This is a genomic window from Streptomyces sp. NPDC014991 (assembly GCF_043080665.1).
GTDB lineage: Bacteria > Actinomycetota > Actinomycetes > Streptomycetales > Streptomycetaceae > Streptomyces.
Map to the genome: position 1 here is coordinate 57,672 of NZ_JBIBVY010000008.1, position 54,393 is coordinate 112,064.

Here is a 54,393-nt window from a genome sequence, read left to right on the forward strand (position 1 = left end):
GCCAGTTGGGCGGCCGTACCGGTGAAGACGCGGGCGTCGCTGGTGTACGGCTCGCCGGCGAGGGTGTCGAGGCGGCCGAGGCGGGCCTCGGCCTGCGCCTGGCTGTCGTCGAGGAGGACGACGAGGTCACCGAAGACGTGCACGGTCTCCTCGGCCCGGCCCGCCGCCTCCTGCTCGGCACGGATCTCCGCGACGATCGCGCGGGCCTGCGCCGTGTCGTGCGGGGTGACGTAGCCGATGTCGGCCTGGCGGGCGACGAGCCGGTAGGGGACGGTCTGGTGGGCGAGGGCGGTGACCGGCGGCTGGCCCTGCGGCGGGCGGGGCGTGATGGAGGGCCCCTTGACGTCGAAGAAGCGGCCCTTGAAGTCGATGTAATGCAGCTTGTCCCGGTCGATGAAGCGGCCGGTGGCCGCGTCCCGGATCTCGGCGTCGTCCTCCCAGCTGTCCCAGAGCCGGCGCACGACTTCGACGTGGTCGGCGGCCTCGTCGAACAGGCCGCTGACCAGTTCCTGCGCGCCCGGGCTGTCGAACCCGGTGATCCGGGGGACCGTACGGCGGCCGAAGTGGGCGGCCTCGTCCGGGCGGGCGGTGATCTGCACGCGCAGGCCGGCGCGTCCGCGGCTGACGTAGTCCAGGGTGGCGATGGCCTTGGAGATGTGGAACGGCTCGGTGTGCGTGGCCACCACGGTCGGGACCAGGCCTATGTGCCGGGTGAGCGGGGCGATGCGGGAGGCGATGAGGACCGCGTCGAGCCGGCCGCGGACCCGGTCCGTGCGGTCGTCGGGTGCCAGGAGCTGGTCGGACTGCGGGCCGAGGCCGTCCTCCAGGGTGACGAGGTCGAGCAGGCCGCCTTCGGCCTCGGCGACCAGGCCGGCCCAGTAGCCGGCGGTGAACAGCTCCCGGGGGCGGGCGGCCGGCTCGCGCCAGGACGCGGGGTGCCAGCCGGTGCCGTCCAGGGCGACGGCGAGGTGCAGGTGTGCGGAGGGAGTCGAGGACACGTCGGTGCCTTCCTTGATGTCCGTACGAGAAGTCCGGCTCGCGGGCAGGGTGCGGCGAGGGGCGAGCGCGGCAGGAGAAGACCTGGGCCGGGAAGGCCGGGGACAGGGATCAGCGGCGACAGAGCGCGGCGGACACGCGCTGGAGGTCTATGTGCGGCCGGGAGTGCAGACGGACGGGGCGGTAGGGGTGCGGGAGGCACCGCGGGTGTTGCCGCGGTCGTACGGGCGTCACGGCCGTCACCTCCCTCCGTCGGGCGAGGCGGGCCGGACCGGCGTCCGCCTGGCGGATCTCGTCAGGACGCTCAACGCCCGGCCGGCGGCGGTTGTTCCCGGGGTGCGCGGGTGCACGGTGCGGGAGCGGCGGGGCGGGGTGGACCCGATCGACTCGTACAACCGGATCGCGGGCGTGTTGCCGGCGGCGGGCGGGACCGGGGTGCCCCGGGGTCCCGGACACCCGCCGCGACCGCGCGCCCGTACGGTCGGCGGGGTCGCGCGGGGGACGTCGAGCACGGTCCGGGCCGCGTGCCCGGCGGACTGCCGCCGGGCGGGGCGGTCGGGGCGCCGCCTTGAGCGGACGTCGTCCGGGTGTGCCACGGAGGCGGGGTCCTCTCGTCGTCCGGCGGGTGCGGGGTCGGCTCAGGAGTTGGTCAGCGGCAGCCCGGGCGGGTTGACCTCGGACTTGGCGACGGCCTCGTTGGAGAGGTTGTAGGCGGCCAGCCACTTGGCGTACTGCCCGTGCTCGATGAGGTGGTTGACGGCGTCCGCGAGCGGCTTGGCGAGCCCGCTGTCCTTCTTGGCGGTGGCGGCGATGAGGCCCTGGAGCGTCTCGCCGGCGCCGGAGAAGGTGCCCGCGTTGCGGGTCGGGTCGGGCGTGTTCGCGGTCTGCCGGGCCCGGTAGGCCACGGCGGGGTTGGGACCGAGGTAGGCGTCGATCTTGCCGCTGCTGAGCGCCAGGTTGACGGCGTTCTGGTCGGGGAAGTATTTGACGGTGAGTTTCTTGCCCTCCTTGGCGAGCCGGCTCTTCCACTCCAGGAGGATCTTCTCCTGGTTGGTGCCCGCGCTCACGGAGACCGTCCTGCCCGCGAGGTTCTCGTAGTCGCCGTCGAAGTTCCAGGTGCTCTTCTTCAGCACCTCGAAGGCGAGGTTGTCCTTGCGGTAGGAGGCGAACTCGTACTTCTTCTTGCGTTCCTCGGTGTCGGTGACGTTGGAGAAGGCCACGTCGACCTTGCCGCTGTCGACGCCGACGAAGAGGTTCTCCCAGGTGGAGTTCTTGACCACGGGCTCGAGGCCGAGCACCGCGGCCACCAGGCGGCCGAAGTCGGGCTCGGACCCGGTGAGTGTCTTCTGGTCGGTGCCGATGAAGTCGAGGGGCGCGGATCCGGCGGGCAGGCCTCCGACGCCGATGACGAGCTTGCCGCTCTTCCTGACGGACGCGGGCAGTTCGGCACGGATGGACTTCACCTCCTGAACCTTCAGCGTGGTCTCCTTCGCGGCCCCGTTGGACAGCCGTCCGACGGTGACCGTTCCCGCGGCGTCGGTGGTGGTGGCGGCCTCGCTGTCGCCCCCGCAGGCGGCGAGCCCGGTGGCGAGGGTGGCGACGGCGGTCGCCGCGGTGATGCCCCGGATGAGGCCGCGTCGGGAGAGGTGGGTAGGCATGGCGTGGCTGTCCTTGTCTCGCTTGTCTCGCTGCTGACAGAGGTGGGGTGGTGCCGTGGCGGGTGAGCCGCACGGCGGGCGGGTTCAGAGCACCCTGGCGAGGAAGTCCCGGGTCCGGTCGTGGCGGGGCCGGTCCAGTACCTCGCCGGGCGGGCCCTGTTCGACGATCCGGCCGCCGTCGATGAAGACGACCCGGTCGGCGACCTCGCGGGCGAAGCCGATCTCGTGGGTGACGATGACCAGGGTGGTGCCGCTGGTCGCCAGGTCCTTGATGACGGCCAGTACCTCGCCGACGAGTTCGGGGTCGAGCGCCGAGGTCGGCTCGTCGAAGAGGATCACCCCGGGCCGCAGGGCGAGGGCGCGGGCGATGGCGACGCGCTGCTGCTGGCCGCCGGACAACTGCCGGGGGTAGGCGCCGGTGCGCTCGCCGAGGCCCACGCGGGTGAGCAGCTCGCGGGCGAGTTCCCGGGCTGCCGGCCTGGTCAGCTTGCCGGTGGCGACGGGGGCGGCGGCGACGTTGTCGAGGGCGGTCAGGTGCGGGAACAGGTTGAAGTTCTGGAAGACGAAGCCGATCCGGCTGCGCTGGGCGAGGATGGCGCGCTCGCTGAGTTCCTTCAGCCGTTCGCCGTGCCGCTTCACGCCGATGAGTTCGCCGCCCACGCTCACGTGGCCGATCTCGGGCTTCTCCAGGTGGTTGACGACCCTGAGCAGGGTCGACTTGCCGGAGCCGGAGGGGCCGAGGACGACCGTGACCTCACCGGGGCGGATGGTCAGGTCGATGCCGTCGAGGACGCGGTGGGCGCCGTACCACTTGTGGACGTCGTGCAGTTCGAGCGCGGCGGGGACGGCCTTGTCGAGGGTCCGGGCGGTGGTCATACGGCGGCCTCCCCGCGCAGCCGGGCCCGCAGGCCGGTCAGAGCGGCCCGGGCCCGCTGCGACGGTGTCGGCGGCAGGGTGCGTGTGGCGCCCCGGGCGTAGTGCCGCTCGACGTAGAACTGGACGACGGACACGGCGCTGGTGAGGATCAGGTACCAGACGGTGGCGACCAGCAGCAGCGGCACGATGTCGCCGGGGTAGGTGCTGCCCAGCGACTGCACGGAGCCGAACAGGTCGAGCAGGGACACGTAGAACACCAGGGACGTGCTCTTGATGAGGCCGATCAGCTGGTTGACGTAGTTCGGGGTGATGGAGCGCAGGGCCTGCGGAAGGACGATCCGGCGGAACTGGTACCCCTTGGGCAGGCCGAGCGCGGCGGCGGCCTCGTGCTGGCCCTGGTCCACGGAGAGGATGCCGCCGCGGACCACCTCTGCCGCGTACGCCGCCTCGTTGAGGCTGAGGCCGACGACGGCGATCGTCATGTCGGTCGCATGCTTCGACTCGTCGAAGCTGACGAAGGCCGGACCGAACGGCACGCCCAGGCTCAGCGTCTTGTACAGGGCGCTGAAGTTGTAGAGGAAGATCAGCACCACGATCAGCGGCACGGAGCGGAACAGCCAGGTGTACGTCCAGCTGACCGCGCGCAGCACCGGGCTGCCGGAGAGCCGGCCGAGTGCCAGCAGGACACCGCCGAGGAGACCCAGCACGGCGCTGAGCGCGGCGACTTCGAGGGTGACGAGGAGTCCGTCCAGAACGGCCGGGCGCAGGAACCAGTAGCGGAACCGGTCCCACTGGTAGAAGGGGTTGGTGACCAGCCCGTGCAGGATCTGTGTGACGAGCACGAGGACGACGGCGGTGGCGATCCATCGTCCGGGCCGGCGCAGCGGCCGAACCCGCTGTGTGGCAGGTCTGCCTGAACGTGTGTCGGTGGGTGGTGGCGCCTCGGCGAGGGAGAGGGCGGCGCCTGGGCTTTCACTCATGGCGGACTCCGGCGGGATCGGACACCCCGGGACGGCGGCGAACGGGTGCGGTCCCCGACGGCACTGGGCGCGGGGCGGCGCACGGGAACGCGCGGAACCGGGAGCTGGGCGGACAACGGCACACCACGGGGACGGGGTGCGAGGGGAACGCGGGGGCTGGGAGGAGGCGTCAGCCCCGGCAGCGGGCGAGGCCCGGCGCGGTACACAGTGCGCTGTTCACGCGGAGCAGGTCGACGGCACGGTCGGCTACGAGGAGGCCGGCGTACGACGGTACGCAGCCCTGGGGGCGGCTGTCGGCCGTCCTGGGAGCTGCGTACATGGCGTCACCTGTCACTGTTCCGGCCCGTGGGCCTCGCGCTTACCGAAAACGTCGTCCGGTCCGGTCGTCACCTGGGGCACCCCACCGCGGTGCGAGGGTTGCCGGTCAGCGAGCCAGGGCTTGGTGCTGACGCTCATGACCGTTCTGAGCCGTAAGTTAAGGCAGTCGTCCGTTCGGATGTCAACGTCTGTCCGCGCGCTGGACGCCAACAGCTCGCGCTCACCTGCGAGAAGCGTCCGAGGCCTTGGCTGCGTGACCCGCCCAGTCCAGGATCTGGACGGCGGCTCCGGCGGCTTCCAGGCCCTGGCAGCGGCCGTGGTGGCGGCGGGCGATGCCGTCGAGGTCGAGGTGGCGGCCGAAGGCGGGGTGGGCGGTCAGGCGGCGGGCGTAGGCCCACAGGGCGCGGTGGCCGGCGATGCGGTGCACGGCGGCGGCGTCGAGGTGGCACCGGTGGACGGTGTCCAACTGCACCAGGGAAACCCACAGTTCGATGTCGGCGGCGGTCAGCCGGTCGTCGACCAGGTACTCCTCCCCGCTCAGCCGACGTTCCAGCCGGTCCAGGGTGTCGAGCAGCACGTCCAGGGCGGCGGCCCGCTCGGCCGGGGCGGCGCCGGCCCGGCCGGCGCGCTGCGCGGCTCCCTCGACGCCGTCGGCACACATCCGCTCCACGGCCTCGATCACGGACTGCAGGCCGCGGGGGTGCAGGCGGGTGGGGCCGGTGTGCGGGAAGCGGTCCAGGTCGCGCAGGATGTCCGGGGCGTGGGTGCTGACGATGCGCCCGGACCAGTCGTCGCTGAGCACGGGTGCGAGCGCCGGGCCGGTGTGGTGGTGGGCGCTCGCCTCGTACAGCGGGCGCAGCGCCGTGTGGCCGCCGCCGGGCTGGTCCGGGACGGCGGGCAGGAGGCTGACCGGACAGCTGGTGTCCAGTTCGAGCAGGCTGTGGCCGACGGCGAGGCGCAGCCCGTCGGGACAGGCGGTCGACAGGTGGAGCCGGTAGCGGTGCGGCACGGCGTAGTGGCCGCTGCGGGCGTCCCGGCCGATCCGGCCCCGGAAGAGGGGGTCGGTGCGGTGGACGGACAAAGCGGCGGCGAGCGGAGTGATGGACATGCGTCTCCCCGGGTCATGGGCGTGCGGACGGGTGCGCGGGCGCGGACGGGCGGTGGATGTACGGCCGGGCGGTGGGCGCGCAGGAGCCCGGCTCAGCGGTGGAGGCTGATCGCGCTGCAGACGCGCAGCAGGTCGATGTGCCGGCGGGAGGTGAGCAGGAGTGCGCGCAGCGGCGTCCGGCCCGTTCGGCCGGTACCCGTTTCGAGGCGCGCCATGATTCCCTACTTGTTCACTAGGATTCTCCACCTGGAGTGTCGATCCGCCGCCCCGTGGCGTCAAGGGGGCGTCCACGCCTGGAACTCGGGCAGGTGAGCGGGACCGGCGAGGGCGATCGAGGACGGCGTGCGGTCTCTCGCGAGGTCTCCTCAGCAAGTGCGACATGTGACATAGTACTGACCGTGACGAAGCGACCGACCTGTGACGTCGTGGTCGTAGGAGCCGGGATGGTGGGTGCGGCCTGCGCGCTGTACGCCGCACGGGCCGGCCTCGACGTACGGCTGGTGGACCGGGGCGCGGTGGCCGGCGGCACCACCGGCGCGGGCGAGGGCAACGTGCTCGTCTCCGACAAGGAGCCGGGCCCCGAACTCGAACTCGCCCTGCGGTCGGCCGCGTTGTGGGCGGACCTGGCTCAGGAGCTGGGCACGGCGATCGAGTACGAGCCGAAGGGCGGCCTGGTGGTCGCCCGGACCCCCGACGCCCTGTCCGCGCTGGGGGAGTTCGCCGCGAGCCAGCGGGCCGCCTCGGTCACGGCCGTACCGGTCGACGCGGACGGACTGCACTTGCTGGAACCCCGTCTGACACCCGGCATGGCGGGCGGGGTCCACTATCCGCAGGACGCCCAGGTGATGCCCGCGCTGGCCGCCGCCCAGCTGGTCCGCGTCTCCGGCGCCCGGCTGCACACGGGCCGGACCGTGACCGGGGTGCTGCGCGCGGCGGACGGCGCGGTGTACGGCGTGCGCACCGACCGGGGCGACATCCACGCTCCGGCGGTGGTGAACGCGGCCGGCACCTGGGGAGGTGACCTCGCGGCGCTCGCCGGCGTCCGGTTGCCCGTACTCCCCCGGCGCGGCTTCGTGCTGGTCACCGAGCCGCTGCCGCGCATGATCCGGCACAAGGTGTACGCCGCGGACTACGTGGCCGACGTGGCGAGCGACTCGGCCGGCCTGCGCACCTCGCCGGTCGTGGAGGCGACCGCCGCCGGCCCGGTGCTGATCGGCGCGAGCCGGGAACGGGTCGGCTTCGACCGCTCGCTGTCCCTGCCCGCGCTGCGGGCTCTCGCGGCCGGGGCGGTCGGGCTGTTCCCGTTCCTGGCGCGGGTCCGCGCATTGCGGACCTACGCGGGCTTCCGGCCGTACCTGCCCGATCACCTGCCGGCGATCGGCCCCGACCCGCGGGTGCCCGGCCTGTTCCACGCCTGCGGGCACGAGGGCGCCGGCATCGGACTCGCCCCGGCCACCGGGCGGCTGGTCGCGCAGACCCTCACCGGGACGGCACCTGAGCTGGACCTCACGCCGTTCCGGCCGGAACGGTTCGACAACGACGGAGGCGAGAGCCCGTGCGTCCACTGAGACGGCGTCCCGCACACCCGCCGGAGCCGGCCCCGGCCCGGCCGGCCGGGGCCTTCACCGTCACCTTCGACGGCCGGCCCCTGCCGGCACTGCCCGGGCAGACGGTCGCGGCGGCCCTGTGGGCGGCCGGCGTGACCGCGTGGCGCGACACCCGCGGCGCGGGGCGGCCCCGCGGGGTGTTCTGCGGGATCGGCGTGTGCTTCGACTGCCTGGTGACCGTCGACGGCCACCCGAACCAGCGGGCCTGCCTGCTCCCGGTGCGCCCGGGCGATGCCATCCGCACACAACGGGGGACGGGACGGGGCGATGCCCGACCGCTGGACGCGGGGCCGGACCATGACTGAGGAGCCGTCTCTCGCCGTCGTCGGCGCGGGCCCGGCGGGACTCGCCGCGGCCCTGGCCGCGGCCGCCCGCGGGGTACGGGTGACCCTCGTCGACGCGGGCGGCCGGGCCGGCGGACAGTTCTACCGGCAGCCCGCCCCGGCCCTCGCCGCCCACCCGCCACAGGCCCCGCACCACCAGGGACGCACCTGGGAACGGCTCAGGGACGGCCTCGTCCGGCACCGCGCGGCCGGCCGGATCATCCACCTGACGGACCATCATGTGTGGTGCGTGGTCCGGGAGGACGCTTCCGGAAGGTTCGCCGTGCACAGCCTGCTCGGCCCCGCGCAGGAGGAGGGCGGCACCGTCCGCGCCGACGCCGTGCTCCTCGCCACCGGCGGTTATGAGCGGGTACTCCCCTTCCCCGGCTGGACGCTGCCCGGCGTGGTCACGGCGGGCGGTGCGCAGGCCATGCTCAAGGGCGCCCTGGTGCTGCCCGGCCGGACGGCCGTGATCGCCGGCACCGGGCCGCTGCTGCTGCCGGTGGCCGCCGGGCTCGCCGCGGCCGGCGCCCGGGTAGCGGCGCTGGTGGAATCCGCCGGTCCCGGCGCGCTGCTGCGCCGGGCGCCGGCCCTGGCCGCGCAGCCCGGCAAACTCGCGGAGGGCGGCGGGTACGCGGTACGGCTGCTCCGGCACGGCGTGCGCACGCTGACCCGGCACACCGTGGTGGAGGCGCACGGCACCGACCGGCTGGAGGCGGTGACGGTGGCGGCGCTCGACCGCGCCGGGCACCCGCGGCACGGCAGCGCGCGGCGCATCCCCTGCGACACCCTCGCCGTCGGCCACGGCATGCTGCCGCACACCGACCTCGCCGAGACCCTCGGCTGCGCCCTGTCCGGCATGGGCGTCCGGGTCGACGACGAGCAGCGCACCGACGTGCCCGGCGTCTGGGCGGCCGGGGAGGCGACCGGCGTCGGCGGCGCGGCCCTCGCGCTCGCCGAGGGCCACATCGCAGGCCGCTCGGCCGCCGCCCGCTTGTTCGGCACCGCCCCCGACCCGCGCCGCTGGGCCGCCGCCGCCCGGGCCAGGACCCGGCTGCGGGCGTTCGCCACGGCCCTCGACGCGGCGTACGCCCCGCCGGCGGGATGGGCGGACGCGGTCACGGACGACACGGTGGTGTGCCGCTGCGAGGAGGTCACCGCCGGGGAGGTCCGGGAGTCCGTCGGCGCGCTGGGCGCCGGTGACCTGCGGACCGTGAAGCTGCTCACCCGGGCCGGCATGGGCTGGTGCCAGGGGCGGATGTGCGCGCCCGGGGTGGCGGGGCTGGCCGGCTGCCCGCTGACCGTCGGACGCCGGCCGTTCGCGCGGCCGGTGCCGCTCGGTGTACTGGCCTCACTGGCGGAAACCGAAGCCGAGCCCGGCCCGGACTGAGCCCGGCGCCTCAGGTCTGGCACACACGTCCATCAGTAACATGTCACACCTTATCGAAGGGGAGAACGCTCATGTCCGAGGTACCGAAGCGTCCCTGGCGCGGCATCCTCGTCGCCACCGCCCTCCCGCTCACCGCGGGACTCCGCGTCGACCACGACCGCTACGCCGAACACTGCGCCTGGCTCGTCGCGAACGGCTGCGACGGCGTCGTACCCAATGGCTCGCTCGGCGAATACCAGGTGCTCACGCCCGACGAACGGCGGCGGGTGGTGGAGACCGCCGTGGCCGCGGTCGGCGGTGAGCGGGTGATGCCCGGCGTCGCCGCGTACGGTTCCGCCGAGGCCCGCCGCTGGGCCGAGCAGGCCGGTGAGGCCGGCTGCGGGTCGGTGATGCTGCTGCCGCCCAACGCCTACCGCGCCGACGAGCGGTCCGTCCTCGCCCACTACACGGAGGTGGCGCGGGCGGGCCTGCCGGTGGTGGCGTACAACAACCCGGTGGACACCAAGGTCGACCTGGTGCCGGAACTCCTCGCCCGGCTGCACGGCGAGGGGCTCGTGCAGGCCGTCAAGGAGTTCTCCGGAGACGTCCGCCGCGCCTACCGCATCGCCGAGCTCGCGCCGGACCTGGACCTGTTGACCGGTGCCGACGACGTCCTGCTGGAGCTGGCGGTGGCCGGCGCCAAGGGCTGGGTGGCCGGCTACCCCAACGCGCTGCCGCGGGCCTCGGCGGAGCTGTACCGTGCCGTGACGGCCGGTGACCTCGCCACCGCGCTCCCCCTGTACCGGCAGCTGCACCCGCTGCTGCGCTGGGACTCCAGAACGGAGTTCGTCCAGGCGATCAAGATGTCGATGGACGTCGTCGGACGGTACGGCGGCCCGGTGCGCCCGCCGCGCGTCCCGCTGCTGCCCGAGCAGGCGGCCGCGGTCCGCGCGGCCACCGAGAAGGCCGTCGCCGCGGGTCTCGCGTAGGGAGGGCCGGAACATGCGCAGCAAGCTCGTCCTGCACGCCGTCGACTCGCACACCGAGGGCATGCCGACCCGCGTGATCACCGGCGGGGTCGGCACCGTCCCCGGTGCGACGATGAACGAACGACGGCTGTACTTCCGCGAACACCGCGACCACCTCAAGCAGTTGCTGATGAACGAGCCGCGCGGCCACTCCGCGATGAGCGGCGCGGTCCTCCAGCCGCCGAGCCGGCCGGACTGCGACTGGGGTGTCATCTACATCGAGGTCTCCGGCTATCTGCCGATGTGCGGGCACGGCACGATCGGGGTGGCGACCGTGCTGGTCGAGACGGGCATGGTGGAGGTGGTGGAGCCGGTGACCACCATCCGGCTCGACACCCCGGCGGGGGTGGTGGTCGCCGAGGTGGCGGTGGTGGACGGCGCCGCGCACGAAGTGACCCTGCGGAACGTCCCGTCTTTCGCGGCCGGCCTGAACCGCACGATCACCCTGCCCGACGGCCGCACGGTCACCTACGACCTCGCCTACGGCGGCAACTTCTACGCGATCCTCCCGCTCGACGCGTTCGGCCTGCCCTTCGACCGGGCCCGCAAGGACGACATCCTGGCGGCGGGCCTGTCACTGATGCGGGCGATCAACGCCGAGGCGGAGCCGGTGCACCCCGAGGACCCGTCGATCCGCGGCTGCCACCACGTCCACGTCCTCGCGCCGGGCGCCACGGCGCGGCACTCCCGGCACGCGATGGTCATCCACCCGGGCTGGTTCGACCGCTCCCCGTGCGGCACGGGTACGAGCGCGCGCATGGCGCAGCTGCACGCGCGCGGCGAACTCCCCCTGCACACCGAATTCGTGAACGAGTCGTTCATCGGCACCCGCTTCACGGGACGGCTGCTGGGCACGACGCAGGTCGCCGGGATCCCGGCCGTGCTGCCCAGCTTCACCGGCCGCGCCTGGGTCACCGGCACCGCGCAGTACCTGCTGGACCCCACCGACCCGTTCCCGGAGGGCTTCGTCCTCTAGACTCTCCGGGTGACGCGTGACATGGCACAGGACCGGCAGGGCGCGGAGTCGCCCGTACTCCCCCGGCTGGGCGGCCGGCGGAGCAGCTTCCGCGAGCGGGTCGCCGACGCGCTGCGCGCCGCGCTGATCGCGGGTGAGCTGCGCCCGGGCGAGGTGTACTCGGCGCCGTCGCTCGCCACCCGCTTCGGTGTCTCGGCGACGCCGGTGCGGGAGGCGATGCTGGACCTGGCCAAGGAGGGGCTGGTCGACACCGTGCCCAACAAGGGCTTCCGGGTCACCGCCGTCTCCGACAGACAGCTGGACGAGTACACGCACATCCGCTCCCTCGTCGAGATCCCCACCGTGGTGGAGCTGGCCCGCACGGCCGACCGCGTCTCGCTGGAGGCGCTGCGCCCGGCAGCCCGGGAGATCGTCACCGCCGCGGTGGCGGGCGACCTGATCGGCTACGTCGAGGCCGACACCCGCTTCCACCTCGGCCTGCTCGCCCTGGCGGGCAACGCCCACCTGGTCGAGGTCGTCGCCGACCTGCGCAAACGCTCCCGTCTGTACGGGCTGACCGCGCTGGTGAAGGCGGGCCGGCTGCTCGCCTCCGCCGAGGAGCACCTGGAGCTGCTGGACGCCCTGCTGGAGCGCGACGAGAAGGCCGTACACGCGATCATGACCCGGCATCTGGGGCACGTCCGCAGTCTGTGGGCGGCGACGCACTGACCGCGCGGCCCGGGCACGACGAGCACCCGGACCCCACCGCCGGGCACCGCGCCGCACCACCGTCGCCGGGCACCCGCCCCACCTCCGTCTCCGCACCTCCACCGCCGGACCCCCGCAGCATCCACCGCCGAACCCCGCCGTGACACTCCGCCGCCGAGCCCTCGCCGCCGGACCACCTCCGCCGCACCTCCACCGACGGATCCGCACCCCACCTCCACCGACGGGCACCGCGGTGACACTCCGCCGCCGGCCCCTCGCCGCCGGACCACCACCGCACCTCCGCCGCCGCACCACCACCGAGGGACCCCCGCCGCACCTCCACCGCCGAACCCCGCCGTGGCACTCCGCCGCCGGACATCTGACGGCCGGCAAGCCGCAGCGCGACGCTTTTTGCGTCGCCAGGCGGCACACACGGGACAACAAACGGCGATTTTGCACCGGAATGCCGCATCCCCGACCATGGGCACCGTCCCGGCGATCCCGGGAACGTCAGTTCCATGAGAGGCGCACCACCCATGCACAGCACCGGGACCGCCACCCCGTCGGCTCCGGCTCCCGCGGAGACCCTCACGGCTCCCGCCGAGGACCCGCACGGAGAGTCCGGCAGGCACGCCCGCCGGTTCGGTCTGCCCGTCGCCACCGCGCTGGTGATGGGCAACATCATCGGCGGCGGCATCTTCCTGCTCCCCGCCTCCATCGCCCCGTACGGCACGGTCAGCCTGGTCGCCTTCGTGGTGCTGACCGTCGGCGCCATCGCCCTCGCCCTGGTCTTCGGCCGGCTCGCCGCCCGCGACCCCCGTACCGGCGGGCCGTACGTCTACGCCCGCGAGGCCTTCGGCGACTTCGCGGGCTTCCTCGCTGCCTGGTCGTACTGGATCACCACCTGGGTGTCGAACGCCGCGCTCGCCGTGGCCGCCGTCGGGTATCTCGACGTGCTGATCCCGGTCGAAGGTCATCGCTGGACCGCGTGTCTGGCCGCCCTGACCCTCCAGTGGCTGCCCGCCCTCGCCAACTTCGCCGGCACCCGCTACGTGGGCGCCGTCCAGCTGGTGTCCACGGTGCTGAAGTTCGTGCCGCTGCTGCTCGTCGCGGTCGGCGGGCTGTTCTTCTTCGACCCCTCGAGGCTCGGCCCGTTCAACGCCGGCGGGCACAGCGCGGTCGGCGCGGTCTCCGCCTCCGCCGCCCTGCTGCTCTTCTCCTACCTCGGCGTGGAGTCCGCCGCCGTCAGCGCGGGCGAGGTCAAAGACGCCCGCCGCAACGTGGGGCGCGCCACCGTCATCGGCACCGCGGGCGCCGCGCTGGTGTACCTGCTGGGCACGCTGTCCGTGTTCGGTACGGTCCCGCACGACCGCCTGGTGACCTCCGCCGCGCCGTTCTCGGACGCCGTGAACACGATGTTCGGCGGCAGCTGGGGCGGCACGGCCGTGGCCCTCGCCGCACTGGTGTCGATGACCGGCTGCCTCAACGGCTGGACACTGTTGAGCGCGCAGACGCCGTACGCGGCGGCACGCGACGGCCTGTTCCCGAGTGCCTTCACGCGCCGGCGGCGGGGCGTGCCCACGGTCGGTGTGGGTGTGACCGTCGTCCTCGCCTCGCTGCTCACCGTCTACAACTACCTGTCGGGTTCGGGCCGGGTCTTCGAGGTCCTGGTGCTCGTCACCACGTTCACCGCGACCGTGCCGTACCTGCTGGCCGCGTCCGCACAGATCTTCCACCTCGTCTCCGGCCGCCCCGAGGCCGTCGACCGGGGGCGGCTGGTCCGGGACTCCGTGGTCACCGCGGTGGCCGCCGCCTTCTCGGTGTGGCTGATGGCGGGCGCCGGCTACGCGGCGGTCTACCAGGGCGCGCTGTTCCTGTTCGCCGGGATCGTCGTCTACGCGGTGATGGCGGCGCGCCGGCAGCGCGGGCAGACCGTGACCGAGGAGCCGTAGCCCCGCCGACGCGGCGGGCCGGGGGCGGACCCCCCGACGCGGGGCCGGGCTCGGCTCCTCCCGACAGGCGTGATCGAGATGCCCGAGGGTGGCCGCAACTCGGGGCGCGCCGGCCCGTTCACGCGTCGCCCGACGCCCCTCTTCGGTTGCGTGAAGTCTTGCCAGCCCGTCGTCGCACTCCTATTCTCCGGGGACCAGAAAGCGCTTTCCCTCCCATCCATGGGAGGAGCGCTGCCGCGTGGGCCGCTCTTCCGTGACGCCGTGCGTGAGCCGCTTCGACATCCGCACGCCGGCGCCCCGGACCGACGTACCGCGCACACCCGACCGACCCTGCGTCAAGGGGCGAAGGAGCAGGCGAGAATGAGACGTTCAGCCGCAGTGCGGCTCTACGCGGCCGGAGCCGCGGTGGCGCTCGCAGCCGTCACCGGAGCTGTCATGTCCACAACATCAGCGTCGGCGGTGACCGGCAGCGCGACCGGTTACGCCGGCCAGAACGGCGGAACCACCGGTGGTGCGGGAGGTGCGACCGTACGGGCCACCACGGGCACCGCCATCCACGCGGCTCTGTGCAACCGGGCGAGCAGCGACACGCCCCTCACCATCGAGGTCGAGGGGACGATCAACCACAGCAACACCGCCAAGGTGTCGGGGAGCAGCTGCGACACCGCCGACGGTGTGATCGAGCTGAAGCGGATCCGCAACGTGACGCTGGTCGGAGTCGGCGGCGGGGCGGTCTTCGACCAGGTGGGCATTCACGTCCGCGAGTCCAGCAACATCATCATCCAGAACGTGACGGTGAAGAACGTCAAGAAGTCGGGCTCGCCCACGTCCAACGGGGGCGACGCCATCGGCATGGAGAGCGACGTCCACAACGTCTGGGTCGACCACGCGACGCTGGAGGCGTCCGGGGGCGAGTCGGAGGGGTACGACAGCCTGTTCGACCTGAAGGACAACACGCAGTACGTGACGCTTTCCTACAGCATCATGCGCGATTCCGGCCGAGGCGGTCTCGTCGGGTCGAGCGACACGCAACTCTCCAACAGCTACATCACATACCACCACAACCTGTACGAGAACATCGACTCCCGGACCCCGCTGCTGCGTGGCGGCATCGCCCACATCTACAACAACTACTACAGGAACCTGAGCAAGTCCGGCATCAACTCCCGCGCGGGCGCCCGTGCGGAGGTGGACAACAACTACTTCGAGGACTCGAAGGACGTCCTGGGCACCTTCTACACGGACGCGGCCGGCTACTGGCAGGTCAGCGGCAACATCTTCGACAACGTGACCTGGTCCGCACCGGGCACGGAGAACCACCCGGCCGGTCCGGCCCCGACGTCGAACACCACCGTCGGCATTCCGTACTCCTACCGCCTCGACGACGCGGCGTGCGTCCCGTCGATCGTGACGCGGACGGCCGGTGCGGGCACCGGACTGAAGATGTCGGACGGCAACTGCTCGGCGCAGACGCCCGCCCCGACGCCGACCACGCCGGTGCCGACGCCCACCCCGACCCCGGAGCCCACGCAGCCCAGCGGCACCAACCTCAGTCTCGGCGCCGGTGCCGACGGCTCCAGCAAGGCCGGCGGGACGAGCTACGGCAACGTCCGCGACGGCGACATGAGCACCTACTGGTCGCCCGCCGGCTCGACGGGTTCCCTCTCGATCAAGTGGGGAACGGCGACCACGGTGTCCCGGCTGAACATCAGGGAGGCGTCCGGCGCCACGGGCGCCGTCGGTTCCTGGAGGGTTTTGAACGCAGACACCGGCACCACCCTGGCCTCCGGCACCGGGGCAGGGGTCATCACCGTCCCCCGGACCTCCCTCAAGAAGATCACCTTCGAGATCACCGGCTCCAGCGGCACCCCGAAGATCGCCGAGTTCGAGACCTACGCCGGGTGAGCACCCCGCCCCTCGGCGCGCGTACGGCGAGCCGGCCCCGACGGCTCGCCGTACCACGGCCCGCCTGGTGGTGGGTGATGCGCGATGCCCTCCCGCAGGACCAGGGGGTGTGCACGAGGCGGCCGAAACGTCACCGCCGACGACGAGACCGGCGACGTCTCCACCACGACGGTCGTCTCCGTCGCCTCGGCGGATGCGGTCGCACCGGCGGACACGGCCGGGGGGAGTCAGGTCCGCTCCTCATCCTCCCGAGCGCCGTCACCGGGAGCAGGAGCCGGGGCCCGACCGGCTGTGCCGGGTTCGTGGACCGCGCTGATCCGCAGGCACCCGCCTGTACCCGCGTCCCCCCGCATCGGCGGGGAGCAACCACCCCGATCGATCGTGCACCCATGTCGGGCTGTCACTCGCCCCCGGCTGGATGGATTCCGTGAGACGGTGCCCCCGCAAACGGCCGAGAGGGGCCCCGAAGGACCCCTCTGACCTGCTTCTCACCGTCGGGACGACAGGATTTGAACCTGCGACCCCTTGACCCCCAGTCAAGTGCGCTACCAAGCTGCGCCACGTCCCGTCGCGGTCCCACGCGGAGCCTCCCGCGTGATCACGCACGTCAACCCTACCGCACCGGCGCGGGTGCGCATGTCGCGCCCGTGCCGGCCGCCGGGCGCGTCCGGTCCGCCGGTCATTTGATGAGCGCGTTCGCCACCACCACGATCATCCCGAGCAACGCGTCCACCAGGCCGGTGAGGACGGCGGCCGGCCAGCTCCGCGCCGACCAGCGGGCGGTGATGAGGCCGAGCACGAAGAGGATCACGACGTTGAGGACGAACGCCGCGTACTCGACACCGTTCGCCGGCCACCACCGCCAGCGGGCGCCCGCGAGGAGGAAGGCCGTGGGCAGCACCGCCGCGACGAGCGGCCACTCGTCGCGCACGGCGAGCAGGACGTCCCGGCGCCGGTGCGGGGCACGCTCGGCGACGTAGTGGGCGTAGCCGTGGGCGAGGGCGGAGGCGAGCGCGGTCACGAGCACCCAGGCGGCGTCGTAGCCGCGGACCTCGGCGGACGTATGGCCGTACTGGGTGAGCGCCGCGACCATCGAGCTGGCGAGGACGGCGCCGTACACCCCGCCGAACAGGATGACCTCGCGCGCGTCGTGGTGCCGGGGCGGCGGCGTACCGGCCGCCGTGGAGTCGGACATGCACTCCACGTTCACCCGCGTCCGCCCCGCCCGCCACTCCACCGGGCGACGAAGTGTCCCCCCACCAGGCCCGATGCCCCACACACTGTCGACGGCGGCACGGCCTGCCCGCGGGCTAGGGTCGGCCGTATGACGCACAGCTTCGCGCTCCACATCCCCGACGCCGACCTCGTACCCGAGCCGCTCGACCCGGAGCGAATCGTCTCCGGGCAGCCGGAGGTGACCGGGAAGGTGGTCTGGGAGTCGCCGGACGGCCGGCAGATCCGCGGCATCTGGCAGATCACGCCGGGCGTGGTCACCGACACGGAGGCGGACGAGCTGTTCGTGGTGATCAGCGGCTCGGCGACGATCGAGGTCGCAGACGGGCCGGTGCTGACGGTGGGGCCCGGTGACATGGCGGTGCTCCGCGCGGGCGACCGGACGACGTGGACCGTGCACGAGACCCTCCGCAAGGCCTACGCGATCAACCTCTGAGCGGCCCCGCGTACCCGGCATCCCGCGGGCGCCCGGGGCGTGCGGCCCTGTCGGAGGGTTGACACCCACGTATGTCCGGACAAAGGTGGCCCGGACAGAGGTGGACCGGTCCCACAGGTCAGGGAGAGGCTGTCATGGTGGACGTACTGGGTGTCGCCGTCATCGGGTTCGGCTGGATGGGCCGGGTGCACACCCAGGCGTACGCCCGGCTCCCCCACCACTATCCGCGGCTCCCGCTGCGCCCCCGGCTGGTGACGGTCGCCGAGGAGGTGCCGGGCCGGGCCGAGGAGGCCGCCGAGCGGTTCGGGTTCGCCACGGCGACCCGCGACTGGCGCGAGGTGGCGGCCGATCCGCGGGTGCGGGCCGTCAGCGTCACCGCGCCGAACTTCCTGCACCGCGAGATCGGCGTGGCGATGGCCGAGGCCGGCAAGCACCTGTGGATCGAGAAGCCGGTGGGCCTGACCGCCGGGGACGCCCGCGCGGTCGCCGACGCCGTCGCCCGGGCGGGCGTCCAGGGCACGGTCGGGTTCAACTACCGCAACGCGCCCGCCGTCGAGGCTGCCCACGAGCTGATCGTCTCCGGCGGGATCGGCGCGGTCACCCACGCCCGCGTCCGGCTGTTCAGCGACTACGCGGCCCACCCGGACTCAGCCCTGACGTGGCGGTACGAGCGCGAGCGCGGCGGCAGCGGCGTGCTCGGCGACCTGGCCTCGCACGGCGCCGACCTGGCCCGTTTCCTCCTCGGTGACATCGCCTCGCTGACCGCCGACACGGCGGTCTTCGTCCCGGAGCGGGCCCGGCCGGCCGGTGCGACGGCCGGCCACGTCCTGGCCCGCGATGGGGAACCGGGCCGGGTCGAGAACGAGGACTACGTCAGCTGTCTGCTGCGCTTCGCCTCGGGCGCCCGCGGGGTCCTGGAGGCGTGCCGGGTCTCGGTCGGCGAGCAGAACACCTACGGCTTCGAGGTGCACGGTACCCGGGGGGCGGTGTTCTGGGACTTCAGGCGGATGAACGAACTGGGGGTGAGCCGGGGGACGACGTACCAGGACCAGCCGGTCAGCACGGTGTACGTCGGCCCGGGCGACGGGGAGTTCGCCGCGTTCCAGCCGGGCTCGGCCAACGCGATGGGCTATGACGACCTGAAGGTGATCGAGGCTCACCGCTTCGTCCGCTCCATCGCCGAGGGCACGCCGTACGGGGCCACCCTCGTGGACGCCGTGCGCAGCGCGACCGTGCTGGACGCGATGGCGCGGTCCGCTCGGCTCGGCTCCTGGGTGGACGTCGACGGCGGCTGACCGAGCCGGAGAACGGTCCGGGCGGCGGCCTACGCCGTTGCCGTGCGGCAGCGGCTCCCGGTGGCGCCGTCGGGCACGACTCGGCCCCGGCCGCGGTCCGCCCTCGGTCTCCGCTTGCGCGGTACGGGTCAGCGGACCCCCGCCATCCGGCCTACCGCGCAGGCATGTTGTAGGGCGTGACGACCTGGATCGCGGACGGCAGCAGCGGGCCCGCGGGCGGCAGCGCGCCGTGGAACCGCATCACCTCGTGGCAGGCCCCGCGCATGTCGTGCCGCAGGTCGTGGTGGAGCACGGCGGACAGTCGGTGTTCGCGCAGCAGGCGGGTGTTGTCGTGGTCGAGGTCGTGCGCGACGAACACGGCGCAGTCACGGCCGAGGTCGGCGAAGGCCCGCAGGGTGGCGTTGTTGCCGCCGCCGATCGAGTACACCGCCCGGATCTCCGGATCGCGCTCCAGGGCGGCGCGGACGAGGTCGTACTGCGTGGCGTCCAGACCCTGTCCCTCGGCGATCCCCACCAGCGTCCGCTCCGGGTACCGGGCCCGCATGACGCCGCGGAAGCCCATCTCGCGCTCCTCCTCGTTGCGGAAGAAACCGCTGCTGAGGCTGGTGAGGACGTTGCCGGGCCGGTCGCCGAGCCACTGGCCGGTCAGATAGGCGGCGGTGGCGCCGGCGGCACGGTTGTCGCTGCCGGCGTAGGCCAGACGGCCGCTGGCGGGCAGGTCGGTGACGAGGGTGACGACCGGGATGCCGGCGGCGGTGAGCCGGCCGACGGCCGCGGTGATCTCGGGGACGTCCGGCGCCTTGAGGATCACGCCCTGGGAGCCGCGCCGGGCGATCCGGTCCAGCGTCGCGGCCTGTTCCCCGGCCGGTCCGGTCTCACGGAAGTGGAAGCGGGAGCGGACGACGGCCGGGTGCAGCGCGGGCAGTTCGGCCTCCAGTGCGGCGCGCACGGCGGCGGTGAACCGCTCGGGCGCCTGCACCACGATGTCGACCATGAACGTGCGTCCGACCAGCCGGACCTGGGTGCGCTGGCGGTCGAGGTCCGCGATGGCCCGGCGCACCTCCTGCGCGGTGCTCTCCCGCACCCCTCCCCTGCCGTTCAGCACCCGGTCCACGGTGGCCTCGCTGAGGCCCGCCTGCCGCGCGATCTCACGGATGGGGAACGGGTGGCCCATGGCGCGGCTCCTTGAGGGGTTTCTGATGGCCGCTTGCTGGTTGTTCGAGGGGTTTGTGCTGACAAGAATGACAGGACCGCTCCGCTCCTGTGACCGAAAGAGTGCACATGCGCATCGGAATTCTCGGCCTCGGCCGCATCGGCGCCTTCCATGCCGAGACCCTCTCCGGGCTGGACGTCGTCGAGTCCCTGGTCGTGGCCGACCCGTTCGCGGGCGCGGCCGAGGCCGCCGCCGAGCGGTTCGGGGCGCAGGTCGCGGAATCACCGGAGGCCCTGCTGGCGGCCGGCGTGGACGGCCTCGTCGTCGCGGCGGCCACCGACGCCCATCCGGCGCTGATCCGGGCCGGCGTCGAGGCGGGCGTACCCGTCTTCTGCGAGAAGCCGGTGGCCCGCACGATGGCGGAGGGCCTGGCGGTGCGGGAGGCCGTGCGGGACCGCGGAGTGCCGGTCCAGATCGGCTACAACCGGCGCTTCGACGTGGGCTTCGCCGCCGCCCGGGCCGCCGTACGCGCCGGTGAGCTGGGCCTTGTGCACACCGTCCGGTCCACGACTCTGGACCCGGCACCGCCGCCCGCCGCGTACGTCGCCGCGTCCGGCGGGATCTTCCGGGACTGCTCCGTGCATGACTTCGACATCATCCGCTGGGTGACCGGCCGGGAGGTCTCCGAGGTGTACGCGGTGGGCGCGAACCGGGGGGCCGGCTACATCAGGGCCGCGGGCGACGCCGACACCACCGGCGCGGTGCTCACCCTGGACGACGGAACGATCGCGATGGTGTCCAACTCCCGTCACAACGGCCGTGGTTATGACGTCCGCCTGGAGCTGCACGGCTTCGCGGACTCTCTCGCCGTCGGCCTGGACGACAAGCTGCCGCTGCGCTCGGCCGAGCCGGGGGTGGCCTTCCCCTCCGGCACCCCGCACGACTTCTTCATGGACCGCTTCGCCGACGCCTACCGCGCCGAACTCACCGCGTTCACCGAGGTCGTGGCCGGCATCCGCCCCTCGCCCTGCACCATCGAGGACGCGCTGGAGGCGGGCTGGATCGCCGAGGCCTGCACGCTGTCCCTGCGCGAGCACCGCCCGGTGACGCCGGCGGAGGTGCGCCGGGCGTGAGCCGGAACGGGCGGGGTGGGCGGAAGGCGGCGCCGGGCCGTGCCCGGCGCCGTGCCCGCGTCTCAGCCGCAGTACCGGATCAGCCACTCGTCGGGGTTGTAGGTGTCCCGCGCCGGGTCCGGCGTCGTCGCCGGTTTCGTCTCCACCGTCTCCTCCGGGCGTATCCGCTCCGGCAGCGCGCCGAAGCGGTCGCGGCGCAGGGCGGCCGGGTCGGCGGTGGCGGCGTCCTGAGGTTCCGTACGGTGTGTCATCTCGTCCTCCCGTCAGCGCGGGCGTCCCCCGTCGTCCTGCACAACGCCCGCGTGCCCCGGTTGGTTCCCGGCCGTGCCCGCACCGAATCCCCATGGGTACCGAAGGAAACGACCGCGGCCACGGGTGCGCCGCGGTGGGCCCCTTCGGACAGGTGAGGTTTCTCAGGCCCCGCAGGAGCGCAGGAAGCGCCGGGTGCGCACCGCGATGGGCAGCGGCGTGTCCGGCTCGCACGGGTACATGTCCTGCTCGACGATCGCGAACAGCTCCACGCCCAGCTTCTGCGCGGCCTCCAGCACCGGCCCCAGTGCCGGTACCCCGGACGGTGGCTCGCACATCACCCCGCGCTGCACGGCCGGCCCGAAGGGCACCCCGTCGGCGACCACTTCGGCGAGGACGTCCGGGTCGACCTGCTTGAGGTGCAAGTAGCCGATGCGCTCACCGTAGGTCTCGATGAGTTCGACGCTGTCGCCGCCGCAGTAGGCGTAGTGCCCGGTGTCCAGGCAGAGGTTGACCAGTTCGCTGTCGGTGGAGTCCAGGAACCGTTCGACGTGGGCCTCGGTGTCGATGTGGGTGTCGGCGTGCGGGTGCACGACGAGTTCCAGGCCGTACGCCTCCCTGACCTCGTGGCCGAGCCGTTCCATGCCCTGGGTCAGGTGCGCCCACTGCTGGGTGGTCAGCTCGGGGGGTTCCAGGATCTCGGCGGTCCTGTCGTCCCGCCAGAAGGAGGGGATCACCACCAGGTACCCGGCGCCCGTCGCCCGGGTGAGCGCGGCGACCTGGCTGACGTGTGCCCAGGTCTCCTCCCAGACGGCCGGGCCGCGGTGCAGGCCGGTGAAGACCGTGCCCGCGGAGACCCTCAGGTTCCGCCTGGCCACTTCCTCCGTCAGCCGGGCCGGATCGGTGGGGAGGTAGCCGTAGGGGCCGAGTTCGATCCACTCGTATCCGGCCTCGCTCACCTCGTCGAGGAAGCGTGCCCAGGGCACCTGCCGGGGGTCGTCGGGGAACCAGACGCCCCAGGAGTCGGGGGCGGAGCCGACCCGGATGCGGTCCAGGGGGGTGGGACGGTCCATGTCAGGGATTCCCTTCCGGGGAGGTCGTCACGGGGGCGCCGGGACCGCCGTCCTCGGGCAGTTCCTCCACGTCGACACCGCGCACCTGGGCCAGTTCGTGCTTGAGCGCGGCGAGTTCGGCACCGCCGGCCATGTGGTTGGTCAGCTGTTCCAGTGTCACCTCACCGCGCTCGGCGGACAGTTCGAGGGTGCCGAGGCGCAGGACGCTGAAGTGGTCGCCGACCATGTAGGCGTGATGGGGGTTGTGGGTGATGAAGATGACGCCGAGGCCGCGGTCGCGCGCGGCGGCGATGTACTTCAGGACCACGCCGGACTGCTTGACGCCGAGGGCGGCCGTCGGCTCGTCCAGGATGAGGACACGGGCGCCGAAGTGGACGGCGCGGGCGATCGCCACGCTCTGCCGCTGGCCGCCGGAGAGGGTGCCGATGGGCTGTTCGAGATCGTCCAGGGCGATGCCCATCCGGCGCAGTTCCTCGTCGGCCGTCCTCTTCATGCGGGTGATGTCGAGGCGGCGGACGGGCCAGGGGCCCCTGGTCAGCTCCGAGCCGAGGAAGAAGTTCCGCCACACGGGCATGAGGGGGACGGTGGCCAGGTCCTGGTAGACGGTGGCGATGCCCTTGTCCAGGGCCTCGCGCGGGGTGCTGAAGCGCACCGGTTGTCCGTCGACGAGGAACTCGCCCTCGGTGTGCCGGTGCAGCCCCGAGATGATTTTGATGAGGGTGGACTTGCCGGCGCCGTTGTCGCCGAGCACGCAGGTGACCTGGCCGGCGTGGACCTGGAGGTCGACACCGTGCAGGGCGCGGATGTTGCCGTAGGACTTGCCGGCGCCGCGCAGTTCGACCAGGGGGCCGTCCGGTGCGGGGGGTCCGTCCTGGCGGACGGTGCCGTGGGGTGCGGTGTTGTCGTCAGTCATGGGTCACCTCCGGGTCGCCGTGCGCTGGACCCACAGATTGATCAGGACGGCGCCGAGCAGCATCACGCCGAGGAACGCCTTGAACCAGTCGGGGTTCCAGCCGGCGTAGACGATGCCCTGCTGCACCATGCCGAACATGAAGGCGCCGAAGACCGGGCCGATGGCGGAGCCGTAGCCGCCGGTGAGCAGACAGCCGCCGATGACGGCCGCGGCGATGTAGATCAGCTCCTGGCCGACGCCCTCGCCGGACTGCACGGTGTTGAACGAGAACAGGTTGTGCATACCGACGAACCAGGCGCCGAAGCCGACCAGCATGAACAGGCTGATCTTGGTGAAGGTGACGGGGACGCCGACGGCGCGGGCGCTCTCCTTGTCGCCGCCGACCGCGAAGATCCAGTTGCCGTACCTGGTGCGCAGCAGCACCCAGGTGGCGAGGGCCGCGAAGACCAGCCACCAGACCACGGTGATCTTCACCTGCACCCCGCCGACGTCGAATGAGGATGCGAAGATCCTCCTGGCCTGGCCGAAGCCGTCCATGTCGCTGACGTCGTCGGTGGCGACGTTCTCGGTGACCAGCTTGGTCACGGCCAGGTTGGCGCCCTGGAGGATCAGGAAGGTGCCGAGGGTGATCAGGAAGCTGGGCAGCCCGGTCCTGACGACCATCCAGCCGTTGAGGGCGCCGATCGCGAGGGACACGGCCAGGGCGACGATCACGCCGGTCCACACGTTCAGGGTGAGCTGGTAGCTGAGCATGCTCGCGGTGAGCGCCGAGGAGATCACCGCGACGCCCGAGGAGAGGTCGAACTCGCCGCCGATCATCAGCAGGGCCACCGGGAGTGCCATGATGCCGATGGTCGACGACTGGTAGAGGATGTTCGCCATCGAGCTGCCGTCGCGTACCGGCGGGGCGGTGACCAGGAAGAAGATCAGGACTGCCACGGCGCCGAGGAAGACGCCCACCTCGGGCCGGGCGAGCAGCCGGCGCGGCAGCGGGCGCCGGGATGTGCGGCCGTCGGTTCGCCGGGGGCCGGGCGCCTGCGGCGTTCCCACCGCCGGCTCAGCCTGCTGGGCCATACTCATCACCGGGTGCCCTTCGCGGCGAACTCGGCGACCTTGTCGACGTTGGTTCTGTCGACGAAGGCCGGGCCGGTGAGCACCGGCTGCACTCCGCCGCCGCTGTAGTTGCCGTTGTTCTTGTAGAGCCACAGGGAGTCGACCGCCAGGTATCCCTGGAGGTAGGGCTGCTGGTCGACGGCGAACTCGATGCTGCCGTTCTGGACTGCCTTGACCAGCTGGTTGTTGAGGTCGAAGGTGGCCACCTTCGCCTTGCTGCCCGCGTCGGCCACGGACTGGGCCGCGGTGAGGGCGATGGGGGCGCCGAGGGTCACGACGGTGTCGATGGAGTCGTCCTGCTTCAGCTTCGCCGTGATGGTCGACTTCACGGACGGCATGTCGGTGCCGTTCACGTACAGGGTCTCAGTGGTGCCCTTGAACGTCCTCTTCACGCCGTCGCAGCGCTGGGTGAGGCCGACGTTGCCCTGTTCCTGGATCACGCAGACGATCTTCTTGGCGGGGGTGGTGTCGAGTTTGTCGCCGAACGCCTCGCCCGCCACGCCCTCGTCCTGCCCGAAGAACTCGACCAGGCCGAGCTTCTTCCAGTCGCTCAGTCCCGAGTTCAGGCCGACCACCGGGATGCCGGCCTGCTCGGCCTTGCCGAGCACGCCTTTCATGGCGTCCGGCTTGGCCAGGGTGACCGCGATGCCGTCGACCTTCTGGTCCACGGCGTTCTGCACCAGGCCGGCCTGGTTGCCGGCGTTCGGGTCGGCGGAGTAGACGAGCTTGACGTTGTCCTTGGCCGCCGCTGCCTGTGCGCCCTTGCGGACGGTGTCCCAGAAGGTGTCTCCGGGCGCCTGGTGAGTGACCAGCGCGACGGTCATCCGGGGCGTGTCGGCCCTGCCCGCGGAGGCGTTCGCCGCTTCCTCCTCGGCCTTCTTGCCGCCGGAGCCGCTGGAGCAGCCGGCGAGGGTGAGCGCCACCGCGGCGGTCACGGCCACGAGGGGGGCCGCTCTGCGGGAGCGGGAGCCAGAAGAGCGGTCCATCTTGCCTGCACCTCACTGTGCGTGCGACGGGGGAACGGACGCTGTTGCGTTGGGACGGGATACAAGCCTCTGCCGAGCCCACTGTCAATACTTTGTTAGGACATTATTTCACGAGCAGGTCCGAATGTAAGAACATATGGGCGGCCCGACCGCGTGCGCGCCGCGCCCGGAACCCAGTACACAGCAGGCGGCACCGGATGGCACCGGGCTCTTGAGAAGCGCCGCGACTGCTGGTGGGATGCGCGGCACCACGAACACCGCCGGCCCGGAGGTCTCCTGTGCTGCGAGCGATTCTGACGGCGAGCGCGGTCGTCGCCGCGCTGCTTGCCCCCGCCACCACCCACAGCACCACCCACAGCACCGCCCACACCACAGCCACCGTCAGCGCCACCGCCGAGGGCACCGGGCGGGGCATACCCCCGCTCACCGACCGGCAGGGGCGGGTCCTCACCCTGCGCGGCTGGAACATCGAGGACAAGACGCACCGCGGCGACCAGGCGCTGACCGGCATCACCGAACGGCACCTGCGCGACATGCGCGCCCAAGGCTTCGGCTTCGCCCGGCTGCTGGTCTTCTGGGACGACCTGGAGCCGAAGCCGGGACAGTACAGCCGCGCTTACCTGCGCAGGATCGGACGGATCCTGGACTGGGCCGAGCGGCACGGCGTGAAGGTCGTGCTCGACGCCCACCAGGACGTCTTCGGGCCCGCCTTCGGCCACCGCGGCATCCCCGAGTGGGCGACCAGGACCGACGGACTGCCCTTCACACCGCATCCGGACGACTGGTTCGCCGAGTACTTCGAGCCCGCCGTGCAGCGTGCCTTCACCCATCTGTACGAGGACACCGACCTGCGCCGGGCCCAGGCCGGGATGTGGCGGACCCTCGCCGGCCGCTTCGCCCGCCATCCGGCCGTGCTCGGCTACGACCTCCTCAACGAGCCGATGGGCGAAGCGCGGCCGGGTGAGGACCAGGTCACGGCGGCGGGCCGGATCGAGCGTGAGCAGCTGACACCGATGTACAACCGGCTGGCCGGCGCGGTCCGTTCGGCCGACCGGCACTCCTGGCTGTTCGTCGAACCCACCCCGGTCGTGGGCGAGGGCGTTCCGACCGGCCTCGGCCGCGTCGGGGATCCCCGCATCGTGTACGCGCCGCACTTCTACGACTCCGCCATGGAGTCGGGCTCCGACTACGACCCCGGGGCCGGCTGGATCGAGGCGTACGAGCGGGCCGTCACCGTGTACCCGGAGCGGTACGGGGTCCCGGTCGTGATCGGCGAGTGGGGGCCGCCCGACAGCACGCTGCCGCACATGGGCCGCTTCTACCGTGACGCCATGGCCTCCCTGGGCCGCTACGCCTCCGGCTGGGCGGGCTATGTGTGGTGCTACGGCGGCGGGTACTGCGCGGTCGACGACACCGGTGCCTTCCGCGCGCACAAGGAGCTGACCGCCGAGCCGTACGCGCAGGAGGTCGCGGGCACGGTCGGCTCCGCCGTGTACGACGCCGGGCGGAGCGTGTACCGGCTCTCCTACCGCGCGGCCTCCCACGGTTCCCGGCTGACCTCGCTGTCCCTGCCGCCGGGCACCTGGCGGATCGCGGCCGACGGCGGCGCGGCCGTCGTGCGCGGGACGGCCGGCCGGGCGTGGGTGCGGGCCGTACCGGGCAGCCGGGTGACCGTCACCGTCGAGCGCGGCTGACGGCCGGCGCCGTGGCCCGCTTCAGGTCGGGGACGGGCCACGGCGCGGTGGCGGTCAGGCGGCGGTGTGCGGCTCCGGCTCCGGCCGTGCGGCCGTCTCCTGCTCGAAGTGCGCGTGGAACCGGCGGTGGTGGTCCAGGTGGCGTGCCGCGCCGGTCAGGGTGACCGTCGCCGTCAGCCGCACGTCACTGCTGGACGCCGCCAGACGCAGGTGCAGCTCGCCCGGTTCGACCACCCGGCGCCCGTCGCGGCCGGTGAAGGAGGCCAGGTCGGCCGGGACGGTCACGCGCAGGCGGCGGGCCTCGCCCGGGGCGAGCGGGACCCGGGTGTACCCGATGAGCCGCTGCACCGGCTGGACGACGGAGGCGACCGGGTCGTGCAGGTAGAGCTGGACGGTCTCGGTGCCGTGCCGCTCCCCCGTGTTGCGCACCGTGAGACCGAGGGCGAACTCCCCGCCGGTGTCCGTCTCCGCGCGCTCGACCGTCAGGCCGTCCCAGTCGAAGGACGTGTAGGACAGGCCGTGCCCGAACGCGAAGGCAGGGGTGGGGTCGATGCTGGAGACGTCGCCGGCCTGGGCGAGCCGGGCGCCGAGGTAGGTGGCGGGCTGACCGCCCGTACCGCGGGGCACGCCGACCGGCAGCCGTCCCGAGGGATTGGTCCGGCCGCTGAGGACACCGGCGATGGCGGTGGTGCCCTCCGCCCCGGGGAAGAAGGACTGCACGAGCGCGGCGGCCTCGTCCGCGGCGCGGCCGAGGGCGTAGGGCCGGCCGGCGAGCAGGACCGCCACCACCGGCGTGCCGCTGTCCAGCAGCGCGTCCAGCAGGTGCTGCTGGGCGCCGGGCAGGGCCAGCGACTCGGCGTCGCAGCCCTCACCGCTGGTGCCCCGGCCGAACAGTCCCGCGCGGTCGCCGAGGGCCACGACGACGACGTCGGCCCCGCGTGCGGTGTCAACGGCCTCGGGGATGCCGGAGACGTCGCCGTCGTCGACGCCGGTGCCGCGGGCCACGGTGATCCGCGCGTCAGGGAACTCGCGCCGGAGGGCGTCCTCCAGGGTGGGCAGGTCGATGCCGGCCGGTGTCCGCGGGTGGTGCACGCCGACGTGCTGGGGGAAGGAGTAGCAGCCCAGTACGGCCGTGGGTTCGGCGGCGTTGGGGCCGATCAGGGCGATGCGGCGGGGCCGTGCCAGGGGCAGGGTGCCGTCGTTGGCCAGCAGGACGACGGCCTCCTCGGCGACGGTGCGGGCCAGTTCCCGGTTCTCGGCGGTGTCCAGGCCGATGCTGCCGCGCAGGGCGTCCGGGTCGTCCAGGCCGGCTCCCCGCAGGGCGGCCGGGACCGGGTCCCAGCCGGCGTCGAGCAGGCCCAGCCGGGCCTTCTGGGTGAGCACCCGGCGCAGGGCGCGGTCGATGAGCGACTCCGGTATCCGGCCCGCGGCGACGGCTTCGGCGAGGGGCGCGCCGAACGTCTTGACGGTGGGCAGTTCCACGTCGACGCCCGCCCGCAGGGCCGCCCCCGCGGCTTCCGCCCAGTCGCCGGCGACGCCGTGCAGGGTCCTGAGGAAGGCGATGCCGAAGTAGTCGGCGACGACCGTGCCGTCGAAGCCCCAGGTGTCGCGCAGCAGCCCGGTGAGGAGGTCCTCGTCGGCCGCGGAGGGCATTCCGTCGGTGTCGGTGTAGGCATGCATGACGGAGTCGGCGCCGCCCTCGCGCACGGCCATCTCGAAGGGGGGCAGGACGACGTCCGCCCGCTCGCGCGGCCCCATGCCGACGGGTGCGAGGTTGCGGCCCGCACGGGAGGCGGAGTAGCCGGCGAAGTGTTTCAGGGTGGCGACGACGCCGGCGGACCGCAGCCCCTGGACGTAGGCGGTGCCGATGCTGCCGACGAGGTAGGGGTCCTCGCCGATGGTCTCCTCCACCCGGCCCCAGCGGGCGTCGCGGACCACGTCAAGGACGGGCGCGAGGCCCTGGTGGACGCCGACCGACCGCATGTCGCGGCCGATGGCGGCGGCCATCCGGCGAATCAGGCCGGGGTCGAAGGTGGCACCCCAGGACAGTGGGACGGGGTAGGCGGTGGCGCCCCAGGTGGCGAAGCCGGCCAGGCATTCCTCGTGCGCCAGGGCGGGGATGCCGAAGCGGTTGGCGGCCATGATCCGCTTCTGGGTGCGCAGCAGGGAGAGCGCGCCGAGCGCGGGGTCGACGGGTGCCGTGCCGAAGGGGCGGGTGAGCTGTCCCAGACCGGCCGGCAGGAGGGCGTCGAGGTCGACCGCCTCCTCCATGTCGTGCTGGTGCGGGGCGACCTCGGCGCCCTCGTCGGACGCGCCGACCCACACGCCGTACAGCTGGGCGATCTTCTCCTCGACGGTCATCGCGCCGATCAGCGCGGACACCCGGGTGCCGGTGTCCTGGGCCGGGTCGTTCCAGAGGGGGACTTCGGAGGTGGTCTCTACGGCCACGTTGGCGGTCACTTTCCTCCCATGCCCGTCAGGCCCTGGACGAGGGCCTGGCGGGCGAACAGGTAGACGAGCAGGACGGGCACCATGGACAGCGTCACGGCGCCCAGCAGACCGGGGATGTCGATGCCGTGTTCGGTCTGGAAGTTGTACAGGCCCAGCGTGATCACCTTGGTGGAGTCGGACTGGGTCAGGACGAGCGGGAACAGGAAGCCGTTCCATGCCTGGAGCGCGGAGAACACCACGATCGTGGAGAGGCCGCCGCGCGAGAGCGGGACGACGAGCTGGAAGAACATCCGTCTCGGGCTCGCCCCGTCCATCGTCATGGCCTCGAACAGTTCGGGGCTGATGTCGCGCATGGCGCCGCTGAGGATGAGGGCGGACATCGGCAGGCAGAACGCGGCGGTGGGCAGGATGATCCCGAGCAGGTTGTCGTACAGGCCCGCCTCGCTGATCAGGTAGAACATCGGGACGATGACGGCCTGGGCGGGGATGGCGAGGCCCAGCAGGAACAGCCGGAAGATCTGCGAGGTGACCCGGCCGCGGCTGCGGACGATCGCGTAGGCCAGCGGCGGTACGAGCAGCAGCACCACGCCGACGACGCAGACGGTGACGACGATGGTGTTGAGGAAGTACCGGCCGAAGCCCGAGTCGAAGGCCCCGGTGTAGTTGTCCAGGGTGAGGTCGCGCGGCAAGGACAGGGGGCCGTTCTTCGCGTAGTCCTGGCGGGTGCGCAGGGTCGCGGCGAGCATCACGTACAGCGGCAGGCCCACCAGGACGAGCCAGACGAGCGAGCCGGCACCGGCCGGGTAGTTCGGACGGTGCCTCATGACACCCCCTCCATGGAGCTGCGCATCCTGTCGTAGCCGGAGACGCGGACGACGATCAGCGAGACGACCGTGGCGGCGACGACCAGGCACAGGGCGATGGCCGAGCCGGCGCCGAAGTCGAAGCCCTTGAAGGCCTTCTGGTACATGTAGTAGGCGCTGATCGTGGTGTCGGTGCCCGGTCCGCCCTGGGTGAGGATCAGCACGGTCTCGAAGGTGGTGAGTCCCCCGACGATCATCAGGATCATCGAGGTGATCACCGAGGTGCGCAGCTGCGGCAGGGTGATGTGGAAGAACCGGCGGTAGCGCCCCGCGCCGTCGATCGCCGCCGCCTGGTACAGCACCTGCGGGACGGCACGGGCGGCACCCTGGTAGATCAGCGTGTGGAACGGGGTGAACTGCCAGGTGCTGACGAAGGCCAGCACGCCGATGGCCGAGGCCTGCTCACCGAACAGGTTGCCGTCGCCGAACAGCCGGGTCATCCGCGCGGGAATGCCGAAGTTCGGATCGAGCAGCGCCCGCCAGAGCACCGACACGGCGGTGGAGGACAGCAGCAGCGGGACGAAGTAGATCGCCGAGAGGACGGCGCGGTTGCGCTGGTGTCCGGCGGCCCACACGCCGAGCACGATGCTCAGCGGGGTCTGGAGGGCCACGCCCAGGGCGGTGAGCAGCAGGGTGAGCCAGATGCTCTTGATCATCACGGGGTCGTCGAGGATGCGCTGCCAGTTGTCCGTTCCGACGAACCGCGGCGACCCCAGGCCGTTCCAGGTCATGAAGGACAGCACCGCCACCATGATCAGCGGCACGAGGGCGAAGAGGGCGAAGAACAGGGTGGCGGGCAGGGCCCAGAGGAAGCCGGGGCGCGTGCCCTGGGCGGTGCAGGAGGAGTCCGCCCGCCGCCGGGCCTTCGCCGGGGCCGGGGCGGCGGGCGGGGCGCTCGTGGTCTGTGTGGTCATGAGCGGTTCACTCGGCCGGGAGGGCCTGCATGGCCTTGATGAAGCCGTCGGTGTCGAGCTGCCCGTCGAAGAACTGCTGGACGGCCTGGTGGATGGGCGTCATGGCCGACGGCGGGTAGGCCTGGTCCCACGACAGCTGGAAGGACTTCGCCTTGGCGACGAGGCCGTACTGGAAGCCGGAGTAGGCGGGGCTGGCCGACGTACCGAGGAAGCGCGGCGTGTTCGTGGTGGTCGGCAGGTTGCCGATGGCCAGCTGGGCCTTGACGAACTGGTCGGAGTACATCAGCTTCAGGAACCGGGCGACCGCCTCCGGGTGCTTGGTCTTCTTCAGCACCGAGTAGAAGTTGTTGGTGTTGCCGACGACGTCGGACGGGTCGCCCTTGCCGCCGGGGACGGCCGGGAACGCGCTGTAGCCCAGGCCCTTGGCGGCGAAGTCCTTGGCGTCCTGCTGCTGCTGCGCGTAGTACCAGGAGCCCATCAGCTCGAAGCCGGCCTTGCCCTGGGCCACCAGCGCGGGCGAGGCGCCGTTGGTGTACTTCACGGAGTCGTAGTTCTTGCCGAAGGCGCCGGCGTCGACCAGCTCACGGAGCATGCCGAGCGCCTTGCGGCTGTCCGCGCTCGCCCAGGCGTCCTTGTCGCCGTTCAGGGCCTTCTGGAACAGCTCCGGGCCGGCGACGCGGTCGTAGACGTACTCGAACCACATCAGTGTCGGCCACTGGTCGCCGCCGCCCAGGGCGATGGGGGTGACGCCCTGTTGCTTGAGCTTCTTGACGGCGTCGATCAGCTGGTTCCAGGTCTCGGGCCGGTCCACGCCCGCCTTGCCGAGGACGTCGTTGTTGTGGAACAGCAGGACCGGCTGGGTGCCGCGCATCGGGATGCCGTAGGGCTTGCCGTCGACGACGGCGCTGTTGTAGACGGCAGGCAGGAACTTGTCGTCCAGGTCCGGGTCCTTCTTCACGAAGTCGTCCAGCGGCATCAGCAGCCCGGCCTTCACGAACGGCTGGATGCTGCCGCCGCCCCAGTTGAAGAAGACGTCCGGCGCCTGCGGTGTGTTGATGATCGTCTGGAGCTTCTGCTGGTAGTCGGCGCCCGGAATGGTGTCGAGGACGGCCTTGACGTCGGACGTCCTGTTGAACGTGTCGACGATCTGCTTCTCGACCTTGTTGCTGGCGTCCCCGTAGACCAGCACGTGGATCCTGCCGTCGTCCGAGGAGCCTCCCCCGCTGTTTCCGCAAGCGGCGAGGCTCGCCGCCAGGGCGAGCGTCGCGCCGCAGGCGAGCACCCGGGGCATCCGTGTACGCATGGTCATCCGCCTTCCGAAAGTTTCGACAGTAAAGCCGAAAGTCCTGCGGCTGGACAGTAGGAGCAGACCGAAGAATCGGTCAACGGTCGTGCACGCACGCGGCCAAACCGTTATCCGACGCGATGCCTTATGCTGCGGCCATGGGCGCAGAAGACGAGGTCGGCCGCAGAGTGACCCTGGCAGCCGTGGCCAGAGAGGCCGGCGTCTCCCTTCCGACAGTTTCGAAAGTCCTCAACGGTCGTTCGGATGTGTCCCCGGCAACCCGGGACAAGGTCGAGCGCCTGCTGGAGGCCCACGGCTACCGTCGGCGCACCCCGGGACCGCCTCCGGCACCGCTCATCGAGATCGTCTTCCACGAACTGGAGAGCGTCTGGGCGATGGAGCTGATCCGGGGCGTGGAGAACGTCGCCCAGCGCAGCGGCGCCACCGTCGCGCTCACCGAGAGCGGCACACGGCAGGCGCCGGGACCCGAGTGGATCGAGGGAGTCCTGCGCCGCCGGCCCCTGGGGGTGCTGCTGGTCTTCTCCACCGTGCCGGAGGCCGTGAAGAGACGGCTGCGGTCCCGGGCCATCCCGTTCGTCGTCGTGGACCCGGCCGGCGACCCCGATCCCGACGTACCCTCCGTCGGTTCGGCCAACTGGGCCGGCGGGCTGGCCGCCACCCGCCACCTCACCGACCAGGGACACGAACGCGTCGCCGTCATCACCGGCCCGGAGGACCTGATGTGCTCGCTGGCCCGGCTGGACGGGTACCGCTCGGCGCTGGCGATGGCGGGGCTGGAACCGGACCCGCGGCTGGTGCGCTTCGGCGACTTCCACGTCCAGGGCGGTTACGAGCACGCCCTGGACCTGCTGCGCCGCCCGGACCGGCCCACGGCGATCTTCGCCGGGAGCGACCTCCAGGCGCTCGGCGTCCTGGAGGCGGCCCGGGTGCTGGGACTGAGCGTCCCGCGGGAGCTGTCGGTGGTGGGGTACGACGACGTACCGCCGGCCCGGTGGTCGAGCCCGCCGCTCACCACCGTGCAGCAGCCGCTGAGGCGCATGGCCGAGGAGGCGGCCCGGATGCTGCTGCGGCCCGCCGATCCCCGCAAGGCCGCCCTGCGTATCGAGCTGGCCACGCATCTGGTGGTGCGGCAGAGCACCGCCGCGCCGCCCGCGCCGCACTGAACACGCGCCCCGGGAGAGACACGCCCCGGGCCGCCTGCCGGAAACAGGCGTGGTTCGCGTGCCGGCGGGGACACGGATCGACATGTCGATAGCGAGAGAACAGGCACCGGAGACCGCCTCGGGCGGACCGGCCCTGAAGCAGGCCCTCACCACGCCCCTTCTGTACTTCTTCATCCTCGGCGACGTCCTGGGCGCCGGCGTGTACGTGCTGGTCGGCCAGATCGCCGCCGACGTGGGCGGAGCGGTGTGGGCACCGCTGCTCGTCGCGCTCGTCCTGGCGATGCTGACCGCGGCCTCGTACGCCGAGCTGGCCACGAAGTACCCCCGGGCGGGCGGCGCGGCTCACTACGCCACGCGGGCGTTCGGCCCGTTCGCCGGCTTCCTGGCCGGCTTCTGCATGCTCGCCGCCGGCATCGTCTCCGTCGCCGCCCTGGCCCGTGGCTTCGGCGGTGACTACCTGTCGGCCTTCGTGTCCCTGCCCGTGGGCCTCGTCGCCGTGGTGTTCCTCGCCCTGCTCGCCCTGCTCAACGCGCGCGGCATCAAGGAGTCGACCCGGGCGAACGCCGTCGCCACCGTCATCGAGGTGGGCGGGCTGGTGCTCATCGTGGTCCTCGGCGCCTGGCTGCTGCTGCGCGGCGACGGCGACCCCGCACGGCTCACCCGGCTCGGCACGGCGGACAAGGGCGCCGCGACCGCCCTCCTCAGCGGTTCGGTGCTGGCCTACTACTCGTTCGTGGGATTCGAGACCTCCGTGAACGTCGCCGAGGAGACCCGCGACCCCCGCCGCTCGTACCCCAGGGCCCTGTTCGGCGCCCTGGCCACCGCCGGAGCCGTCTACGTCCTGGTGGGCGTCGCCGCCTCCGCGGCGGTACCGACCGGACGGCTCGTCGCCTCCAGCGGCCCACTGCTGGAGGTCGTCAAGGAGGCGGGCGGCGTCCCCGTCCGCCTCTTCAGCGCGATCGCTCTCGTCGCCGTCGCCAACGGCGCCCTGCTGACCGGCATCATGGCCTCCCGGCTCGCCTTCGGCATGGCCCGCGACGGGCTGCTCCCCGCGCCCCTGGCCGCGGTCCTGCCCGGCCGGCGCACCCCGTGGGCCGCCATCGCGGCCACCACCGTCCCGGCGATGGTCCTCGCACTGACCGGTAGCGTCGCCACGCTGGCGTCCACCCTGGTCCTGCTGCTGCTCGTGGTCTTCCTCATGGTCAACATCGCCGTGCTCGTACTGCGCCGCGACCCGGGCGCGGAGCGGCACTTCCGGGCCCCGACCGTCCTGCCCGTGCTCGGCGCGGCCTCCTGCGTCCTGCTCGCCACGCAGATCGAGGGCCGGGTGTGGCTGCGGGGACTGGTCGTACTCGCCGTCGGCGCCCTGCTCGCCGCGGTCACCGCCCTGCGCGGTGCCCGTCGTCCGCGGGAGAAGGGGGCCGGAAGCAGGCGATGACCGTCTTGCCGTGCGGGCAGGGCCGGGCCTCCCAGCTCTCCGCGAGAGCGTTCATGAGGAGGATGCCCCGCCCGCCGGGCTGGAGGGTGTCGGGCTGCCGGGGCGACGGCAGCTCCGGCGACGTGTCGTGCACCGCGATGTGCAGGCAGTCACTGTCCCAGGACATCACCAGCTGCGCGGTGCTGTGCGCGTGGATCTGGGCGTTGGTGACCAGCTCGGACACGACCAGCAGCACGTCGTCCGCCGTTTCGGAGGCGGAGCCCGTCCAGCCCAGCTCGTCCAGATGGGACCGTGCCCAGTCACGTGCCGTCTTGACCTGGCTGTTGAGCGGAAGTGAGCGTGCCCAGCCCACCGCGCGAAGCGAACGTCCGTCCACGATTTTCCTTGTCTGTACCGACTCGGCCGTCTGTGTCTGTCGGCCTATCGGCTACCCGCATACCGGCCCGGTACCACCGCGGCGTGCCGGCGGCGGGGCCGGGTACTCCGAGGACATGGTCTGTCCTCGTCAGCCGGCGCCCTCGTCGCGCCGGCGGTGCCCCCGGCCCGTCCCGTCCGCGGCGCGCGCCCTCTCGCGTGTCCCCCTCGCTCCCCGTCCCCGCGAGTCGCGGAGGCCGGGATGACGCCCGATGTGACGAAGGCGGCGCGGATGGTCGCGGAGGCCGCGGACGGCGCGCCCCTGACGGAGGTCCCCCGGCGGGTGTGCGCGGCGGTGTCCGACGGGCTCGGGATGGACGGCGCCACCCTGTCGCTGCTCACCGACACGCCCTCGCGCCAGCTGCTCGCGGCCTCGAACGACGCCGCGCTGACGCTGGAGGAGATCCAGTTCACCGTGCTGGAAGGGCCGTGCATCGCCGCGGCGCACCGGGGCGAGCCCGTGGCGGTGGACGAGCTGCGCGGCGCGGTGACGCCCTGGCCGCTGTTCGGGGCCGCCATGGGGGAGAAACTGCCGCAGGTGGAGTCGGTCTACGCGCTGCCCGTCTTCTTCGGCGACTACGTCCTCGGCTCCGTCGACCTGCTCGCACTCCGCCCCCACGCCCTCGACGAGGAGTCGCTGGAGCGGGCGTCCGTGGTGGCCGACGCCGTGGCTGCGGCGCTCCTGCCGACCCGGAACGTGATCATCACCGGGGACCGGGCCCCGGCCTGGGAACCGGTCGACGTCGTGCGCGCGCACTGGTTCGACACCGCGCGCGCCGTCGGTTCTCTGGTGGCCACCCGGGAACTGACCCCCGAGAACGCGCTGGCCCTCATGCGCGCCGAAGCCTTCCGCACGGGCAGGTCACTGGCCGACATCACCCGGGACATCCTGCACGAGCCCCCCGGCACGCCGTAGTCACCGGACCGGCCGGGCGGAGCGGTACGAGGCCCGCCCCGGCTTCGCGTGGGCAGCGGACGTCCCGCGTCAGTGGGCGCTCCGGGGGCGTGCCCGGCCCGCCAGTTCCGACTCCAGCGCCCGATACGCCGGCTTCGGCCGGTAGTCCTCGTCGAACAGGTTGGCGGCGCCCTCGCCGGGGAACGTGCCGGGAACCCAGGAGTACCGGTCGGTGAAGCCCCACACGGTGAACGAGACGCAGTGCGGGGTGCGCAGGCAGGCGTCGAGGAGGCGGCGGTAGCCCTCGGCCTGCGTGGCCGACTTCGCGTCGTCGGCCGGCACGGCCATGCGGACGTCCGCCTCCGTCACCGCGGTGTCCAGTCCCAGCCTGTCGAAGCGGGCGAAGTTGGCGGCCATCCCGGTGGGCAGGTCGTACCGGATGCTGAGGTGGCCCTGGAAGCCGACCCCGTCGATGGGGACACCTTCGGCGCGCAGCCGGCTGACCAGGTCGTAGACGGCGTCACTCTTCGGACCCGTCCACTCGGTGTTGTAGTCGTTGTAGAAGAGCAGCGCGTGCGGGTCGGCCTCGTGTGCCCAGCGGAAGGCGTCCTCGATGTAGCCGGGGCCGAGTGCGCGCAGCCAGATGCTGTCGCGAAGGGTGCCGTCCTCGTTGAACGCCTCGTTGACGACGTCCCATTGCCAGACCCGGCCCCTGAAGTGCCGCACGGTGTCGGTGATGTGGCGGTGCAGGATCGCGCGGAGCTGGTCGGCGCCGAAGTCGCCGGAGGTGAGCCAGGGCGGCAACTGGCTGTGCCAGACCAGCACATGGCCGCGCACCTGCTGCCCGTGCCGCCGCGCGAAGTCGACCAGGTGGTCGGCCGCGGCGTAGTCGTACTCCCCCTGGCGCGGCTCGACCGACTCCCACTTCATGACGTTCTCCGGGGTGACGGCGGAGAACTCGGAGCCCGTGAGCCGGCGGTAGACGGAGTCGTCGGCGAGGGCGGACATGTCGACGGCGGTACCGACGCGCAAGTGGTCGTCGGCGGCGAGCTGCCGCAGCGGACGGTCCGGTGCGGCGGGGCCGCCCGAGGCGCCCGCGGGACTCGCGGTGACGAGCGGAAGCAGGGCCAGGCAGGACGTCGCGACGGCGGCCGTGACGAGGCGGGACAGGGGCACGAGCACTCCTCAAGAGGCTTCGAAACATTCGAAACATGATCCGAGCGTTGCGACAGTAAGCAGCCGCGCTCCCTCCGTCAACCGTCGTGACGCAGGCCGTTACGGCGCCACGCGCGTACCCCGCGAAGGGCCGTCGGAGGTCCTGCGCCCCCACGATGATCGGTCCGGCAGCTCAACGACCGGGGCGCCGAGACCTCCATGCACCCTCAACGCCTCCAGCGAGGAGCGGCCGAATCTTTCGGCGCCTTCCCCGGCCATCACGGCCTAAGTTTCGAGGAAGTTTCGGAAACGGACGCATTGACCGCCGTTTCGGGCCGGGCGCATACTCTCCAGCAATCGACCCCCTCCCCCGGCGCCGGGCGGCTACACCGCGCGAAATGGCGTGGACATGCCATCTTTTCGGGTTCCGGTGGCTGTCTGCCGCGGAGCCGCCTTCGGCACCACCGGGCCCACGGGTACCGGGCCTTCCGCCACCCACACGCGCTCACCCAGCTCATCCAGTACTCACCCAGCACTCACCAGGAGGAAGCATCCACATGGACAACGCCCTCGACCGCCCGATGAGCCGCAGGGGCTTCATCAACCGTGCCGGCGCCCTGGCGCTGGCGACGTCCGCGTCCGGGCTGCTGCTGCCGGGCACCGCTCACGCAGCCACGACCATCACCACCAACCAGACCGGCACCAACAACGGCTTCTACTACTCGTTCTGGACCGACGGCGGCGGGTCGGTCTCCATGACCCTCGGATCCGGCGGCAACTACAGCACCTCCTGGACGAACTGCGGGAACTTCGTCGCGGGCAAGGGCTGGAGCAACGGCGGGCGCAGGAACGTGCAGTACTCGGGCAGCTTCAACCCGTCCGGCAACGGCTACCTGGCCCTGTACGGATGGACCTCGAACCCGCTCGTGGAGTACTACATCGTCGACAACTGGGGCACCTACCGGCCCACCGGGACCTACAAGGGCACGGTCTCCAGCGACGGCGGCACCTACGACGTCTACCAGACGACGCGGTACAACGCCCCCTCCGTGGAAGGCACCAGGACCTTCAACCAGTACTGGAGCGTGCGGCAGTCGAAGAGGACGGGCGGAACCATCACCACCGGCAACCACTTCGACGCCTGGGCCCGCTACGGCATGCGGCTGGGCAGCTTCAGCTACTACATGATCCTCGCCACCGAGGGATACCAGAGCAGCGGGAACTCCAACCTCACGGTGAGCGGCTGAACTCCCCCGTCCGCCAGGCCCCCACACCCCCCACCGCGGTCACGCCGCCCTCACGAGGAGGACCCACCCGCATGCGCGCCGCACACCGCCCCCTGCTGACCGCACTGGCCGTCGCCGCGACGGCCGTGGCCGGCACCGTCACCGCCGCCGTCGAGACCGCCCCGGCACACGCCGCCGGCTGCACCGGATACGTCGGACTCACCTTCGACGACGGCCCGTCCAACGCCCACACCCCCGCTCTGCTCAACGCCCTGCGGCAGAACGGCCTGCGGGCCACCATGTTCAACGAGGGCCAGTACGCCGCCGCCTACCCGGCCCAGGTCCGGGCCGAGGCAGCCGCCGGCATGTGGATCGGCAACCACAGCTACACCCACCCCCACCTCACCCAGCAGAGCCAGGCACAGATCGACTCCGAGGTGTCCCGCACCCAGCAGGCGATCGCCGCGGCCGGCGGCGGTACGCCGAAACTGTTCCGCCCGCCCTACGGCGAGACCAACGCCACCCTCCAGGCGGTCGAGGCCAAGTACGGTCTGACCCAGATCATCTGGGACGTCGACTCGCAGGACTGGAACGGCGCGAGCACCGACGCGATCGTGCAGGCCGCGTCCCGGCTGACCAACGGCCAGATCATCCTCATGCACGAATGGCCCGCCAACACGCTCGCCGCGATCCCGCGCATCGCACAGACACTGGCGGGCAAGGGCCTGTGCGCCGGCCGGATCTCCCCACAGACCGGCCGAGCCGTGGCACCCTGACCGCGGTCCCCCACCCGGCACGACGAAGCCCCGGTACGCAAGTGCTCACCGGCGGGGCTTCGTCGTGCCGGCGGGTGCGCCCCTCATCCACTCCGGGTGGAGGTACACCCGTACGGGTGGTGGTCGGACCACCCCCGGTCCGGTGCTCAGGCCCAGGGACAGGCGCGCCCCGGGAACGGCAGGCTTCAGGTGTCGGCGGGCACGAGCACCAGCTCACGGCCGCCGGCGCCTCATCCGCCATACCGAGAACTCGGGGGACCCGTGTCCGAAGCACTCGCCCGGCGTCTGACCGGCCTCGCCGCCGTCGCCGCCGCGGTCGCCCTCATCGTCCAGGTACCGCTGTACTTCCTCTACTCGGGCCCGCCGCCGGATGCCAACGTCCTGTCCCGGCTGCTCATCGGGATCCTCGCGCTCGCCTGCCTGGTCGTGTTCATGACGGCCTTTCGGGAACTCGTCGAGCGAGTCGGCCCGGACCATGCGTGGGCCGGCTCGATCGCCTTCGCGGCGGGCCTCGTGTACGCCACGGTCACCCTGGTCTCGATGGGCCTCGAGGCAGGCGCGGTCATCGCCGCCGACCGCCCGATCGACCCGACCATCGACGTCAGTGGCACCTACATCCTCTACGGGTCCATCTCCCGGCTCATGCTGGCGCTCTTCCTGGCCGCGCTCGGCCACGCCGTCACCCGCACCCGTCTGCTGCCGCGCTGGACCGGCCGCTCGGCGTACGTCCTGGCCGGCCTCGACCTGGCCTTCGTACCGTCGCTGTTCTTCGGCAACGACCCCGCGTTCTTCTACGCGGCGAACGGCTGGGGCACGACCGCCCTTATGGGGGCCGCACTCAGCTACTGGCTGCTGGCCCTGGGCATCTGCACGTACCGCAGCGCGGCACGCGTCACCCCGGCGGCCGGCACAGCGGCGCTACGGCACTGAGCGCCGGCCGGCATGGCCCCTGTTCGTCGAGAAGGTCCCGGGCGTTCACGCTGGAGGCGGCGTTCGTACGACCCGGGCCCCGTACAGGCCGGTGTGCCACCCGTCGGCACCGGCACCCGACCGGCCCCGAAAAACGATGAAGGGCTGGTCTCGGACACCTCCGAAACCAGCCCTGATCCGCGACTCTCACGAGTCGGGACGACAGGATTTGAACCTGCGACCCCTTGACCCCCAGTGAACGAAACACCGTCCAGGGTCCGTGAGATCCAGGGAGAGCGGAAACGTCCAGGTCAGCGCCAGATTCTCCGGCTCGTATCGCGCAGTCTGTGAGACCTGCGTGAGACGACGAAGCCCCGGCTCGGTGGAGTTCACCGGCCGGGGCTTCGTCGTGCGTCAGTGCTGCCGCGCCTCCAGCAGGGTCAGCCGCTCGGGGCTCTCCGAAGTCCACTGCCCCGTTCCGTACTCCGGCCGCAGCACCCACAGCGTGCCGCCGCGCACGTCGGTGACGATCCCGCGCCGGTCGGCATCCTCGTCATGGACCAGGTCGCCCACCCACGCGCCCCGTCCCTGTTCGCCGCTCATCCCTCTTCCTTCCCTTGCAGCTCTGCCCAGACCCGCTTGCCCCACGGCAGCGGATCGGTTCCCCAGTCCTCGGCCAGCTCCGTCACGAGCGCGAGTCCGCGCCCGTCCTCGTCCTCCGGCCCCGGTGTCTTGCGCACCGGCGGCACCTTCGAGAAGTCCACGACGCCGACGCGCACGCGCCCCGCCTCGGTGCGGTCAATGACGACCCGGATGGACTCCCGCCGGGCGTGCTGCACGGCGTTGGCCACCAGCTCCGTCACGACCAGGGCGCCGTTCTCGGCCAATGCGTCCAGCCCCCAGACGGCACAGGCGGTACGAAGCAGGCGCCGCGCGGTGGCTGCGCTCTCGGGTTGCCTCGGCAGGGTCTCGCTGTACCCGGGGTGCCCGGTCGGCCGGGCCCGCGTTGTAGGTTGCGGCATGTCGGTCTGCTCTCTCAGATCGGCCAAGTCCCGGGGCCGTTCGCGCGGTCGCCGGGACGCTTCGCGTTCAGGTAACCGGGGGGCGTGATCATGCGGAGGAGCCAACCAGGGGGCCAGGGAGGGGCCACACTAGATACGGAAGGGGGCCACCATGAGCGACACCACCGAGCGACGCCGCGAGTTCGGCGCCTACCTCGCCGGTCTGCGGCGGCACTCCGGCCGCTCGCAGCGGCAGTTCGCCGCCGTGCTGTGCGCCGTGTCGGGCGCCCAGTCGATCACGCGGAACGAGGTCTCTCGGTGGGAGCGTGGGGAGCGCATCCCGGACGTGTGGCTCCCCACCTTCGCTCAGGTGCTAGGCGTGCCGCTGCGTGAGCTGGAGCAGGCCGCCGCGTACGCCCGGGGGGACACTCAGGCCACCCTTCCCGGGGTCGCGGCCACCCTCGCGGACCTGCTGCCCGACGGGGACGCGCTGGAGCCCCTGGCGACCCCTTGTGGCCGTCGGATCGGCACCACCACCGTGGACAGCCTGGCGGCTCGCGTCCACGGCATCCGGCTCGCGGACGATGTGCTGTCCGGCGGTGACCTGATCGCCCCCGCCTTCCGTGAGCTGCGCGCCGCCGTCCGGCTGTACCGCGAGTCCGAGCATTCCGAGGAGACGGGGAGCGGCCTGCTCGTGCAGATCGGGGAGTTGGGGCAGATCGCCGGATGGATCGCTTCGGACGCTGGTCGGGGTGAGGACGCGGAGCACGCCTACCGGCTCGGACTCTCGGCCGCCCGCCAGGCCCGTGACGGCGCGCTCGTGGCGAACCTCGCGGGCAGTCTCGGCTACCACCTGACGAACAGCGGCCGGGAGCGGGAGGGGCTGGAGCTGGCGAAGGCGGCCGTCTCCGAGGCCGGGCCGGATGCTCCGGCCACGACGCGCGCCCTGTTCCTGGACCGCGTGGCGTGGGCGCATACGCGCGCCGGGGAGGCTCAACCGGCCCTGCGGGCGCTCGGGGAGGCCCACGCAGCCCTGGACGCCACGGACGGCCCTCCCGCGCCGACGTGGGCCTACTGGGTGAACCGCGAAGAGCTGGAGGTCATGGACGCCCGGGTGTTCACCGAGCTGCGCCGCCCGCTGCGCGCGGTGCCGCTGCTCCAGGACGTGCTGGGACGCTACGACGCCACGCACGCCCGGGAGGTCGCGCTGTACCGCTCATGGTTGGCCGTAGCGCTGGCCGACGCGAACGAGCCCGAGCAGGCCGCCGAAGAGGCGCGCCGCGTCATCGACACGTCCGGCGATCTTTCCTCGGAGCGCACGGCGGAGCGGGCCCGGACGGTCCTCCACCGGCTGAAGGATTACGAGGACGTGCCCGAGGCGCGCGAAGTACTGGCCGACTACGGACACTTGTTGCTGGCTTAGGGGTACGCCACTCGTTTTCGGTCGGTCAAGCTAGCAAAGTGCCTTCAGCGAAGGCGTCGAGGAAAGAGGAACTTTGCCCGATCAGCAGACTCCACTGCGCCTGTCATACGAGCCGGATGACTATTTGTGCACATGGAATATCCCCGACGGAAATGGGGGCAGCACTGAACTCCCAGGCCAACTGGAAGTACTGCCGAACCGTGCGCCAAAGGGTTCCGTGTATGGCCGCCTTCCGCTAAACCGCGACGAGCCCCAAGAAGGAGTGTTCTCCTTCTCTTTCCCGCAGGTTGTAGAAGCTCCAGTCCTATCAGGGACATTGGCCAATGGTGGATCAGTAATCCTTCTTGACGCCCACATTACTTACTGGACCATGAACCAAGGGCACGTGACTGGCAGCGCGGCCCTCTTGAGCAAAGGTGGGGAATTCTTTGGTCGGCGCAGCCCACAAATGGCTCCCGAACATGACAATGAAATCCCCCTTGTGTCGTCAATAGAATTTCAGATAACAGCACTCGATGCACTTACCGGAACTGCGCCAATCGCGAGCGTGCAGACTCCAGGCATACATCCGGACAATCCCAAGGATTTGTGGAGCGCTAATCTTAACCTGGAAGCACGAGCTGAGTGGGAAAAGGAAGGCGTGGAGCTTTCCGTTGGCTACAACGGCCGAATGCGAACCGCAGACGGATTTGAATTTCGCCTTTGTTTTAGCCCGGTGGCGACGGTCACCTTTCAACGAGGCGTATCGCTTCGGGTTGCATTTGACGAGTTCATAGAGCCGCTCCGACGGATCAGCTCAATCGCAACTGGTAAGCCCCAAGATCTGACGTACGTAGCAGTAAGGCTGACTGACATTGCGGGTCAGTACCAGGTGTACGGCACCGGTATCACGCAGGCTCCATTTGCTAGCTCAGAAAAAGACGTTAGGAATCACCGGAGTGCCATCAGAGCTAAAGCTGACGAACTATCCCTTTTGGACCTGGTTCTCGAATGGCGCAAATATTCAGCAGAGCACCACCCTTTGGTGGAAACATATGGCTCAATGTTGCACGCACACGACCAGCACCCACGGTCGCGCTTCTTGCTGCTAATCCAAGCATTGGAAGGTCTGCACGGATACGAAACCCGCAACGAGTACGACCAACGCCGGCTTAGACATCTATCCAAGCGAGAGCAGGTCATTGACAGCCTGAGCAGCGTAGCTGACCGCGACGTGATGCAATTCTTGAAGAAGTTCCTTTCGAAGAATCCTCCCACGAGCCTCGATGCCGTATTGCAGTCTATGACTGGCGCGCTCCCTGTTGACATCATGGACCGCATCGCGGCGACCTCACTCGTTACAGAGGCCACGTCCAACCCCTCAGTAAAAACACCGGCAAATGCGCTGCGCATCGTTCGGAATAACCTTGCGCACGGCACGCGAGGCTACGATGCGTTCGAACTTGATGAAGTGGTGCGCATCCTCGAATTGGCAGTACGGGCTCATTCACTGAGAATCCTGGGGTGCCCAGATGACGTAGTGAAACGAGTCTTCGAGGAATCTGATTGATCAATCGGCTCGCCTGGGTTCTCGTTACACGCAGGAAGCCGCAGCGCTCACGGGCTACGGCTTCCTGGCGTTCAGGCGGCGGGGAGTTCCGGCCGCCCCTCGGCGGCCATGCCCCGCAGGAGACCGGCCATCACCTCCGGGACGCGGGCGCGCTGCGCGGCCGTCAGCTCCAGGGCGTCCAGCGCCCGGTTCATCGCCTCGAACATGATCTTCGTCTGGACCTCGGCCAGCGTCACCAGGCGCTCTTCCACGCCCATGCGGGCCGCGAGGTCGCACATCTTCAGCAGCCGGTCCCGTTCCTCCCCGTACAGCCGCACCCAGCCGTTCACGGCCGCGCTGTACGTGGTGTCCACGCCGGGGAACTCCCCGCCTTGGCGCTCCACTTCGGAGGTCATGCCCCACACCAGGGCGTCCGCCTCGGTCTCCTGCACCCGCTCCAGCAGCCACGCCACGTGGCCCGCCGCCTGCCGGATGAGCCGGGAGACGACGACCGCCGGGTCTTCCTGCGGGCCGCCCACGTCCCCGTAGGTGCGCAGGAACTCGGCCGTGGCTTCCCGGCGTTGTCCGGCGGCCCGTACTTGCGGCGCTGCACCACCGTGCATCCGGCACACCGTGGCCCCGGTGACGGCCATGCCACGGCACCGGCCGCCGGACCGCGTACGGGCCGTGCAGCGGCCGTCCTCGGGCGCCTCCGGGCCGGTCCCGCCGCCGGTGGCCGACTGGACGCGCGCACGGGGTCCGCGCCCTGACGGCGCGCGCATGGGGTTGTTCGCGCTCATGCTGCCTCGGCTCCCTTCCGGGCGCCCTGCACGCCCGCCTGACGGCCGTTCACGCCCCGCACCGGACGGGTGCCCACCGGGCGCTCCAGCGGCACCACGGTGGCGTCCTGGCCGTCCTCCGGCGCCGTCTCCGGCTGCGCCTCGGGGTGGACAGTGCGGTGGGCGCCGTGCCACCACGCGCTGAACATCATCACGCCGGTCGTGGCCGCGCTCCCGGCGCAGGCGCTCAGCATCATGGACAGGTTCATGATCTTGCTCCTTCGTCTGTTGTGGATCTTGCTGTGCGTTCCGCCCCCCTTTCAGGGGGGGCGGAAACGTGCACCTCGGCCGCGTGTACCGCGTGCACCTGAGCGTGTAGCTGTGACCTGCGACTTTGCCGGGACCGTGCACCCGGCGTGCCCCGCGTGCACCTGCACGCCGAAAACGCCGCGTGTACCTGTTCGTGCACCCCTGCACGGCCCCGTGCGGGCGGTCAGAACAGGGCGCCGGACGGGGCTCGGTAGGCCGTGCCCGCGCCCGTCGGTCCGGCCTTCGCCTCCAACTGCCCGGCCTCCACGAGCTTGGCCAGGCGGCGCCGCGCCTTCTCCTTCTGCGCCGCGCTCGGCTTCTCCGTCTCGAAGATCGCCTTCGCCGCGTCCAGGGCGGAGATCCCGCCCCGGCTCGCACCGGCCAGCGCCACGAGGTCCGCCGTGTGGTGCACGGTCGTGGTGCCGGTGGTGTGGTCGTGCAGCAGACGGAACGGGCCCACCTCCGCGAACGGCTGCTTCAGGTGACGCAAGCTCACGATCGGGTCACCCGCCTCGCCCCACAGCGAGATCACCGAGCCCGCGCCCGACGTGATCCACGTGGAGCCGTAGATGTCCGCGAGGGTGTTCGGCTCGGCGCCGTTCGCGCCGCGCTTCACCGTGTGGTGCAGCTCCAGCACTTGCACGCCCTCCCGCAGCGCGAACTGCCGCGCCCGGTTCCACCCGGCCCCCACCTCGTCGTCGGACAGCCCAATGGCCGCGTCCTTCAGCGAGTCCACGACCACGGTGTCCGCCCCGGCCTGCTCGCACATGCGCATCAGGGTTTCGGGGTGGCGGGCGAGGTCCGCCGGGGGCGGCCCCTCCCACACCACGAGGCGTTCGCTCAGCCGGTGCGGGTCGTCCCCGGCGAAGATGCGCGCCCCGGCCCGCCGGGTCTGCGCCGGGCGGTCCATCGCCAGCAGCAGCACCCGCTTACCGGGTGCCACCGGGAACCCGAGCACCGTCGGCTGAAGGCCGATGCGCGCCCGGATGATCTGGTGCGCGAGCGTCGTCTTGCCCACGCCCTGCGGGGCGCCGATCAGCAGTGCCTCACCTTCGGCCCACAAGATCTCTTCGCCGTGCCCCCACACTGCCGGAGGTACCTCGGGGACGTTGTGGAAGAAGGCCCCGCCGGGCTGGAGCAACTGCACCACGGCAGCCACCTCGGCCTGCTCGTGCTGCCGGGTCTCGGTGTCCCAGATGGACCGCATGGTCTTCAGCAGGTCCGCTTCCCCGATCGGGTCGGCGGACGCAGCGTTGGCGGCGCGCACCATGTCCGAGTACCAGGACCACCCGCGCGGCGGGGTGAACTTCCAGGCGTCGCCCGCGTAGTGCCCGGCCACGGCCGCCAGCCAGTTGTTCCCGCGCGCCGGGTCGTCGGCAGGGAGAGACAGCAGGTCGGAGAGCTGAGACCCCGGCGGCCGGCCAGCTACCACGCTGCCACCCGTACCGGGCTGCGCAGTGCGGGCCAGGTCCGCCACCCAGCCGGGCAGCGGCACCGTTTCAGCGTCGTGAACGACCGTGTAAACGTCGTCCGTCTTCGAGCCGGGGACCATCACGTACGCGTGCGGCCCCGTCTTGAAGTCCACGGCCGTCCCGAGGGTGTTCGAGTAGCCGTCTGCCTTCCCGCCGGTCTCCCCCTCGGGGAGCCGGAAGAGCATCTGGAGGCCCCCGCGCCCCGTCCGGTACGTGAGCGTCTTGGGCACGTCCTGATCGGTGCTCAGCGTCTCCCAGGTGGCCTCTCCGGGCTTTCCCTCGGCCACGTCCACATCCACCACGGCGCGGCCCGCGAGGGTCTGCCCGATGTTGAGCGCGCCGTGCTTGCCGCCCCACTTCAGCCACCACGTACGGATCTCGTCGGGGTCGGTCGTGGCGTCCTTGGACCCGTTCTTCTTGATCACCCCGCCCTTGGCCTTCCACTTGCGCGGGTGCTTGCCGGGGGACTTGCACGAGTACGGCTCATCGCAGTTGCAGAGCCCATCCACCACGCGGTGACAGGGGAAGACCTTCACACCCTCGGCCGCGAGCGCCAGGGCCGCCGCCAGCAGGCCGTCAGGGTCCGCCGGAGCGCCGTTCCCAGCGTCGGTGGACTCGGGGGCCTCCGGGGTCGGTTCGGGGCGCTCAGCGCCCTTCTCGTACTTCACGACTCGCCCCCCGCCTGCTGCTCGAACAGCTCGGCCAGGCGGCGCCAGAAGGCATCCCACGGGTCCGCCGGAGCGCTCGCCTGAACCTCGTGCGCCCGGCCGCCGGAGGGCTCCGGCTCTCCGGCCGTCTCCTTGCGGGTCACGTCCACGGCGATCCCTCCTCGGTGGGGCGCAGGGCGATGACGGCCCGCAGTTCGTTGACCGGCTGGCCCGTCTCCCGCGCCACAGCCTCGAAGGCGTCGCAGGAGTCGCGGATCATCTCCGCGTTGTACTGCTCGTCCGTCTTGGACGGCTTCCAGTTGCGCCCCTCGTGAGCGCTGGACTTGAACATCTCGGCCCCTCCGCGCGAGTCGTCTCGTGTGGTGTGCGGGCCGATGGGGATCGTCTGGGGAGACCGGAGACCAGGCGAGTGGGGCGGTATCCTGAATGCGTAGATACCGGGCTCTCAGCGGTCGGTCTGCACTTCGTCAGCAAGAGCGGCGTTCACCTCCAGGGGCGCCGCTCTCGCGTTTCCGGGGTCAGGGCAGCGGCAGCACCGCGCAGTGCTCCGCGTGGTCCTGCGCCACCTCCAGGGCCCCGTCCTCGCGCCGTCCGTGGCCGCACCCCGAGCAGTCCCAGCGCGGCCCCTTCTCGTCCTCGGTGACGGTGACCCGAGCGTCCGTGTGGACGGCACGGAACTCGCGCTTCACCGGGGCGATCTGCTGCTTCGTCATGCTGCACCTCCGGGTGCGTTGAAGGACACGGCCAGGCACTCCCGGCCGTGATGCTGCGCGGCGTGGTGCGGGTCGCCGTCGGCCTCCGACCGGCCGCAGCCGGAGCAGGTCCACCGGCCGCCCTGGACGGTCACACGGCCGCCCATGCGGGTGCTGTAGCCGTCAGGGCAGTCGTCCTGCCGGGGGCCGCTCACATCCCCGCCCACGGGCGTCCAGGACACGTCACACCGCCCGGCACTTCGCCGCGTGGGCCTCGGCGCGCTCCCGCGCCACGTCGTCCCAGCCGTAGCCGATCTCGTCGCGCTCCCCGCAGCCGTAGCAGTAGGTGTACGAGACCTCCCCTTCGGCGGTGCGCGCGGTGGTGACGAGGTTGCCGCCCAGCGTGCGGTACTGCTTGCCGATGTGGTCGCCGCGCTCCGGCTTCATGGAGACCTCGCGGGTGTCGGCTGCGTTGGACAGGTCCACCTGCCAATCGGCGTCGATCGCGTCGTACATCTCGGCGTCCGTGATGTTGGCCAGCGGGCCCTGTTGCTCGGGGGCCGCCACGATCCGGCCGCCTCCGTCAGTCGCGTAGTTCATGTTCAGCTCCAGTGGTCATGCGGCAGGTTGCCGCCGGTGGTGGTGCATCCGGCCGCGTGGGTGCGGCCGTTGTCCTCGCCCTGGCCGGTCATCTCGCAGGACGAGCACGCCCATACGCGGTGGCCGTCGGGCCCGTTGCTGGTCTCCACCCGGCCCCCGCAGTCGGCGGTGAGGTAGAAGCGGGATTCGAGCAACGAGGCCACGTCAGGCCGCCACGAGCGCGGCCGGGGCGGGCGGATGCGGGTCCGGGTCACCGGACAGCACCCGCACGAGTGAGGCCGTCAGGAAGACCTTCCGGCCGCTCCCCAGCGCGAGGTACTGCACCGGGGACTCGCCGCGCTTGATCAGCTCGTACAGGTGCCCCCGGGAGATGCCGAGAGCAGCCGCGCACTTCTCCACGCTGACCGTGGCGGGCCAGGTAGTGCGGATCTCGGCGAGGGTGGGCGCATCGGCGTTTACCATTTCCGTTCCCTCCTTGTCGTGCATTTCCTTTGCTGTCCAATAGCGTCGCACACGACCAGAGGGGGTCCAGAACACTAGATGCGCAGGTCAGACTAGATACGAGCCCGCAATGTCCGATTCTCGGTAGCAGGGCAGCGTCCTTGATCAGCGGAGACAGGGAAACCTACAAACTTTCCTGCATACAGGACCGTCTAGGGACCGTTTAAACGCCTCCTATGCCCAGTCGGCATAATCTGCTACATTGCTGCCATGCAACCAACACGACACCCCCTCGGGGACACCACAAGGCACGTGGGACTGACCGTCCGTGACCTGCGGGAACGCCAGGGCATCAGCACCACGGTGATGGCAGAGCGGCTGACAGCCCTCGGGCGCCGCATCGCCCAGTCCGGCGTCACGCGCCTGGAGGCAGGTCAACGGCGTATCGACGTGGACGACTTGACCGCGCTCGCGGCGGTCCTCGGCGTCCGGCCCGCATCGCTCCTGCCGTCCGGCGCCCCGCTGGACCCGTGCGCAAGTGGTGAGCACGCCTACGACAACCGCGAGATCAGCGGCCCCGGCCCGCGCGTCTGCAACGACTGCGGCCACACCGAAGACCTGGAGGACTGACGTGCCCGACCCGATCAAGAAGCTGCCGCCCAACCGAAGGGGCCAGATCAGGTATCGCGCCGTGATCGACATCGGTTACGAGCCGCAGACGGACAAGGCCACCGGCGGGGTGATCACCGACCCCGTGACCGGCCAGCCGAAGATGATGCGGAAGCAGCTCACCATCACCAAGGACACCAAGACCGAGGTGAAGGACGAGCTGGCCCGCATCCGCCACCAGCGCAGCGCGGGCACGTACGTGGCCCCCGCGAAGATGACCGTCAGTGCCCTGCTGGACCTGTGGCTGAAGTCGGCCACCCGAGACGTGGAAGAGGCCACGGCCAGCAACTACGACAACGCCCTACGGCCCGTGCGGAAGTACCTCGGGCACAAGCCCGTCCAGGAGTTGAGCGAAGAGGACGTGGAAGCATTCATCGACTGGATGGTTTCCGAGGGGCGCCAGCGCGGCGGCAAGCCTGGAACGGGCCTCGGCATACGGTCGGTGCGCCTCACCCTTGGGCGCCTGCGCTCGTCGCTGAACCTCGCGGTGCGGCGCGGCCTGGTGGTTCGCAACGTGGCGGAGCACGTGACGATCTCGAAGCAGGCCAAGGAGAAGGCACAGAAGAACGCGGCCACGCACAAGCCGTGGAACGAGGAAGAGGTGAAGCGGTTCCTGGAGGGCACTCAGGGACACCGGTCCTACGCCCCCATGCTGCTCGCCCTGATCGCAGAGCGTCCGGCGGAGGTGTGCGGCGCCCGCTGGAGCCCGGACGTGGACCTGACGGCCGGGACGATCGCCGTCGGCACCAACACGCGGACGATCGTCTACGACCGTACCCAGGAGAGGGGGCAGCGGAACAAGGTCGTGGAGAAGGGGGCGAAGACCGAAGCCGGGAAGCGCACACTGCCGCTGCCGAAGCCGGTCCTGCGGGCGCTGAAGGCGTTCCGCGCCGCTCAGGCGGCGGAGAAGCTGGCCGCAGGGGAGGCGTACGAGGACAGCGGCTATGTGCTCGTGGACGACCTCGGGCGACCGTGGAAGACGGACAAGCTCCGGCGCGAGGCACACAAGCTGATGGCCACCACGGGCGTACGGAAGGTGCGGTTGTACGACGCGCGGCACGCCTGCCTGTCGTGGATGGCGAACAACGGGGTGCCGGACACAGTGGTCTCCGCGTGGGCCGGTCACTCGGACCTCGGGTTCACGAAGCGGACCTACGTGCACCCCGACCCGCAGTCGTTGAAGGCGGGTTCGGAGAAGCTGGCCGAACTGCTCGGCTGACCTTGATCAACAACGTTTGTGAGAAATTGTGAGACGGCGCCCCTGGAAACGATCAAGAGGGGCCCCGAAGGACCCCTCTGACCTTGTACTTCACCGTCGGGACGACAGGATTTGAACCTGCGACCCCTTGACCCCCAGTCAAGTGCGCTACCAAGCTGCGCCACGTCCCGTTGCTCTCACTCGCGGTGCCCCGCGGGATCGTGCGGACAGCACTTTACCCCACGCCCCGGAGTGCGCCGAAGAAGGCCCGGGCGGAACGGGGGACAATCGGCCGTATGACGAACGCGGACGCATCGGATGCCAGGGACCGGGACGTGGACGGGCGGGCCCGGAACGCGCGGCCCCGGGACGGGCTCGGCCGGCCGCTGCCGTACGGCGCCGAGGGTGTGCCCCGGCAGCCGGAGGGGCTCGTACGAACGCCGCGGGAGACGGTCGTCGAGGCGCAGGCCCTGCTGACGGCGGGGCGGCCGTTCCACGCGCACGAGGTCTTCGAGGACGCCTGGAAGTCGGGGCCGCCGGACGAGCGCACGTTGTGGCGGGGGCTGGCCCAGCTGGCCGTGGGGCTCACCCACGCGGCCCGCGGGAACACCCGGGGCGGGGCACGCCTGCTGCGGCGGGGTGCGCGCGCCGTCGAGGAATGGCAGACCGGGCGGGGCGAGGACCGGCCGTACGGGATGGATCTGCCGGGGCTCACCCGGTGGGCCGGGGAGCTGGCCGGACGGGTCGAGCACGACTCGGCACCGGTGGACGCGCGGGCCGAGGCGCCCCGGCTGGGCCCCTGACCGGAGGCCGTCGCGGGGCGTGTGGAGGCGGTGGACGCGCTGTCAGTGGCATGCGGCAGACTCGGGGCGTGCGAAAGATTCATGTCATCGGTATCGGCGCGGGGGACCCCGACCAGCTGACCCTCCAGGCGGTCAGGGCGCTGCGGAGCACGGACGTGTTCTTCCTGCTCGACAAGGGCGAGGTGAAGAGCGATCTCACGCGGCTGCGCCGGGACATGCTGGACGCGCATCTGCCGGTGGGGTCCTACCGGGTGGTGGAGGCCCGTGACCCGGACCGGGACCGGAAGGCGGGCGGGGCGGCCTACTCGCCGGCCGTCGGGGACTGGCGCAGCGCCCGCGCCGGGATCTACCAGCAGCTGATCGCCGAGGAGCTGGACGAGGACGGCACCGGCGCCTTCCTGGTGTGGGGGGATCCGGCGCTGTACGACAGCACGCTGGGCATCCTCGAGGAGGTCCTGGAGCGGGGCGAGGTGGAGTTCGCGTACGACGTGATACCCGGCATCAGCAGCGTCTCCGCGCTGGTCGCCCGGCACCGCACGGGTCTGAACCGGGTCGCCGGGCCGGTGCAGATCACCACCGGGCGGCGGCTGGCCGAGGGCTTCCCGGAGGGGGTGGACGACGTGGTCGTGATGCTGGACGCCCACCAGGCCTTCCGGCGGTACGCCGACGAGGACATGGACATCTACTGGGGTGCCTACATCGGCACGCCGGACGAGATCCTCGTCTCCGGGCCGCTCGCCGAGGCCGGTCCGCGCATCGAACGGCTGCGGGCGGAGGCGCGGGAGCGCAAGGGCTGGATCATGGACACGTATCTGCTGCGCCGCCACCCCGGGCAGGACTGACCGGCACCCCGCCCGAACCGCGCCCACCCGCCGCCCCCAATACCGGCAACCCCGGTACCGGCACCGGCCGGCCCCCGTGCCCCGCGACCGGTCAGCCAGACGCACGTGTCTGCCGGGCACACCTGTCAGCCGGAGCCGCCCCACCCCTCACCGAGGCCCGGGCCCGCGGGGAGGCCCAGCCGCTCCAGCGCTCCCGCCACGTCCGGCACGGCCCGCACCCCCTCCGGCAGCGGTGGCCGGCGGACGACGATCACCGGGAGTGCGAGGTCGCGGGCGGCGGTCAGTTTCGCGGACGTGGCCGCGCCGCCGCTGTCCTTGGTGACCAGGACGTCGACGCGGTGGGCGCGCAGGAGTTCCGTCTCGTCGGTGACCGTGAACGGGCCCCGGGCGAGGATGACCTGGGTGTCCGGCGGCAGGGGGGGTTCGGGCGGCTCGACCGACCGGACGACGAAGTGCAGGCCGTTCAGGTGCGCGAACGCCGCGAGGCCGAGGCGCCCGGTGCTGAGGAACGCCCGGCGGCCGAGGCTCGGCAGGGCCTCGGCGGCCCCGGCGAGGGACGGGACGTCGTACCAGCGGTCGCCCGGACCCGGCCGCCAGCCGGGGCGGCGCAGGACGACGGCGGTGACGCCCGCGGCCCGGGCGGCGCGGACCGCGTTGGCCGTGATCGACTCGGCGAAGGGATGGGTGGCGTCCACCAGGGCGTCCACCTGGTGCGCGCGCAGCCAGTCGGCGAGCCCCCGCGGGCCGCCGAAGCCGCCGGTCCGTACGTCGCCGGGCAGTGCCGCGGGCCGGGTGACCCGGCCGGCGAGGGAGGTGGTGACGCGGACCCCGGGGCGGGAGGCGAGGTCGGCGGCGAGGCGGCGGGCCTCCGTGGTGCCGCCGAGGATCAGCACGTGCGCGGGCATGGAGGTGAGCGTACGAGGTCGTACGGGCCGGCCGGTGGCCCGGGTCGCCCCGGCTCGGCCACGAAGCCGGTCGGCTGGGGTCTTTCGTTCGGATCAGGCCGGATCAGGGAGCGGGTCCTGGTGCCGTGCGCCGCAAGGCGCGGGAGGGCGCCATGGCTGGGCCACGGGCAACCGACGACAACGCGGCGAGGCCCGGTGCCAGGGCCCGCGAGCCCGGCACGATCGGAACGAGAGGGCCTAGCGGAGCAGCAGTTGCAGACCGCCCACGACGGTCGCCGCGATCACGAGTTGCTCGAAGAGCCGCTGGTTGATCCGGTGCACGGCCCACTTGCCGAACAGGGCACCGGGGACCACGAACACCGCGAGCGCGGCGTCCAGGAGCAGCGAGCGGCGGTCGATCAGGCCGAGGCCGACGCTGAACGGCACCTTGGACACGTTCACGATGAGGAAGAAGAAGGCCGAGGTGCCCAGGAAGCCGAGTTTGCGGAAGCC

56 protein-coding genes, 2 tRNA genes, 1 pseudogene and 1 riboswitch (2 of these 60 running past the window's edge) are annotated in these 54,393 nt (G+C 71.7%); of the genes and pseudogenes, 24 read left to right on the top strand and 35 right to left on the bottom strand.

Annotated features, from left to right (window positions below):
* The 7 genes from ACF1BE_RS14965 to ACF1BE_RS14995 form a co-directional block, all read right to left on the bottom strand.
* Positions 1-998: the 5' portion of an LLM class flavin-dependent oxidoreductase gene (locus ACF1BE_RS14965; RefSeq protein ID WP_392199439.1), read on the bottom strand. The gene continues 211 nt to the left of window position 1, outside the view; the window shows 998 of its 1,209 coding nt (coding positions 1-998); it begins with the start codon at positions 996-998; its stop codon lies off the left edge, out of view.
* Positions 999-1,634: 636 nt separating this feature from the next.
* Positions 1,635-2,654, bottom strand: a complete 1,020-nt coding sequence (locus tag ACF1BE_RS14970; RefSeq protein WP_392199440.1) for a transporter substrate-binding domain-containing protein — start codon at positions 2,652-2,654, stop codon at positions 1,635-1,637.
* An 84-nt stretch (positions 2,655-2,738) separates the two neighbouring features.
* Positions 2,739-3,530, bottom strand: coding sequence for an amino acid ABC transporter ATP-binding protein (locus tag ACF1BE_RS14975; protein WP_392199441.1), 792 nt, complete (start codon positions 3,528-3,530; stop codon positions 2,739-2,741).
* A complete protein-coding gene (locus tag ACF1BE_RS14980) occupies positions 3,527-4,510 on the bottom strand; it encodes an amino acid ABC transporter permease (protein WP_392199442.1) in 984 nt (327 codons plus the stop codon). The genes ACF1BE_RS14975 and ACF1BE_RS14980 overlap by 4 nt, the downstream gene beginning before the upstream one ends.
* Positions 4,511-4,679: 169 nt before the next feature.
* Positions 4,680-4,829: a hypothetical protein gene (locus ACF1BE_RS14985; RefSeq protein ID WP_163010620.1), complete on the bottom strand. Its 150-nt coding sequence runs from the start codon at positions 4,827-4,829 to the stop codon at positions 4,680-4,682.
* A gap of 30 nt (positions 4,830-4,859) precedes the next feature.
* Positions 4,860-4,970, bottom strand: a riboswitch (SAM riboswitch).
* Between the two features lie 78 nt (positions 4,971-5,048).
* Positions 5,049-5,936: a glutathione S-transferase C-terminal domain-containing protein gene (locus ACF1BE_RS14990; protein ID WP_392199443.1), complete on the bottom strand. Its 888-nt coding sequence runs from the start codon at positions 5,934-5,936 to the stop codon at positions 5,049-5,051.
* A 92-nt stretch (positions 5,937-6,028) separates the two neighbouring features.
* Positions 6,029-6,151: a putative leader peptide gene (locus ACF1BE_RS14995; protein WP_392199444.1), complete on the bottom strand. Its 123-nt coding sequence runs from the start codon at positions 6,149-6,151 to the stop codon at positions 6,029-6,031.
* Positions 6,152-6,334: 183 nt separating this feature from the next.
* On the opposite strand from ACF1BE_RS14995, the gene ACF1BE_RS15000 reads away from it, so the two are divergent.
* The 8 genes from ACF1BE_RS15000 to ACF1BE_RS15035 all read left to right on the top strand — a co-directional run bounded on the left by ACF1BE_RS15000 (position 6,335) and on the right by ACF1BE_RS15035 (position 15,783).
* On the top strand, positions 6,335-7,504 hold the full coding sequence (locus ACF1BE_RS15000; RefSeq protein WP_392199445.1) for an NAD(P)/FAD-dependent oxidoreductase: 1,170 nt from the start codon (positions 6,335-6,337) through the stop codon (positions 7,502-7,504).
* Complete coding sequence (locus ACF1BE_RS15005; RefSeq protein WP_392199642.1) at positions 7,501-7,848, top strand: (2Fe-2S)-binding protein; 348 nt, start codon at positions 7,501-7,503, stop codon at positions 7,846-7,848. Before ACF1BE_RS15000 ends, ACF1BE_RS15005 begins: the two co-directional genes overlap by 4 nt.
* Complete coding sequence (locus tag ACF1BE_RS15010) at positions 7,841-9,256, top strand: FAD-dependent oxidoreductase (protein WP_392199446.1); 1,416 nt, start codon at positions 7,841-7,843, stop codon at positions 9,254-9,256. Before ACF1BE_RS15005 ends, ACF1BE_RS15010 begins: the two co-directional genes overlap by 8 nt.
* Positions 9,257-9,327: 71 nt before the next feature.
* Positions 9,328-10,224: a dihydrodipicolinate synthase family protein gene (locus tag ACF1BE_RS15015; RefSeq protein WP_392199447.1), complete on the top strand. Its 897-nt coding sequence runs from the start codon at positions 9,328-9,330 to the stop codon at positions 10,222-10,224.
* Positions 10,225-10,237: 13 nt separating this feature from the next.
* Positions 10,238-11,239, top strand: coding sequence for a proline racemase family protein (locus tag ACF1BE_RS15020; RefSeq protein ID WP_392199448.1), 1,002 nt, complete (start codon positions 10,238-10,240; stop codon positions 11,237-11,239).
* A 21-nt stretch (positions 11,240-11,260) separates the two neighbouring features.
* On the top strand, positions 11,261-11,947 hold the full coding sequence (locus tag ACF1BE_RS15025; protein WP_392199643.1) for a GntR family transcriptional regulator: 687 nt from the start codon (positions 11,261-11,263) through the stop codon (positions 11,945-11,947).
* Positions 11,948-12,462: 515 nt separating this feature from the next.
* Positions 12,463-13,878, top strand: a complete 1,416-nt coding sequence (locus tag ACF1BE_RS15030) for an amino acid permease (protein ID WP_392199449.1) — start codon at positions 12,463-12,465, stop codon at positions 13,876-13,878.
* Between the two features lie 360 nt (positions 13,879-14,238).
* Complete coding sequence (locus ACF1BE_RS15035) at positions 14,239-15,783, top strand: polysaccharide lyase family 1 protein (protein ID WP_392199450.1); 1,545 nt, start codon at positions 14,239-14,241, stop codon at positions 15,781-15,783.
* Between the two features lie 494 nt (positions 15,784-16,277).
* On the opposite strand, the gene ACF1BE_RS15040 is transcribed toward ACF1BE_RS15035, so the two are convergent.
* A tRNA-Pro gene (locus tag ACF1BE_RS15040) sits at positions 16,278-16,351 on the bottom strand.
* A 111-nt stretch (positions 16,352-16,462) separates the two neighbouring features.
* Entirely contained in the window at positions 16,463-16,978 is a 516-nt protein-coding gene (locus tag ACF1BE_RS15045) for a hypothetical protein (protein ID WP_392199451.1), read from the bottom strand.
* Positions 16,979-17,107: 129 nt separating this feature from the next.
* On the opposite strand from ACF1BE_RS15045, the gene ACF1BE_RS15050 reads away from it, so the two are divergent.
* Both ACF1BE_RS15050 and ACF1BE_RS15055 read left to right on the top strand, forming a co-directional pair.
* Complete coding sequence (locus ACF1BE_RS15050; RefSeq protein WP_392199452.1) at positions 17,108-17,452, top strand: cupin domain-containing protein; 345 nt, start codon at positions 17,108-17,110, stop codon at positions 17,450-17,452.
* A gap of 134 nt (positions 17,453-17,586) precedes the next feature.
* Positions 17,587-18,747 (top strand): Gfo/Idh/MocA family protein, encoded by a 1,161-nt coding sequence (locus ACF1BE_RS15055; protein WP_392199453.1) that lies wholly within the window; start codon positions 17,587-17,589, stop codon positions 18,745-18,747.
* A gap of 151 nt (positions 18,748-18,898) precedes the next feature.
* Here the strand turns inward: ACF1BE_RS15055 and ACF1BE_RS15060 are convergent, their stop codons facing one another.
* On the bottom strand, positions 18,899-19,921 hold the full coding sequence (locus ACF1BE_RS15060) for a LacI family DNA-binding transcriptional regulator (protein WP_392199454.1): 1,023 nt from the start codon (positions 19,919-19,921) through the stop codon (positions 18,899-18,901).
* A 107-nt stretch (positions 19,922-20,028) separates the two neighbouring features.
* Between ACF1BE_RS15060 and ACF1BE_RS15065 the strand changes: the two genes are divergently transcribed.
* The gene (locus tag ACF1BE_RS15065; protein WP_392199455.1) at positions 20,029-21,033 is read left to right on the top strand and encodes a Gfo/Idh/MocA family oxidoreductase; all 1,005 of its coding nucleotides are present in this window, start codon (positions 20,029-20,031) and stop codon (positions 21,031-21,033) included.
* A gap of 62 nt (positions 21,034-21,095) precedes the next feature.
* On the opposite strand, the gene ACF1BE_RS15070 is transcribed toward ACF1BE_RS15065, so the two are convergent.
* The 5 genes from ACF1BE_RS15070 to ACF1BE_RS15090 form a co-directional block, all read right to left on the bottom strand.
* Entirely contained in the window at positions 21,096-21,284 is a 189-nt protein-coding gene (locus ACF1BE_RS15070) for a hypothetical protein (protein ID WP_392199456.1), read from the bottom strand.
* A 162-nt stretch (positions 21,285-21,446) separates the two neighbouring features.
* Positions 21,447-22,355, bottom strand: a complete 909-nt coding sequence (locus ACF1BE_RS15075; protein ID WP_392199457.1) for a sugar phosphate isomerase/epimerase family protein — start codon at positions 22,353-22,355, stop codon at positions 21,447-21,449.
* A 1-nt stretch (position 22,356) separates the two neighbouring features.
* Positions 22,357-23,268, bottom strand: coding sequence for an ATP-binding cassette domain-containing protein (locus ACF1BE_RS15080; RefSeq protein WP_392199458.1), 912 nt, complete (start codon positions 23,266-23,268; stop codon positions 22,357-22,359).
* Between the two features lie 3 nt (positions 23,269-23,271).
* A complete protein-coding gene (locus ACF1BE_RS15085; RefSeq protein WP_392199459.1) occupies positions 23,272-24,348 on the bottom strand; it encodes an ABC transporter permease in 1,077 nt (358 codons plus the stop codon).
* Positions 24,348-25,367 (bottom strand): substrate-binding domain-containing protein, encoded by a 1,020-nt coding sequence (locus tag ACF1BE_RS15090; protein WP_392199460.1) that lies wholly within the window; start codon positions 25,365-25,367, stop codon positions 24,348-24,350. Before ACF1BE_RS15090 ends, ACF1BE_RS15085 begins: the two co-directional genes overlap by 1 nt.
* Positions 25,368-25,645: 278 nt before the next feature.
* Between ACF1BE_RS15090 and ACF1BE_RS15095 the strand changes: the two genes are divergently transcribed.
* A complete protein-coding gene (locus ACF1BE_RS15095) occupies positions 25,646-27,061 on the top strand; it encodes a glycoside hydrolase family 5 protein (protein WP_392199461.1) in 1,416 nt (471 codons plus the stop codon).
* A gap of 54 nt (positions 27,062-27,115) precedes the next feature.
* Here ACF1BE_RS15095 and ACF1BE_RS15100 read toward each other — a convergent pair whose 3' ends face one another.
* The 4 genes from ACF1BE_RS15100 to ACF1BE_RS15115 are packed head-to-tail and all read right to left on the bottom strand — an operon-like array spanning position 27,116 to position 32,598.
* Positions 27,116-29,521, bottom strand: coding sequence for a glycoside hydrolase family 3 N-terminal domain-containing protein (locus ACF1BE_RS15100; protein ID WP_392199462.1), 2,406 nt, complete (start codon positions 29,519-29,521; stop codon positions 27,116-27,118).
* Entirely contained in the window at positions 29,518-30,336 is an 819-nt protein-coding gene (locus ACF1BE_RS15105) for a carbohydrate ABC transporter permease (protein ID WP_392199463.1), read from the bottom strand. Before ACF1BE_RS15105 ends, ACF1BE_RS15100 begins: the two co-directional genes overlap by 4 nt.
* Positions 30,333-31,289 carry a carbohydrate ABC transporter permease gene (locus tag ACF1BE_RS15110; protein WP_392199464.1) on the bottom strand — a complete coding sequence of 319 codons (957 nt, stop codon included), beginning with the start codon at positions 31,287-31,289 and terminating at the stop codon, positions 30,333-30,335. The genes ACF1BE_RS15105 and ACF1BE_RS15110 overlap by 4 nt, the downstream gene beginning before the upstream one ends.
* Positions 31,290-31,296: 7 nt before the next feature.
* Positions 31,297-32,598 (bottom strand): ABC transporter substrate-binding protein, encoded by a 1,302-nt coding sequence (locus ACF1BE_RS15115; RefSeq protein WP_392199465.1) that lies wholly within the window; start codon positions 32,596-32,598, stop codon positions 31,297-31,299.
* Between the two features lie 134 nt (positions 32,599-32,732).
* Between ACF1BE_RS15115 and ACF1BE_RS15120 the strand changes: the two genes are divergently transcribed.
* Together ACF1BE_RS15120 and ACF1BE_RS15125 are read left to right on the top strand one after the other, a co-directional pair.
* Positions 32,733-33,758, top strand: coding sequence for a LacI family DNA-binding transcriptional regulator (locus tag ACF1BE_RS15120; RefSeq protein WP_392199466.1), 1,026 nt, complete (start codon positions 32,733-32,735; stop codon positions 33,756-33,758).
* Positions 33,759-33,840: 82 nt separating this feature from the next.
* On the top strand, positions 33,841-35,196 hold the full coding sequence (locus ACF1BE_RS15125; protein WP_392199467.1) for an APC family permease: 1,356 nt from the start codon (positions 33,841-33,843) through the stop codon (positions 35,194-35,196).
* Here ACF1BE_RS15125 and ACF1BE_RS15130 read toward each other — a convergent pair.
* Entirely contained in the window at positions 35,138-35,572 is a 435-nt protein-coding gene (locus ACF1BE_RS15130) for an ATP-binding protein (RefSeq protein WP_392199468.1), read from the bottom strand. The two genes, ACF1BE_RS15125 and ACF1BE_RS15130, sit on opposite strands and share 59 nt — an antisense overlap.
* A gap of 240 nt (positions 35,573-35,812) precedes the next feature.
* On the opposite strand from ACF1BE_RS15130, the gene ACF1BE_RS15135 reads away from it, so the two are divergent.
* Entirely contained in the window at positions 35,813-36,526 is a 714-nt protein-coding gene (locus tag ACF1BE_RS15135) for a GAF domain-containing protein (protein WP_392199469.1), read from the top strand.
* A 69-nt stretch (positions 36,527-36,595) separates the two neighbouring features.
* Here the strand turns inward: ACF1BE_RS15135 and ACF1BE_RS15140 are convergent, their stop codons facing one another.
* On the bottom strand, positions 36,596-37,681 hold the full coding sequence (locus ACF1BE_RS15140) for an endo-1,4-beta-xylanase (protein ID WP_392199470.1): 1,086 nt from the start codon (positions 37,679-37,681) through the stop codon (positions 36,596-36,598).
* 536 nt (positions 37,682-38,217) lie between these two features.
* On the opposite strand from ACF1BE_RS15140, the gene ACF1BE_RS15145 reads away from it, so the two are divergent.
* The 3 genes and pseudogenes from ACF1BE_RS15145 (at position 38,218) to ACF1BE_RS15155 (ending at position 40,592) form a co-directional block, all read left to right on the top strand.
* Positions 38,218-38,907, top strand: coding sequence for a glycoside hydrolase family 11 protein (locus tag ACF1BE_RS15145; RefSeq protein ID WP_392199471.1), 690 nt, complete (start codon positions 38,218-38,220; stop codon positions 38,905-38,907).
* Between the two features lie 71 nt (positions 38,908-38,978).
* Positions 38,979-39,659 (top strand): annotated as a pseudogene (locus tag ACF1BE_RS15150) (polysaccharide deacetylase family protein); the annotation flags it as partial.
* Between the two features lie 264 nt (positions 39,660-39,923).
* On the top strand, positions 39,924-40,592 hold the full coding sequence (locus tag ACF1BE_RS15155) for a hypothetical protein (protein ID WP_392199472.1): 669 nt from the start codon (positions 39,924-39,926) through the stop codon (positions 40,590-40,592).
* Between the two features lie 393 nt (positions 40,593-40,985).
* Here the strand turns inward: ACF1BE_RS15155 and ACF1BE_RS15160 are convergent, their stop codons facing one another.
* Both ACF1BE_RS15160 and ACF1BE_RS15165 read right to left on the bottom strand, forming a co-directional pair.
* On the bottom strand, positions 40,986-41,174 hold the full coding sequence (locus ACF1BE_RS15160; RefSeq protein ID WP_217383645.1) for a hypothetical protein: 189 nt from the start codon (positions 41,172-41,174) through the stop codon (positions 40,986-40,988).
* Positions 41,171-41,593: an ATP-binding protein gene (locus ACF1BE_RS15165; RefSeq protein WP_392199473.1), complete on the bottom strand. Its 423-nt coding sequence runs from the start codon at positions 41,591-41,593 to the stop codon at positions 41,171-41,173. The genes ACF1BE_RS15160 and ACF1BE_RS15165 overlap by 4 nt, the downstream gene beginning before the upstream one ends.
* Positions 41,594-41,744: 151 nt before the next feature.
* Here ACF1BE_RS15165 and ACF1BE_RS15170 point away from each other — a divergent pair, with 151 nt between their 5' ends.
* Both ACF1BE_RS15170 and ACF1BE_RS15175 read left to right on the top strand, forming a co-directional pair.
* Positions 41,745-42,995: a helix-turn-helix domain-containing protein gene (locus tag ACF1BE_RS15170; RefSeq protein WP_392199474.1), complete on the top strand. Its 1,251-nt coding sequence runs from the start codon at positions 41,745-41,747 to the stop codon at positions 42,993-42,995.
* 73 nt (positions 42,996-43,068) lie between these two features.
* Positions 43,069-44,544 carry a hypothetical protein gene (locus ACF1BE_RS15175; RefSeq protein ID WP_392199475.1) on the top strand — a complete coding sequence of 492 codons (1,476 nt, stop codon included), beginning with the start codon at positions 43,069-43,071 and terminating at the stop codon, positions 44,542-44,544.
* A gap of 71 nt (positions 44,545-44,615) precedes the next feature.
* Here ACF1BE_RS15175 and ACF1BE_RS15180 read toward each other — a convergent pair whose 3' ends face one another.
* The 9 genes from ACF1BE_RS15180 to ACF1BE_RS15220 form a co-directional block, all read right to left on the bottom strand.
* On the bottom strand, positions 44,616-45,323 hold the full coding sequence (locus ACF1BE_RS15180; RefSeq protein ID WP_392199476.1) for an HGGxSTG domain-containing protein: 708 nt from the start codon (positions 45,321-45,323) through the stop codon (positions 44,616-44,618).
* Positions 45,320-45,571, bottom strand: a complete 252-nt coding sequence (locus ACF1BE_RS15185; RefSeq protein ID WP_392199477.1) for a hypothetical protein — start codon at positions 45,569-45,571, stop codon at positions 45,320-45,322. The genes ACF1BE_RS15180 and ACF1BE_RS15185 overlap by 4 nt, the downstream gene beginning before the upstream one ends.
* A gap of 224 nt (positions 45,572-45,795) precedes the next feature.
* A complete protein-coding gene (locus ACF1BE_RS15190) occupies positions 45,796-47,751 on the bottom strand; it encodes a bifunctional DNA primase/polymerase (protein ID WP_392199478.1) in 1,956 nt (651 codons plus the stop codon).
* On the bottom strand, positions 47,748-47,900 hold the full coding sequence (locus tag ACF1BE_RS15195; protein WP_392199479.1) for a hypothetical protein: 153 nt from the start codon (positions 47,898-47,900) through the stop codon (positions 47,748-47,750). Before ACF1BE_RS15195 ends, ACF1BE_RS15190 begins: the two co-directional genes overlap by 4 nt.
* Entirely contained in the window at positions 47,891-48,082 is a 192-nt protein-coding gene (locus ACF1BE_RS15200; RefSeq protein ID WP_114014994.1) for a hypothetical protein, read from the bottom strand. Before ACF1BE_RS15200 ends, ACF1BE_RS15195 begins: the two co-directional genes overlap by 10 nt.
* A gap of 187 nt (positions 48,083-48,269) precedes the next feature.
* Entirely contained in the window at positions 48,270-48,464 is a 195-nt protein-coding gene (locus tag ACF1BE_RS15205; RefSeq protein ID WP_392199480.1) for a hypothetical protein, read from the bottom strand.
* A 222-nt stretch (positions 48,465-48,686) separates the two neighbouring features.
* The gene (locus ACF1BE_RS15210) at positions 48,687-49,043 is read right to left on the bottom strand and encodes a hypothetical protein (RefSeq protein ID WP_392199481.1); all 357 of its coding nucleotides are present in this window, start codon (positions 49,041-49,043) and stop codon (positions 48,687-48,689) included.
* 2 nt (positions 49,044-49,045) lie between these two features.
* Positions 49,046-49,246 (bottom strand): hypothetical protein, encoded by a 201-nt coding sequence (locus ACF1BE_RS15215; protein WP_392199482.1) that lies wholly within the window; start codon positions 49,244-49,246, stop codon positions 49,046-49,048.
* A gap of 1 nt (position 49,247) precedes the next feature.
* Positions 49,248-49,505: a helix-turn-helix transcriptional regulator gene (locus ACF1BE_RS15220; RefSeq protein WP_392199483.1), complete on the bottom strand. Its 258-nt coding sequence runs from the start codon at positions 49,503-49,505 to the stop codon at positions 49,248-49,250.
* Between the two features lie 249 nt (positions 49,506-49,754).
* On the opposite strand from ACF1BE_RS15220, the gene ACF1BE_RS15225 reads away from it, so the two are divergent.
* A complete protein-coding gene (locus ACF1BE_RS15225; RefSeq protein ID WP_392199484.1) occupies positions 49,755-50,114 on the top strand; it encodes a helix-turn-helix domain-containing protein in 360 nt (119 codons plus the stop codon).
* 1 nt (position 50,115) lies between these two features.
* Positions 50,116-51,372 (top strand): tyrosine-type recombinase/integrase, encoded by a 1,257-nt coding sequence (locus ACF1BE_RS15230; RefSeq protein WP_392199485.1) that lies wholly within the window; start codon positions 50,116-50,118, stop codon positions 51,370-51,372.
* 96 nt (positions 51,373-51,468) lie between these two features.
* On the opposite strand, the gene ACF1BE_RS15235 is transcribed toward ACF1BE_RS15230, so the two are convergent.
* Positions 51,469-51,542: transfer RNA gene (locus ACF1BE_RS15235), tRNA-Pro, on the bottom strand.
* A gap of 105 nt (positions 51,543-51,647) precedes the next feature.
* On the opposite strand from ACF1BE_RS15235, the gene ACF1BE_RS15240 reads away from it, so the two are divergent.
* Together ACF1BE_RS15240 and cobF are read left to right on the top strand one after the other, a co-directional pair.
* The gene (locus ACF1BE_RS15240; RefSeq protein ID WP_392199486.1) at positions 51,648-52,154 is read left to right on the top strand and encodes a DUF309 domain-containing protein; all 507 of its coding nucleotides are present in this window, start codon (positions 51,648-51,650) and stop codon (positions 52,152-52,154) included.
* 68 nt (positions 52,155-52,222) lie between these two features.
* Complete coding sequence (cobF, locus tag ACF1BE_RS15245) at positions 52,223-52,996, top strand: precorrin-6A synthase (deacetylating) (protein ID WP_392199487.1); 774 nt, start codon at positions 52,223-52,225, stop codon at positions 52,994-52,996.
* A 125-nt stretch (positions 52,997-53,121) separates the two neighbouring features.
* Here cobF and ACF1BE_RS15250 read toward each other — a convergent pair whose 3' ends face one another.
* Positions 53,122-53,901 (bottom strand): cobalt-precorrin-6A reductase, encoded by a 780-nt coding sequence (locus ACF1BE_RS15250; protein ID WP_392199488.1) that lies wholly within the window; start codon positions 53,899-53,901, stop codon positions 53,122-53,124.
* Positions 53,902-54,138: 237 nt separating this feature from the next.
* A protein-coding gene (locus ACF1BE_RS15255) for a sulfite exporter TauE/SafE family protein (protein ID WP_392199489.1) crosses the window boundary here: on the bottom strand, positions 54,139-54,393 show its final stretch. The gene runs 519 nt beyond the window's last position; the window shows 255 of its 774 coding nt (coding positions 520-774); its start codon lies off the right edge, out of view; it ends in the stop codon at positions 54,139-54,141.

Bases quoted from the DNA above. Each gene is read 5' to 3' on its own strand.
- ACF1BE_RS15120 (WP_392199466.1), top strand. From the start codon at position 32,733: ATGGGCGCAGAAGACGAGGTCGGCCGCAGAGTGACCCTGGCAGCCGTG.
- ACF1BE_RS15105 (WP_392199463.1), bottom strand. From the start codon at position 30,336: ATGAGGCACCGTCCGAACTACCCGGCCGGTGCCGGCTCGCTCGTCTGG.
- ACF1BE_RS14980 (WP_392199442.1), bottom strand. From the start codon at position 4,510: ATGAGTGAAAGCCCAGGCGCCGCCCTCTCCCTCGCCGAGGCGCCACCA.
- ACF1BE_RS15050 (WP_392199452.1), top strand. From the start codon at position 17,108: ATGACGCACAGCTTCGCGCTCCACATCCCCGACGCCGACCTCGTACCC.
- ACF1BE_RS15200 (WP_114014994.1), bottom strand. From the start codon at position 48,082: ATGTTCAAGTCCAGCGCTCACGAGGGGCGCAACTGGAAGCCGTCCAAG.
- ACF1BE_RS15045 (WP_392199451.1), bottom strand. From the start codon at position 16,978: ATGTCCGACTCCACGGCGGCCGGTACGCCGCCGCCCCGGCACCACGAC.
- ACF1BE_RS15180 (WP_392199476.1), bottom strand. From the start codon at position 45,323: ATGAGCGCGAACAACCCCATGCGCGCGCCGTCAGGGCGCGGACCCCGT.
- ACF1BE_RS15025 (WP_392199643.1), top strand. From the start codon at position 11,261: ATGGCACAGGACCGGCAGGGCGCGGAGTCGCCCGTACTCCCCCGGCTG.
- ACF1BE_RS15090 (WP_392199460.1), bottom strand. From the start codon at position 25,367: ATGGACCGCTCTTCTGGCTCCCGCTCCCGCAGAGCGGCCCCCCTCGTG.
- ACF1BE_RS15110 (WP_392199464.1), bottom strand. From the start codon at position 31,289: ATGACCACACAGACCACGAGCGCCCCGCCCGCCGCCCCGGCCCCGGCG.
- ACF1BE_RS15240 (WP_392199486.1), top strand. From the start codon at position 51,648: ATGACGAACGCGGACGCATCGGATGCCAGGGACCGGGACGTGGACGGG.
- ACF1BE_RS14975 (WP_392199441.1), bottom strand. From the start codon at position 3,530: ATGACCACCGCCCGGACCCTCGACAAGGCCGTCCCCGCCGCGCTCGAA.
- ACF1BE_RS15060 (WP_392199454.1), bottom strand. From the start codon at position 19,921: ATGGGCCACCCGTTCCCCATCCGTGAGATCGCGCGGCAGGCGGGCCTC.
- ACF1BE_RS15115 (WP_392199465.1), bottom strand. From the start codon at position 32,598: ATGACCATGCGTACACGGATGCCCCGGGTGCTCGCCTGCGGCGCGACG.
- ACF1BE_RS14990 (WP_392199443.1), bottom strand. From the start codon at position 5,936: ATGTCCATCACTCCGCTCGCCGCCGCTTTGTCCGTCCACCGCACCGAC.
- ACF1BE_RS15145 (WP_392199471.1), top strand. From the start codon at position 38,218: ATGGACAACGCCCTCGACCGCCCGATGAGCCGCAGGGGCTTCATCAAC.
- ACF1BE_RS15085 (WP_392199459.1), bottom strand. From the start codon at position 24,348: ATGAGTATGGCCCAGCAGGCTGAGCCGGCGGTGGGAACGCCGCAGGCG.
- ACF1BE_RS15170 (WP_392199474.1), top strand. From the start codon at position 41,745: ATGAGCGACACCACCGAGCGACGCCGCGAGTTCGGCGCCTACCTCGCC.
- ACF1BE_RS15080 (WP_392199458.1), bottom strand. From the start codon at position 23,268: ATGACTGACGACAACACCGCACCCCACGGCACCGTCCGCCAGGACGGA.
- ACF1BE_RS15010 (WP_392199446.1), top strand. From the start codon at position 7,841: ATGACTGAGGAGCCGTCTCTCGCCGTCGTCGGCGCGGGCCCGGCGGGA.
- ACF1BE_RS15035 (WP_392199450.1), top strand. From the start codon at position 14,239: ATGAGACGTTCAGCCGCAGTGCGGCTCTACGCGGCCGGAGCCGCGGTG.
- ACF1BE_RS15075 (WP_392199457.1), bottom strand. From the start codon at position 22,355: ATGGACCGTCCCACCCCCCTGGACCGCATCCGGGTCGGCTCCGCCCCC.
- ACF1BE_RS15225 (WP_392199484.1), top strand. From the start codon at position 49,755: ATGCAACCAACACGACACCCCCTCGGGGACACCACAAGGCACGTGGGA.
- ACF1BE_RS15135 (WP_392199469.1), top strand. From the start codon at position 35,813: ATGACGCCCGATGTGACGAAGGCGGCGCGGATGGTCGCGGAGGCCGCG.
- ACF1BE_RS15220 (WP_392199483.1), bottom strand. From the start codon at position 49,505: ATGGTAAACGCCGATGCGCCCACCCTCGCCGAGATCCGCACTACCTGG.
- ACF1BE_RS15250 (WP_392199488.1), bottom strand. From the start codon at position 53,901: ATGCCCGCGCACGTGCTGATCCTCGGCGGCACCACGGAGGCCCGCCGC.
- ACF1BE_RS15205 (WP_392199480.1), bottom strand. From the start codon at position 48,464: ATGACGAAGCAGCAGATCGCCCCGGTGAAGCGCGAGTTCCGTGCCGTC.
- ACF1BE_RS15055 (WP_392199453.1), top strand. From the start codon at position 17,587: ATGGTGGACGTACTGGGTGTCGCCGTCATCGGGTTCGGCTGGATGGGC.
- ACF1BE_RS15030 (WP_392199449.1), top strand. From the start codon at position 12,463: ATGCACAGCACCGGGACCGCCACCCCGTCGGCTCCGGCTCCCGCGGAG.
- ACF1BE_RS14985 (WP_163010620.1), bottom strand. From the start codon at position 4,829: ATGTACGCAGCTCCCAGGACGGCCGACAGCCGCCCCCAGGGCTGCGTA.
- ACF1BE_RS15020 (WP_392199448.1), top strand. From the start codon at position 10,238: ATGCGCAGCAAGCTCGTCCTGCACGCCGTCGACTCGCACACCGAGGGC.
- ACF1BE_RS15185 (WP_392199477.1), bottom strand. From the start codon at position 45,571: ATGAACCTGTCCATGATGCTGAGCGCCTGCGCCGGGAGCGCGGCCACG.
- ACF1BE_RS14995 (WP_392199444.1), bottom strand. From the start codon at position 6,151: ATGGCGCGCCTCGAAACGGGTACCGGCCGAACGGGCCGGACGCCGCTG.
- ACF1BE_RS15125 (WP_392199467.1), top strand. From the start codon at position 33,841: ATGTCGATAGCGAGAGAACAGGCACCGGAGACCGCCTCGGGCGGACCG.
- ACF1BE_RS14970 (WP_392199440.1), bottom strand. From the start codon at position 2,654: ATGCCTACCCACCTCTCCCGACGCGGCCTCATCCGGGGCATCACCGCG.
- ACF1BE_RS15070 (WP_392199456.1), bottom strand. From the start codon at position 21,284: ATGACACACCGTACGGAACCTCAGGACGCCGCCACCGCCGACCCGGCC.
- ACF1BE_RS15210 (WP_392199481.1), bottom strand. From the start codon at position 49,043: ATGAACTACGCGACTGACGGAGGCGGCCGGATCGTGGCGGCCCCCGAG.
- ACF1BE_RS15015 (WP_392199447.1), top strand. From the start codon at position 9,328: ATGTCCGAGGTACCGAAGCGTCCCTGGCGCGGCATCCTCGTCGCCACC.
- ACF1BE_RS15165 (WP_392199473.1), bottom strand. From the start codon at position 41,593: ATGCCGCAACCTACAACGCGGGCCCGGCCGACCGGGCACCCCGGGTAC.
- ACF1BE_RS15065 (WP_392199455.1), top strand. From the start codon at position 20,029: ATGCGCATCGGAATTCTCGGCCTCGGCCGCATCGGCGCCTTCCATGCC.
- ACF1BE_RS15160 (WP_217383645.1), bottom strand. From the start codon at position 41,174: ATGAGCGGCGAACAGGGACGGGGCGCGTGGGTGGGCGACCTGGTCCAT.